Genomic DNA, 57,671 nt, shown 5'->3' on the forward strand with positions numbered 1-57,671 from the left:
ATAATTGCTGATGAAGACCGCAAAATTTCTGAAGCTTATGATATGATCCATCCAAACGCATCAGTAAATGCAACCGTGCGCTCATTATTCATCATTGGCCCTGATAAGGCTGTAAAGCTGATCATCACATACCCGGCATCAACAGGCCGCAATTTCCAGGAAATTTTAAGGGTGATAGATTCATTGCAATTAACCGCGAACTATGGGGTAGCCACACCGGTTGATTGGAAGGATGGCGAGGACGTAGTTGTAGTGCCTGCAATTAAAACTGAAGACATTCCTGCCAAATTTCCAAAGGGTTATACTGCCATAAAACCCTATTTAAGGATTACTCCGCAACCAAATAAATAATTTTATTTGGTTTATTAATTATTTTATATATTTGAAAAAGATAGGGTTATCTATTCCGTCTGAACATTAAAACCATTTTATTTTCAGTTTGGCTTTAGTTTTTAATCTATATAACAAAAATTTTTAATACTAATTATAATTATGAAAACTGGAAAAGTAAAATGGTTTAACACACAAAAAGGTTATGGCTTTATTGTTACCGATGATGGTAAAGATCTTTTTGTACACTTTAAGGATGTACAGGGCGGCGTAAATGCCATTAAAGATAATGATAGCGTTACTTACGAAGTGGAAGAAGGCCGAAAAGGATTACAGGCAGTAAATGTTAAAAAAGCATAATTAACCAAAGTCTTCACAACAGACCTCTGCAACCACAGAGGTTTTTTTTGTGCTATTTTTTTCGATTATGTATAATTCTGCTACTTTAGCCAATCAACTATATAACTATGACTAATGTTACCGCTTCTACTAATATTACGGCTTCCAAAGCTACAAGAAATATGATATTCCTGGTTCTTGTGGCTTCCCTTGGCTATTTTGTTGACATCTATGATCTTTTAGTTTTTTCGATAGTACGTAAAGCCAGCTTGCTGGATATTGGCGTTTCTGCGGCAGATGTATTACCTAAGGGCGTGTTTATCATCAACGTGCAGATGTTTGGCCTTTTATTGGGCGGCATTTTGTGGGGTGTAATTGGCGATAAGCTGGGCCGTATTAAAGTGCTGTTTGGTTCCATTCTTTTATACTCAATAGCCAATTTTGCTAATGCTTACGTGCACGATGTAAACACCTATGCATTGGTTAGGTTTATTGCAGGTATTGGCCTTGCCGGCGAACTTGGCGCAGGCATTACCCTGGTAAGCGAAACATTGAGTAAAGAAAAACGCGGATACGGAACCATGATTGTAGCGGTAATTGGTTTATTTGGCGCGGCAGCTGCTGTAATGGTAGCTAAACATGGCTGGCAAAATGCCTATAAAGTAGGTGGGGGGCTTGGCATACTTTTATTACTGTTGAGGATAGGAACTTTTGAATCGGGTATGTTTAAAAACATTGAGCAAAGCGAGGTATCAAAAGGAAACTTCTTTATGTTATTTAGCAGTTGGGATAAGTTTAAAAAATACATTTATTGTATCCTTATCGGGGCGCCTTTATGGTATGTGGTGGGGGTATTGGTTACCTTATCGCCTGAGTTTGGCAAAGCCCTGGGAGCAAAAGAAGCCTTAAGCGCTGCCGATGGGGTTTTATACACATACATTGGCATAGCCATTGGTGATATTTTTGCCGGACTGCTTGCCCAGGTCACCAAATCAAGAAAACTTACCATGGCGGTATTTTTATTGTTATCGGTGGTGAGCGTTATATTTTATTTAAGCTCAAAAGATTTAACCAATGCCCGGTTTGTGTGGCTCTGCTTTTTCATGGGCTGTTCTGTTGGCTACTGGGCAACATTTGTTACCATTGCAGCCGAGCAATTTGGTACTAACATTCGTTCAACAGTTACCACTACAGTTCCAAACTTTGTAAGGGGATCTTTAATTCCAATTAATATGGCTTTTGCAGCCTTTGTAAAAAGCTATGGCATGATAACCAGTGGCTATATCATGATGGGCATCCTTACACTCATTGCATTATTTTCGTTAAGCCAGCTAAAGGAAACCTTTGGTAAAGACCTTGACTATGTGGAGATAAGTTAATTTGAAGATTTGGTAATTATTGACGCTATTTACATTTTCAAATTGCCAAATCTTCAAATTCTCAAATTAAATTACATTTGCATTAATGATAAGCAAAGAACAAATAGCCGCTGATTACAAACAGATACAGGATGAGATATGTGCGGCGCTTGAACTAACCGACGGACAGGCCAAGTTTGAAGAAGAGAACTGGGAAAGGGAAGGCGGCGGCGGGGGCCGTACACGCGTAATCCAAAATGGAAATATTTTTGAAAAGGGCGGAGTAAACTTTTCGGCAGTACATGGTCAATTACCCGATACCATGAAAAGGGCGCTGCAGGTGGAGTCAGATGATTTTTTCGCTACCGGGGTATCTATAGTGATCCATCCAAACCATCCTTTGGTTCCTATTATCCATATGAACATCAGGTATTTCGAGATGCCATCTTCTTTTGGCGGCGCCGAAAAACCAATAAGATGGTTTGGCGGAGGTATCGATCTTACTCCGCATTACGTTATTGAGGAAGATGCCCGTTTCTTTCACGCTAATTTAAAAGCTGTTTGCGACAGCTATTATCATGATTTTTATCACCGTTTTAAACTTTGGGCGGATGATTACTTCTATATCAAACACCGAAACGAAACACGGGGGATAGGCGGAATTTTTTACGACCGGTTAACCGCTAATGATGAATTAAGCTGGGAGAACATCTTTGATTTTTCAAAGGCCCTGGGCAGGTCATTTATTCCGGCGTATACAGAGCTGGTTAACCGTAATCGCAACAAAGCATTCACCGATGAGCAGCAGCAGTGGCAATATCAACGCCGCAGCCGCTACGCCGAATTTAACCTGGTTTATGATGCGGGCACCAAATTTGGCCTCGAAACAAATGGCCGTATCGAATCAATACTCATGAGCCTGCCACCCACAGCCAAATGGGTTTATAACTACCAGGCGGTACCCGGCAGCGAAGAAGAAAAAACGTTATCGCTGCTAAAAAAAGGTATCAGCTGGGTTTAAATCATTACCTATGAAAAAGCTTATTCTGCCAATTATACTCATAAGTACCATGTGCTCCTTTATCGTGGATGATTATCCGCTGAAAGGCACCTGGGAATATAGGGGAGGTGTTGTTAATGGTAAAACAGATAGCGCTTCTACTGCTTATTCCTTACAACGCGTATATGATGAATCGCATTATAAAGCCGTGTTAAAAGAAAAAGGGGAGAAGGATGTTGTTTACGAAAAAGGAGATTACAAACTTGAGGCTGATACTTGTTTTGAAACACAAACCTACAGCCTGCAATCCTCAGAATTACTCAATAAAACAGTGAAATACACCTATGCAATTAGTAATGATACACTTAAATTATTCACCATTTTGCCCAATGGTAATAAGATTGAAGATCACTGGGTAAAGATCAAATAAACTTAGCCTGCAAGGTTAATAAATTAGCTTGTGTGTATAAATTATGCATGCATATTGTTGCCAAAATTGGCACATTAGTCAACTATTTTCTTAACTTCGCAGGTCGTTTAAAAATCAATTTAAACGGGCAATTATAGAGAGAAGATTCCACAAATAAATAAAAATGGCCGAAGGAACAGAAAACGATAATTCACACAAAGAAGACAGGATAATTTCGATAAATATTGATGAGGAAATGCGATCTGCTTACATTGATTATTCAATGTCGGTAATCGTTTCCAGGGCATTACCCGATGTTCGCGATGGACTTAAGCCCGTACACAGGCGTGTTTTATTTGGCATGCTCGATCTGGGTTTAAACAACAACAAGCCCTACAAAAAATCTGCCCGTATTGTGGGGGAGGTAATGGGTAAGTATCACCCGCATGGTGATAAATCTGTTTATGATACCATGGTACGTATGGCCCAGGAATGGAGCTTGCGCTACCTGTTGGTTGAAGGACAGGGCAACTACGGTTCTATTGATGGTGATGAACCTGCGGCAATGCGTTATACCGAGGCGCGCCTGCAAAAGCTGGCCGAAGAAATGCTGGCTGATATCAATAAGGACACTATAGACTTTCAATTAAACTTCGACGACTCGTTACAGGAGCCAACCGTTTTACCTGCAAAATTCCCTAACCTGCTGGTTAACGGTGCATCTGGTATTGCGGTAGGTATGGCCACCAATATGGCCCCGCACAACTTATCGGAGGTTATTGATGCTACTATGGCATTGATAGATAACCGCCAGATAGAGGTATCAGAGCTGATGAAATACGTTAAAGGGCCCGATTTTCCTACAGGTGGTATCATCTATGGCTTCGAGGGTCCGCGTGAAGCATTGGAAACAGGTCGTGGGAGGGTAGTGATCCGCGCAAGGGCCGAAATTGAAATGCATCACGGCGAAAGAGAACGCATCATTGTATCCGAAGTGCCTTACCAGGTAAATAAGGCATTAATGATTGAGCGTACCGCCGAGTTGGTTAATGATAAAAAACTGGAAGGCATATCGGCCATCCGTGACGAATCGAGCAGGGAAGGTATCCGCATTGTTTACGAAATTAAACGCGATGCCAATGCAGCCATTGTATTAAACAATTTGTTTAAGTACACCGCGTTACAAACATCATTCAGTGTTAACAACATCGCATTGGTTAACGGCCGCCCGATGATGCTTAACCTGCGTGACCTGATCCATCACTTTGTTGAACACAGGCACGAGGTAGTTGTACGCCGTACCAAATTTGAGCTATCTGAAGCCGAAAAGCGGGCGCATATTTTAGAAGGTTTATTGATCGCTCTGGATCACCTTGATGAGGTAATCCGCCTGATACGTGCTTCGCAAACTCCTGATGAAGCAAGAGAAGGTTTGATGAGCCAGTTCGGCTTAAGCGACCTGCAGGCTCGCGCTATTTTAGATATGACGCTTCGCCGGTTAACCGGACTTGAGCGTGATAAGATCAAAGATGAATATGCAGCTTTAATGAAACTGATTGAGCATTTAAAATCTATTTTAGCTGATGAAGGCTTAAGGATGCAGATCATTAAGGATGAGCTTTTAGAAATTAAAGAAAAATATGGCGATGAGCGCAGAACCGAAATGGTTCATTCATCTGCCGAAATGCAAACCGAAGACTTTATTGAGGATGAAGATGTGGTGATCACCATATCGCGCGAGGGTTATATTAAACGTACCCCGTTAACCGAATATCGTCGCCAGGGCAGGGGTGGTAAGGGTTCTATCGGCAGCAATAGCCGCGATGCCGACTTTATTGAGCATTTGCTGGTTGCATCCAATCACAACTACATGCTGTTCTTTACCGAATCCGGTCAATGTTACTGGCTGCGGGTATTTGAAATTCCGGAAGGAACACGTACTTCTAAAGGCCGTGCCATCCAGAATATTATTAATATCCCTAAAGAAGAGAATATTAAGGCTTACATCAAGCTTATCAGTCTTAAGGATAAAGAATACCTGGAGAATAACTTCATCATCATGTGTACCCGTAAAGGTACCATCAAGAAAACATCTCTGGAGGCTTACTCACGTCCGCGTGCAAATGGCATCAATGCCATCAACATCAACGAAGGTGATTCATTACTGGAAGCAACCTTAACCACCGGCAGCAGCGAAATTGTAATGGCGCTTAAATCGGGCAGGGCAATCCGCTTTAATGAATCAACTGTAAGGCCAATGGGTCGTACCGCAACCGGTGTGCGTGGTATTACACTTGATGACCAGACCGATGAGGTTGTAGGCATGATTAGTATCGATGATAGTGAAACAACGGTGTTGGTAGTATCAGAGAAAGGATACGGTAAACGTACCGATATAGACGACTACAGGGTAACTAACCGTGGCGGTAAGGGTGTGAAAACTTTATAAATTACTGAAATAACCGGAAACCTAGTTGCCTTAAAAGGTGGTACTGATAAGGGAGATCTGAGGATCATCAATCAATCGGGTATAATAATCCGTATTGCCATCAGCGAGCTGCGCACAATGGGCAGGGCTACGCAAGGTGTACGTTTAATAACCCTGAAAGGAAATGATGAAATTGCTTCGGTAGCAAAAATTGAGCATGACGAGGATGAAGAGAAGGAAATTGATGAAAATGCCGAAATAACTCCAGATGATGAGAACGCAGAGGGAACTGAAAGCCCTGAAGCATCATCAGAAAATGAGGCAACCGGAGAAAGCGCAGAACCAACAACTGACGAACCAACTGAATAAAAAATATGCAGTGCCGTAAAATTGTTTTATCTGTTTTAATACCATTTATTACTACAACTTTTGCCTTCGCGCAATCAGAAGCGCTAAAAGTTGTAGTTAATAACCTTGCTTTTTATAAACAGAACAAGGATCTGAAATATTTAAGAGCGGCAAAAAAATCTGCCGATAGCTTAATCATCACCCGTTCAGATTCATCTGATTTGAAAAAGAACACTTACAGGGCATTAATCAATGCCAGTATATTGTATATCGATTCGACCAATACAAGCGGGCAGCCGGCAACGTTATTGGCAGAAACAGCTGCATTGGTGGATAAATTATCGGCTAAAAGCAAAATTTATAATTACCAGGCCGAAATTGATTATTCAAAACGCTGTCTTGCCAATGTATATATACGTAAGGGTTTTGAGTTTGTAAACAACTCCGATTTCGCAAATGGCCGGCAATCGTTTGAAAACGCAAAGAAATATGCACCCAATTTTAAGCAACTTAATGATTATATAGCCTATTCAAACAATAAAATGGGCAATTTGGTTGATGCCGCTAAATACTACAGTAATTTATTAGCTGTAGATAGTACCCGTACAGAGTACATTGAAACAGCATCAAGTATTTATAAATCATTGGGCGATACCTCAAAAGCACTGCAAATATTGCAAAAGGGCAGGAAGCTTTTACCGGCCGACAGATTTTTATTGCTTGATGAGGCTAATATCTACAATAATTTAAAAGATTATAAATCGTTAGAACCATTAATAGGGCAACTACTTGATATTAATGCAAATAACGCCGATATTGCATTTGTAGCCGCTAATTGTTATGATCATTTAAACAAATACGACCGCGCCGAATCCCTATATTTACATACTATTGAGTTAAATGGCTCGGCTTATGAACCGGTATTTAATTTAGGTTTAATGTACCTGAAACAAAGCGCAATAACCAAGGAAGAAGGGGAGAGCACTAAAAATATTGGAATGGCCATTCAATGGCTCGAAAAAGCTAATGAATTATCTCCAAACAATGTTAAAGGTTTGCAGGCATTGCAATTGGTGTATGCCAAAACCAGCAATAAAGATCAATTAGACAAAATAAACAATAAATTAAAACAGCTAACTAATTAATAAAACATGAAAATCAAACTTTTGATGGCTGGTCTTTTAGGCTTAGTTTCAGCAACAACGTTTGCACAAAAAGGCGAGTTAAACAATGCAAAATCTGAGTACGAAAAGTACGAAGGATTAAGAGGTACACCTTTAGCAAAAGCAAGTTTAACTTCTGCCCGAACTTCTATTGACAAGGCTGCAGCAAACGAAAAAACTGCTACATTGCCGCTTACTTACGCTTTAAAAGGTGTTATTTACTCTACCTTTGCAAACCAGGATTCGGTAGCTGCTACCTCATTGCCTTTGTTTACCACGGCAGAAGAGGCATTAAAAAAAGCAAAAGAGCTGGATACTAAGGGCGAAAATAAGCAACTTATTGATGCAGGTAACTTAAACCTGGCCCAATACCAGCTTACAAAAGGCGTTGCCGAATACGGAAGCGGTAAATACGACCTTGCCTACAAATCCTTTGATTATTACCGCACCATATTGCCCGAAGATACCAATGCTATTTATTACACCGGTTTATCTGCGGCAAACTCAAATAATTACCCGGCTGCAATAGCAAATTATACAAAACTGGTCACCACCAAATTTTCAAAAATACCTGGTGTTTACATGGATCTTTCATCAGTTTACCTATTAAGTAAGGATACTGCAAATGCCCTTAAAACGGTAACCGAGGGTGTTGCAAAGTACCCGGCCAGTGCTGACCTGCGTAAAAGAGAAATAGAAATAAGCCTGCAAACCGGGAAAGAAAAAGAGGTTTTAGATAAGATCCAGAAGGCATTAGCTGCTGATCCTAAAAATAAAACACTTTATTATTACGCCGGCTTAACGTATTCACAAACAGCAGAAGCAGTAATTAAAGAACAAGCCAAAGCAAAAGATCCTGTTACCAAAAGTAAATTACAGGCTACAAAAGTTGAAAACTACAAACAAGCTGCAGATATGTACAAAAAGGCTTTAGAGATAGATCCTAATTATTTTGAAGCAAATTTGAATTTGGGCTATGTAATAATTAACCCCGCAATTGACGATTACAATGCTGCCAATAAACTTCCGGCCAATAAACAAAAAGAATACGATGCAGCTATTGCTAAAGCTAAAGCGCAATTTGAAGCAGCGAAACCATACTTGTTAAAAGCAGTGGATTTAAATCCAAAATCAATTGATGCATTAACAAACTTAAGAACCTATTACCTGGGTGTAAAAGATGATGCTAATGCAAACAAAATAAAAGCACAGATAGAGGCATTACCAAAACAATAATAATATAAAAAAGGAGAGGCTTTCATGTAAAGCCTTTCTCTTTAATATAGCTATTTAACATAATGTTAATTATGAGACTAATATTCATATCATGTTAAATAGATTGATATGGTAACTTTTAAAATTGATTATTTCACAACTGTAGCTTCCAATTCAATTTTTAATGTTTCAAAAAGGCTTTTCACTTCTAATAAAGTGGTCGCTTGCTTAATGCCATGCTTGGCTATCCAGGCTTGAAAAATATCAAAGCATTCGAAAAGCTCTGCCGACGAAGTTGTATAGATATTTAACCGCACAATATCTCCACAATTGTACCCTGCCTCGCTGATAACTTGTTCTAAATTTTGTATGGTTTGTACCAATTGGGTTTTCATATCACCGGTACTTGCTTTTCCATCAGCGTCTATGGCCGTTTGCCCCGAAACATAGAGTGTGCCTTCTGGCTGTTTTACTTCAACGGCTTGCACATAACTGCGTTCATCCTGCCATTGCCAGGGATTAATTATTCGTTTTTGCATTTGTTTGTTTTTTAGTTTGTGCCACTACAGGCACAAGAGTTAATAAAAAATGTACACCGCAAAGATGAAGACAGCACGTATATTTTTTTTGTGACAAACATCACAATTTTAAAAATGAGGGAAATAATACTAAGCAGAACGCCAGAGCCTGCTAAGGGTTTCGCGCGAAACACCCAGATAAGAAGCTATCAGGGTTTTAGACACTCTTTGAAATAGTGAAGGATACCGTTTTAGTAATTGTTCGTAGCGCTCCTTTGCATTGGAGGTTAGGAAAGACAATATGCGCTGCTGCGAACCAATGTGACCGGAATTTGCTTTTTTAAGAAAAAAATGTTCCATCTTTTGGAGGCCTGTACACAACTTTTGGTAATCTTGCAGCGAAAGGCAAAACACAGTGGTGTCTTCAAGGCATTTTAGCGACATTGTTGCTTTAGTTTGCGTATAATAGGCCAGAAAATCACTTTCCCACCAGTCTTCCATCGCAAAGGAAACAATATGCTGAATTCATCGTTATATACCAACATTAAAAGCCCCGAAATCACAAAATAACAATACTTTACGCTTTCACCTTTCTGAATAAGAAATTCGCGTTTTTTATAATTTCTAATAGTGAAATGCGAGCACACAAACGCAAATTCGTCATCAGTGAGCGGTACTATTTTTTCTATATGTTCCCTTAGTTTTTCCTGCATTTATCAGAGAATATAAAAAAACAACTTTATCTGGTATCTCGAATGTCCAGATCCACTCCGGTTTATTGCATGTCTAATAATGTAACAATGCTAATTTCTGTTACTGAACTCAAGCGATGATCATTAGTGAGAAAATAATCTGCCCTGTGCTCCAGTGCTGTTGCTATTTGCAAGGCGTCGGGAGTTCTTAAACTATATTTGGCTCTGAGCTCAGCCGCTTTCTCCGCTATTTCGTTGGAAATTTCAAAGATTTGAATGCCTTCAGCGTTTAATAATATCTTTTTATACTGGGTAACGAGTTTTGGTTTACCCTCCTTTAAAGGTTTAACCAAAACTTCTAAAAGAGTAATGGAAGAGGTAATGAAAGTAAAATCGCCATTATCGTTCGAAGTAAAATACGCCATTAATTTATCCTGGTAAGTTGAATGGCCTTCGATAAAATAGATTAGCGGAGCGGTATCCAGAAAGATGCGCTTTTGATAAAAATCAGTTATTACCACTGTCTTTCTTGGTCAACGTATCCGTCAATATCAGTATTACTCCATAAAGAAGAACCTACACCAGAAATAGAAGTTAACTTGGTTTTATTTTCCTTGCGTTCAGATTTACGAATTAACAACGCAAGCTTTTCTAAAAGATTAAGCTGGTCTTCCTTATCCAGGCGCTTAACCTGTAATAAGATGTCATTTACATTTAAATCTGCATTCATAGTCACAAATTTAAAAAATATTATCTACAAAAACCATTAGCCATAAAAGATGCAGGCGTTTAGCCTGGCGAAAATTCGTCTACAAATAATACAATAAGAACAATAAAAAGCCCTGTTAAGGGCTTAAGGGTAAATCACATATTCAACTAAAAAACCATAATTTCAAAAAGAGAAATTTGTTTGGAAAAATTCATTTGTAACAACCAGGTTCCCTAAATTTTCCGTACAGTAAAAGAAAAGAGCTACACTTATCAAATTGGTGTGGCTCTTTTCCCGTAAAGTAAATTAACGATTGGTGTTACTAAATATCCCGTAAACGTTTGATGGTATCATGGCTGGCGTTAATACCTTGTTGCTGTTTCGTGAGCAACCCGCGTACTTCCGGCTCCAAATTAGTTTCGGCCAAAGCGTTCCGGTAAGCATTCTTGATTGCATCCTCGCCGCGTTCACATTCTTCGAGTATACTTTTACGATCGCCGCCGCTAAACATGGCCTTTACATCTATCCAGGCACGATGCAATGAACCCGACACGCTGGTACCGGTTTCCGGATCGCCGTTATTACGACCCACCGCAGCAGCCAGTTCGGTTACATTTACACGGCTCTGCTGACTCAGTTGGTCAAAGGTAGCTTTCAGGTCGATGTTTTCGTCTTTCAAATCGGCCGCTGCTTTTTCAAAGCCGGCGGCGCGGTCATTATTAATCTCGATCAGGTCGTTTAATACGTCGATTGTTTTTTCTGTAGTTTCCATAGATATTTTAATAAATGTTTACATATCCCCATTCACGCGCTGTTACATACCAAACAAGTATAAATGGTTGTTCTTATTCCGCAGCAGCCTGTTCGTTAATGGAACTTTCTGCAAGAGCAGTTAACGCCTGGTCGGTTGCTTTTTCATTTTCCAGCGTCCTGCCTAATAAGGCCGCCACATCCGTATGTCCCATACTATCGGCGAAAGCCCTAAGCGTTCCATAGGTTGCTATCTCATAATGTTCTACTTTTTGAGCAGCGAGGATTAAACCCGCATCACGAATTAAAGTTCCGGCATCGGTATCTTCAATAATACCATCAGCTTCTTCCAACAGGCCTGCCATGGCATCGCATTTTTTTGCTGCCGCTTTTTCGCCCAGTAGCTCAAATACCTGTTCCAACATATCTGCGTGGGTTTGGGTTTCCTGTGCGTGCTTGTCAAAAGCCGCAGCAAGCTCGGGGCTCGTGGCCGCTTTTTTCATTTTTGGCAAGGCCTTTACCAGGTGTTTTTCTGCCCAGTAAATGTCTTTCAATTCATCTACAAAAAATTCATGAAATTCTGAATTTTCCATTTTTCCGGTTTTTGTCGTAGCGGTTCTGGTTCCGTTACTTTTTGTTGAAGTTGCCATAGATATTTGGTTTATAAAATGTCTTTTAACAACATCGGCAGAAAAATAAAGTTTTGTGAAATTTAATTTTGTAATTAATAAATTATATAAATAATTAAATACACCACAAAAATAGCAGCATATTGCCTTGTAGTAAATATGATCTGGGCTAAAAAGTCATGCCAAAAACTCTCCCACCGATTAAAAATCTTTAATGCAATTGGTTGCCGGGTATAGTGCAGCTCAAGTACCAAAGCATGGACGAAAACGCTTTCAGGTTTTTTTAGGGTACATGCCAACTATTTATGAAGACCTGACTTGACTGATGCCTCTCCCCTGCCGCTTGCACCTTTAAGCTCCCAGATCATTTTATAGCATGCTGCGGTATTGTACCTGGTAATAATAAAAGTGCAGGTAAAACAAAAAATACACCAATCAAAAAAGGGAACAGACAGCTATTCGGTAGCAATATGATATGTCGGATCTTCGATGATGTTCACATCAATAACCTCAGCTGCGTTTTTAAGTAGTATGCGGCAATCCTGACTCAAATGTTTTAGGTGAAGCTTTTTGCCTGCCTGACGGTAACGTTCTGTCAATTTATTTAATGCTTCAATGCCCGACATATCGGACACCCTGCTTTCCTTAAAGTCGATTATTACCTCTTCAGGATCAGTTAATACATCAAACTTATCATTGAAGGCCGTTACAGAGCCAAAGAATAATGGTCCAAATATCTCGTAATGTTTAACACCTGCATCGTCCACATATTTTCTGGCCCTGATTCTTTTTGCACTTTCCCAGGCAAACACCAATGCTGAAATAATCACGCCAATTAGTACAGCTAAAGCAAGGTTATGGAGCCAGATAGTAATCAGCGCTACTAATATGCCCACAAACACATCTTGTTTCGGCATTTTATTGATGATACGGAAACTAATCCATTCAAATGTGCCAACGGCCACCATGATCATTACACCGGTTAAGGCAGCCATTGGTACACGTTCGATGACAGGAGCACCAAATAAGATAATTATAAGTATGGTTAATGAAGCGATAATCCCCGATAATCTTGCTCTGGACCCGGCAGAAAGATTTACTAATGTTTGTGCGATCATCGGGCAGCCGCCCATTCCAAAGAAAAACCCGTTTAGGATATTGGCACCTCCCTGTGCGATAGCTTCACGGTTGCCGTTCCCACGGGTAGCGGTCATTTCATCAACGAGATTTAGTGTTAGCAGTCCTTCTGTTAAGCCAACGCCTGCCATAATAGCGGCGTAAGGAAAAATGATTTTTAAGGTATCTAAATTAAACGGCACTGCTGGAATATGAAATGGCGGGAAACCACCGCTTACTGCTGCAATATCTCTAACTGTTTTGGTGTGTATTCCAAAACAAAGAACAATGATAAAGACAACAATAATTGCAACTAAAGACGGTGGTACTGCCTTAGTTATTCGAGGTAATAAAACAACAATTCCAATGGTGAGCGCCACCAATCCGGCCATAATATAAAGTCGAGTTCCCGTTAACCAGGCTTCATGGCCGCCCACTACTGTCTTAAACTGCTGCAGCTGTGCCATGAAAATGATCACAGCTAATCCGTTGACGAATCCATACATCACAGGTTGCGGCACAAGGCGTATAAATTTACCTAACTTGAATAAGCCAACTAATATTTGAATTGCTCCCGCTAAAGCTACGGCTGCAAAAACATAATCAAGGCCGTTAGATTTCATTAGGGCAATTAATACAACAACGGTAGCACCTGCGCCACCGGAAATCAAACCTGGCCTTCCACCGAATATTGACGTTACCAATCCCATAATGAAAGCTGCATACAAGCCAACCAATGGAGGAAAACCTGCGAGTATCGCAAATGATAGTGACTCAGGCATCATAGTCATAGCGACTGTAAGGCCTGCAAATATTTCATTTTTGTAATTGATATTTTGGGAAAAGTCGAATAGGTTCAATTTAAAGCCCGGCATATAAAAATGTGTGTTTAAGGATGAATTTGTCAAGCTCGCAGGAATAGCAACATCAAAAAAAGATGAATGCACAACTCGTGCAAAATGTAAAAAAGAAATTGTTTGAAAAAAATACTATGACGTTATCGCAGCGTAAACTTAAAGGCTTTGACCATTTTATTAGTCTACCGGAAGGTAACTCAGAATGGTGTACCTGGACTATTGTATATGGCATTTGTCATTGTCGCAAAGTTAGTAAATTGGGCGAATAATCGTACTTTCTGTTGGGGCCAACTTCCCTACTCCTTGTTGTACATGCTTTGTTTTTGATTGAAAAGCCGGCAGATTAAATACCTTAATGAAATCAAACAACTCTACTCCTATCAGCTCCCACCCGAAGCAGTATTTAAACGGCTTAATAGCTCCTCACGCGATGATTTTGACAATGGAATTTTGGCCGGTTTTATAATTAACTGGTGGTTTTCAACCTTTTCAATTTTGGATATTGCCACAATGTACGATTTATGGATCCTCAAAAACAGGTCGCCGGGTAGCTTATTTTGTAATTCGGCCAGGGTCATGCGGGTTAGGGTTTGTTTATTTTGCTCTACTATGCACACATAATTATCCTGCCCCTGTATGTACAGTATATCGCCAAATACAATTTGCACCCAGTTATGGCCGTCTTTAACAAATAAACACTTTTGGTGCACGCCGTTTGGTGGAGCCAATTGCTGCATCCTGCCATTGGCCAACTGGCAAGCCTGCAAAAACCTGCTGAAGTTTATAGGTTTAAGCAAATAATCGGTGGCAGCCAGGTCGAAGCCTTTTAAGGCATGTTCGGCATAAGCTGTTGTGAATATTATTTGCGTTTTATGCTTCACCAGGCCTGCAAACTCCAGGCCCGAAATATCGGGCATATTGATATCCAAAAAAACCAGGTCTGTTGGCGTCGAATCCAGGTAGGTTAAAGCTTCGGTAGCACTTAAAAATACCGTATTTAGTTGCAAATAAGGTACTTTTTGGGCATGTATTTTTATGATGTCCAGCGCAACCGGTTCGTCATCTATGGCAATTGCATTAATCATTTTTGGGTAATACTTGGTTTAGCATATTCTTTAGTTCCTGGTAGTTTAGTCCTTTAGCTATAATAATTCCTTTGGGGTCAATCAAAAAACTTTGCGGTATGGCGTATATACTATAAAGCTTTGCCACGCTATTGCTCCAGTGTTTTAAATCCGATACCTGTGCCCAGTTTAAATGATCGTCATTAATCGCTTTTATCCAGGCGGTTTTTCCGTCAGCGGCATCTAAAGATATACCTAATATAGTAAAATTCCGGTTCCCGAAATCCTGGTAGAGCTGGCGCATGTGCGGATTTTCGGCCCGACATGGCCCGCACCACGATGCCCAAAAATCCAGCAATACGTATTTCCCCCTGAAGGCTGATAAACTAACAGGTTTACCGGCAGTATCGGTTTGGGTAAATTCGGGCGCTTTTGTGCCGCTAGCCAGGTTTTCGCGGTCCAGTAAAAATTTATGGTATTCCTGGCCAGGCACTGAATTTTTGACCTCCGGTGCAAGCTTTTTAAACATCGGATAAATTATATGCACATCAGGAAAAGAGCCGCCGTACGCTGATAAACTTACCAGCGCTATAAAACTACCCGGATTATTTATAATAAACTTTTTCAGGATAGGCTTTCTGAGCCTGCTTAAACTATCCAGTTGCGTAGCTAACCTGCGTGAAGGCAGGGTATCGCGGACTGCTCTTAGCTGTACACTCACAGCAAGTTGCTGGTCGGATATCGTTTTTAATAATTGCTGCAATTTTTGATCATCCGCATTAATTACCGACCCGGTAAACTTTCCATTTGCGAGCAAGCCCGGTGTATGGAGGTTGATGGTGCCCGTATGCAGATAAAGCTTTAACAGGTCAACCCTGGCGCCAGCCTTCGTTTTCTGTACCAGGGCATTCAGGCCTACCCTATCCGGATCGGCAACTAAGGTGGCCGGTAATGGCCTGTCTACCTTGCCGGTAAAAGTATAGTTACCCGTTTGCTCATCAAGATTTGCCGAATCAATTATTTTGCGGCCGTCAATCTGCCAGGCTAAAAACAACCGGGTATGTTTATCCATCCCTTTTGTTTTTACGATTAACCTGAAGGCGCCACCTGCATAATTTTGAGCATTGGCTGCCAGGTACGATAGCAGCGCTATCATAAAAAGAGTATATTTTTTCATAAGGTATGTGGGTTTATTTGTGCAGTTGCAGTTGAAGCAAAACTTTATAATCGGTGCCGGTATTGGAGTTTGCAAGTTTATACCTGCCGGGATAAAGCAGCTCAAGACGTTTAAGCGTGCTTTTAAGCCCGGTATTGCTCCCTTTTACCTGGGTGTTGCCTTTAATTATTTTATTGACCATCTGCAAGGTTAAACAACCGTTGCTGATGGTTAGCCTGATGTTCACGTTGCTATACTCATTCATGCTGATGCCATATTTAAAAGCGTTTTCAATAAAAGTGAGCAGCAGCAGCGGCGCAATTGTCCAACCGGGTTCGGCGGCGTTGATCTGCACATCAATTATCATATCCTCTTTTTCGGGTAATCTTGCTTTTTGTAAGGCCAGGTAATTGTTAATAAACTGTATTTCCTCTTCCAGCGGAACAAAGTTGGTATGCATGCCGGTTATAGTGTACCGCAAAAGGTCGGATAGCTGATCTATGCCATCGGCAGTTACCGGTGCGCTTTCCTTTAATGCGGTGCCATATAAATAATTGAGGCTGTTAAACAAAAAATGAGGGTTTAACTGCGATTTTAAAGCATTCAGCTCATTTTCGGCTTGCTGCAGCTGAAGCTCTTTTTTATGCTTTAACTGGTAAAAGTAATCGCGTATTATACCATATACCATGGCGTAGGCTGCCATTAACAAAACAGGCTGAGCTGCAGACCATATACCTAATAGTTCCAATGCATCCGGACGATGCAGCGCCAGCAGGGTAAAAGAAAGTATACCGATGAGCAAGCCGCCTGCTGCAAACTGGTGCCATTTTAGCTTTGCAAAAAAATACACGTAATAAACTTCTACCAAAAGTAGAAACAGTGCCACAACGATGATATCGTACCTGAAATTTGCCTGAAAAAAATACTCCCAGGGGCTCACCGCGGTTTTATCGTCATGAAAAAGATAATCGCCGTTCCGGTTAACATAGTAAATGTAAGGCACAACGGTAAACAGGTTGATCACCGCCCACACCATACTAAAGTGAGCCAGCCAGTTTAACAGAATTTTACGGATGCGGGGTTTCATTTGCTTTCTTTTACCTCAAAGTAAACGAACCAAACAGATACCTTATAATTTATGTGGCGAAACACCCCAAATTTGTGGTGAATGGCGATGGTACGTGGGCTTTGTTTGAAACAACCATCATTTTAGTAATAAACATATTCTTTTGTAAAGATGATTTAATCTTTCAATTTAAAACCTTACAAACCGAAAGGATTTCCAGCAATTACAGATGAAGCCTGGTTTAAATTTTACGAAGTAAATGTGCTGAGCGGCGTGGCTTGTCACTCGCCTGTTTTGATAAAATGATCGCCAAAAAACTTGGGTCGCATCATTTTTCGACCGCCACCAACGGCGCAACTTTAAGGGATGATGACGACGTTGTATAAACAACATTTTAAATTAGCCTAAACTCAATAAAAGTGTAATAAAAGTAAATTAAAGTGATTAAAAATACCATAAAGGTTCCCGGTTTTTCCATGAACCCCCGGGAATTCTTATGGTAAAACTTAACTGGTAATTACATCTTTTTTGCAGTATCCTTTTTGGCGGTGTCGGTTTTAGCGGTATCAGTTGTTGCAGGCGCCGGGGTTGTTGTAGAAGCCGAATCCATTTTTGTAGTGTCAGATCCACCGCTGGCATCTTTGGTTGAGCCGCATCCCGTTGCAATTGCAGTTACCATTGTCGCGACAAGTGCAAGACTTAAAATTTGCTTTTTCATAGTTAATTAATTTAATAGTGTATCCTTTAGTGAACATACTATTAACCTCATAAGCTTTATATTGTTTAAACAAGTTTGCGTATTAGCGGAAATAGCCTGATTTAAAGAGTTTTGAAGTCAAACTATCATATTTTACTTCATTATTGAACTATTTAAACATAAATTTCAGATATTTAGAAGCTATGGTTGTATCCGAAAAAATATTAAAGTGGGCATTGCGCTTCTACCCTCCCCTATTTTTTCAGCGTATCTGGGTAGTTGGTTTCGATGAAGGATATAGGGGTGTTGAAGTAAAGATCAAAAAGAGTTTCTTAAATAAAAATTACAATAATTCTATTTTTGGGGGAACACTTTTTGCAGCTGCAGACCCATTTTACCCTTTATTATTTCATCATTTGTTAATTAAAAAGGGTTATAAATTAAAGGTGTGGTCAAAATCATCAACTATAGAATATTTGAAACCAGGCTTAACTGATGTGCATTTTAAGATCAGTTTAAGCGATGATGACATTGCAGAAGCCGAAAACGCACTGAATACGCTGGGCAAATATACCTCCCACCACCCTGTTGATATTTACAATAAGGCGGGCGAAATATGTGTATCAGTAATTAACGAGGTTTATTTACGCAACCTCAATTTTATCGACCCTAATTTGTAATTTTATTGATGACTGTTTTTATGAATGACGAAGTTTTTATTAAAAAAGGCTTCCTGATATCAACCGACAAAACACTTTTGGATGTTGATGTGATATACAACTATTTAAATGACGACTCTTATTGGGCACAAGGTATATCGCGCGAAAAGCTGGAAAAAGCCATAGCAAACTCAATGTGTTTTGGAGTTTATAATGATAACAAGCTTGCGGGTTTTGCACGCGTTGTTACCGATAATGCTACTTTTGCATACATTTGTGATGTTTTTATTTTACCTGTATTTAGAAAAAAAGGGCTATCAAAATGGTTGATGCAAACCATTGTTAATCACCCGGAACTGCAGGGATTAAGGCGATGGTCGTTAGCTACTGCAGATGCCCAGGGGTTATATAGTCAATTTGGGTTTAGCCAGATTTCGAAACCCGAAAATTGGATGGAAATATTTACACCATATATTAAACCTCAACAATTAGTTTAAGGACCGGAGAGTTAAAAATGAACATCAAAAAACTGATTTTTGAGGGAGAAGGCGTTACGCTCGACTTTAAAAAAACAATTACCAGCTGCGAAAAAATAGCCCGTACAATGGTATCCTTTGCCAACAACAAAGGCGGTAAACTATTGATTGGTGTTTTAGATGACGGCACGATTAAAGGTGTAAAATCTGAGGATGAGGAACGTTATATGATCACCAGGGCGGCTCATATGTTTATACGGCCGGCTCTTGAGCCTATATTTGAAGAGATTTACGTTGATGACAAATTGGTACTTGTTGTTGATACCTTGCCAAGTGAACTAAAACCGCATTACGCCCTCGCCGATGACGGCAAATGGTGGGCCTATGTAAGGGTGAAGGATAAAAGTGTGTTGGCAAGTAAAATTGTTTTAGAAGTGCTTAAGCGTTCATCCAACGACCAGGGTGTATTGATTGAGTATTCTGATAATGAAAAAACCTTGTTAAGTTATCTTGCCAAAACTAATCGAATTACAATAAAAGAGTGCAGTGAATTGTTAAAAATGGGGCGCAGACGCACGCAACGTATTTTGGTTGATCTGATCCTTTCAGGTTTAATCCGAATCAATACAACCGAAAAGGAAGAGTATTATACGGCCTGTTAGTTGCTGTTTTCTCCACCCTAATTATTACTTTTACGGCCCTGCACAAAAGTAATGAAAGCCGTTTACCAAAAATACAAACCTTACTATACCGAAAGCTTAAAGCTTGCAATCCCGGTAGTAATATCAAATGCCGGCCATACCGCTGTTCAGATATCTGATACAATTATTGTAGGTCATTTTGCAGGCACAATATCATTGGCGGCCGCTTCTACGGTAAATAGTCTTTTCATGATGCCCCTGGTTATCGGTATGGGAATTTCATATGGGCTTACCCCGTTAATTGCTCAAAATAACGGACGCAAGGATTATAAAGAATGTGGTCGTTTGTTATCAAACAGCCTGCTGTTAAATGTATTGAGCGGCATTGTTTTATTTTGCGGTATCTATTTTGGCACAATGCTTTTAATCAGCCATCTCGACCAATCGCCAATGGTTGTAAAAGAGGCCAAACCTTATTTGTTGCTACTAAGTTTATCACTTATCCCGCTCCTGATATTTAACACTTTTAAACAATTTGCCGAAGGGCTGGGTTTTACCATGCAGGCAATGATCATATCTATAGCAGGTAATGTAATTAACATTGTTTTGGGGATTATATTTGTAAAGGGCCTGTTTGGTGTGCACCCTATGGGCATTAAAGGGGTTGGATACAGCACCCTGATAGATAGGTGTTTAATGGCCATCGCAATGGCTTTTTATGTTTTCAGATCGGCAAATTTCAAGTCGTATTTGAAAAGTTTTGCCATTAAAAATATTGATCGGTTACGTACTATTAATATTTTGAAGATAGGTGCACCAGTAGCAATGCAGTATACTTTCGAGATCAGCGCCTTTGGTGGTGCCGCATTATTAGTTGGTACTATAGGGATTGTTGACCAGGCGGCGCACCAGATCACAATTACAATGGCATCCATGACCTACATGATGGCAAGTGGAATTGGTGCAGCTGCAGCTATAAAATCGGGCAATTACTTTGGAGTTGGCGACCATAAAAATTTACGCCTCGGAGCTATCTCTAATTATCACATTGTACTGATATTTATGAGTATAACAGCAGTAATATTTGCCTTAGGCCGGCATTTATTACCATGGATATTTACTTCTGATGAAAATGTTATAAACATTGCAGCTCAATTACTTATCATAGCAGCATTCTTCCAGCTATTCGACGGAACACAGGTTGTTGGCCTTGGTATATTACGTGGCATGGGCGATGTTAACATGCCCACTATCATAACCTTTTTAGCTTATTGGGTAATTGGTTTACCAATAGGCTACGTGCTTGGCATCAAATTGCATATGGGTGTTTATGGTGTATGGTACGGATTGGTACTTGGACTGGCCACAGCTTCTATCCTTTTGTTCATCCGGTTTAATATGATCAGTAAACATCACCGGGATAAGGCAATACCCGTATTACCGAAAGATTAGAAATAAAGATCGGCTGCCACTTTGAAGGTATTGCAGTGTGCGTCAACTATATCTTTGATCCGGGGCGAATAACCTCCACCCAAACTTACCTGAACGGGAATATTGTTGCCGACACACTGTTCAAAAACAAACTGGTCGCGGGCCATACAAGCTTCTTTACTTAAAGCAAGCTTCCCAAGTTTGTCAGTACTCAATACGTCAACTCCGGCCAGGTAAAATACAAAATCGGGCTTTACCTGTTGAATCAGTTTAGGTAAAGTTTGATATAAGATGCTTAAAAACTCTTCATCTCCGGTGCCATCTGGTAAAGGAATATCCAGATCTGATTTTTCCTTACGGATGGGAAAATTATTGGCTCCATGCATCGAAAACGTGCATACCCCCGGCTCATTTTCAAAGATCTGCGCGGTACCATTTCCCTGGTGAACATCTAAATCAATTATTAAGATAGATGATGCTAAATTACTATTTAATAAATAGTTAGCAGCAATGGCCTGATCATTGAGCATACAAAAACCTTCCCCCCAGTTTGTGCCTGCATGGTGTGTGCCGCCGGCAACATTAAACGCGATACGATTTTTAAAAGCGAAGGCACAGCCATCAATTGTTCCTTTGGCTATCCTCATTTCACGCTCAATCAGTCGGGCGGATAAAGGGAATCCTATCCGTCTTTGCTCTTTGGATGATAATGTCAGATTACGAAGTTGATGCCAGTAATCTTTATCATGAGTTTTTAGAATTATCTCTTCTGAAGGTAACCCGGGAGAAAATAAATTATCTTTTGATATTACCCCCTCACGTATTAACTGCGCCGGGATCAACTCATATTTAAGCATCGGAAACCGGTGACCTTCCGGCAATGGGTGGGCGTATATCGGGTCGAAAGCTATTTTGAGCATGCTGTTAACCTAATATCTCACCAACGTGCTTTTGGATATTATCACAAATGTTATCCAGCGGTAAATCATTAGCATCGTACCCAAATGGATCTTCAATTTCCTCGGCCAGCAATTCGATACTTGCAAAAACAAACAACACAAAACCAATAATGGGCACCGTAAAATACTTGAGGTCAAAGGCCCAGGTAAATGGCAAGGTCATGATATAAGTAAAAATGAACTTCTTGATAAAAACGCTGTACGAGTAAGGTATTGGCGTTTTTCTGATGCGCTCACAAGCCCCGCAAATATCTGTAAATGAAGTTATTTCTGCAGTTATACTAAATAATTGCTCCGGGTTTATTTCACCGCTTTTATTAAGCCTGTATATGTTTGCTATAATGGCCGATGCTACCTGGTTAGGTACGTGTTTTTCGGGATTGATAGTTACAAACTGTTGCCGCTCAGATTCATAAACATCCCGAAGATGATCTCTTAAAGAACGGGCGTAAAGCGGGATAGCATAATTAAAAAACGGCAACTCGTTTTCATCAATAATGTGTTTTAGCTTTATGGCCAGGTTACGGCTGCTATTGGTAAGGCTCCCCCAAACCTTACGACCTTCCCACCAGCGATCATAAGCTGAGTTAATACGAAAAGCCAGCAATAGTGAAAAAACAAACCCGATAGTTTGATGAATATAGCTCACCTTTTTAAGCAAGCTGGTATCAGGTAGTTTCCAGAAATCTATTAACAGGTAAGTAACTACGCCTGCGTAAGCAGCAACTGCTATTATCAATGGAAAAAGTTCGCGTAATGTGTCCGCTTTGTTAAGCCTGAAAACGAAAGAAAACCACTCTTTGGGATTGTAATAAACCATATAAAAAATTATTTAAAAGCTTCTAATGAATCGGCCAGGTATTTAGCGGTGTAATAAACATCTTCAAAGGTATTATAAAGCGGCACCGGACTCAGGCGAATCACATCAGGTTCGCGCCAGTCGCCTATAACACCGTTATCGGCCAGGTATTTAAAAATTGCTTTTGCATTATGCGTACAAACCACTGATAGCTGGCTACCACGTACAGCCGGATCAGCAGGCGTAATGATCCTGAAAATGTCTTCTACCCGCCCTTTATTTATTTCATTAATTAAAAACTCCAAATAACCCGTCAGAGCAAGACTTTTTTGCCGGATGATACCCATATCGCCCACATCATCAAAAATAGCCATAGAAGCTTTAAATAAAGCAAGAAGCAATATCGGGCTTGTACTTACCTGCCAGCCACCGGCTCCCATCTCCGGATCGAAGCCTGGAGCCATTAAAAAGCGCTTATCGGCACGGTATCCCCACCAGCCAGCGAAGCGGTCAATTTCCTTGTTGGTAAAATGCTTTTGGTGCACAAAAATGCCACTGATCCCTCCCGGGCCTGAGTTCATATATTTGTATGAGCACCAACACGCAAAGTCGGCACCCCATTCATGCAATTTCAATGGGACGTTACCCGCGGCATGCGCAAGATCGAAACCTGCATAAGCGCCTGCCCTGTGAGCAGCATCGGTAATAGCTTCCAGATCAAAAAACTGCCCGGTGTAATAATTTATCCCGCTAAAAAGCACTAAAGCCAGCTCATCGGCATGGTCATTTATCGCCTGAAGTATATCTTCTGTTCGTAATGTAACTTCTCCGTCGCGCGGAGAAACCTCAATCACTGCATCTTTGGGATCAAAGCCATGAAACTTAACCTGGCTTTCCACAGCGTATTGATCCGATGGAAAAGCGCCGCTTTCCATGATTATTTTAAATCGTTTACTATTTGGTTTATAGAAGCTTATCATAAGTAAATGAAGGTTTACTGTAAGTGAATTCATTACTGTAACTTCATTTTCCTGTGCACCAACTATCTTTGATATTGACAATGAAAGCGATTTATGATATTCTAACCAGGGATCATCGCCCTGGAACCAACCCTCTACTGCAAGATCTTTCCAGGTGTTCATCTGATCGGCAATATATTGTGCTGCGGATTTGGGCTGCAGACCAAGAGAATTACCACAAAGATAAATGGCATCATCTCCTTTATGCTTTGGAATTAAAAACCTGCTTCTGAAATCTTTTAAAGCGTCCTTCCCGTCCTGTGCTTTGGCAAATGCTAAACTATTTTGATAATCCATTGCTCAATATTACAAAAAAGGCAAATTTAAAGCATCTATTTATTGGGTTTACTTACGAATTTGTTGCCTTTAACATAAAAGCGATAAGGTAAATAAGCGTCATCGCCGGCATAGCTCACGCCAATACGCGGGCCGATAGTTATTTGTTCATCCAAAAAATTCAGCCCCCGGTCTTCAATCCAAAGCGTATCACTTTGCAAGCTAATAGCATTAATGTTCCGGGAGATGCCTAACGCCTTTGCAACAGAGCCCGGCCCGGCAGTGATTGTTGATTTAAGTACGGTCATATTTCGCCTTACCTGCATGGCCTCAATGCCATCAGTTGGATTAATAGCCCTAATCAGTATCGCATGCGGCTCACCTTCAACAGAAGTTACTACGTTGAACATTTCATGAATGCCATAGCATAGATAAACATAGGCTATACCTCCCTGCATAAACATGGTTTTGGTGCGAGGGGTTATCCTGCTTCCAAAGGAGTGGGAGGCTTTATCTACAATACCGTTATAAGCTTCTGTTTCAACAATATAACCACCAGTAGTTACACCATCAATACAGGTAAATAAATACTTACCCAGCAGGTTTTTGCTGATAGCAACCACATCATTTCCTAAATAATAATCCTCGGTCAGCTTCATTTTTTTGGGAGGATTTGTTTTAAAAGTTTATTAATTTCTTTGCCTTTATCGAAAATCATAATGTGCGTTCCACCCTGTACAATGGCAGCATTTTTTATGCGCTTATAGTCAAATATCAGATCTTTATCGCCGGTTATATGGTAAAGATTTGTAGGGGCCACATCATTTTTCCAGTTTAAAATTGCCCCCATGGCCCACTTTACAAATACCGGCGACGTCCTTTTCAGCATATCATTAAACACCCACGCATCCCCTTCGCTCATCTTGCCAAACACCGGTTTGATCATAAACCCCATCGAGGTCATTAGTTTGCCGGGAATTAATTTTTGAACCGGCAAATTCCTAAAGAAACTAAAGTACCGGGGTGCCTCATCCCTTGTTTTAATACTGGAAATAATGATCACTTTTTTCATAGGGATAAGCTTAGCCATTTCAACAGCGATCATCCCTCCCATCGAATTGCCTATCACTATTGAATCCGGCTTGATGTTATATTGATAAATGAGCTTTTGTGCATAGCCCGCCAAAGTATCCCGGGAGTCTGGCTCTATCCAGTCCACCGGAATCACTTCATGATTGCCCAGGTCGATATTATTGAAAATGCGCGTATCGGCGCCGAGGCCGGCTACCAGGTAAATCCTGCTCATTAAAATTTTACCAGCTTTACAATCTGCTCCAGGAAGCGCGCGTCAGTTTCATCAAACTGATCTAATAGTTCGCTGTCAACATCCAAAACGCCAACAACCTCACCATTATTAAATACCGGCACTACTATTTCCGACTGCGAAAGAGAGCTACACGCAATATGGCCCGGAAAAGCCTCTACATCGGGCACTATAAGCGTTTTTGCCTGCTCCCATGCAGCGCCGCAAACACCTTTACCCAAAGCTATCCTCGTACAGGCCACAGGCCCCTGGAAAGGGCCCAAAACCAGTTCACCGTTCTTTACCATATAAAAGCCAACCCAAAACCATTTAAACTGCTCCTTTAAAGCTGCGCTGATGTTAGCCAGGTTGGCAACAAGGTCAGGTTCGCCATATAGTAACGCTTCAATCTGGGGGATCAAAGCAGAATATTGTTCGGTTTTATCTGTTGATGTGGTTATGTTTAAATCCTCTGCCATAATGCAAAGATGGCCATTTTCAGTATCAAGTAGTTAGTATCAAGTAGCAAGACTTTTTTCTTTTTACTGTCAAATAACAATTAGTATCAAGTAGTCAGTATCAAGTATCAAGACTTTTTTCTTTTTATTTTTCTGCAAGCGTCAAAAGTCCCCCTATCTAATATATTGACCAGAAAATCAATCTTGATACTTGATACTAACTACTTGATACCAATAATATCATATTTAATCTTTTATTTAGCAGGTGTATGTTTGTTAGTTTAACTATAATCCGGTACCGAAAGCTGTTTATTCCCTTCGCCTTGCTGGCCATGGCAATACACCGGCTGCCCTTGATAATGCAAAAAGGCTGCACTTTTTACAAGCTGCTTGGCTCGGGCCGGAATGGAACCTTCGACCTGCAGCCCGACTGGCAGCAGTGGGGCCTGTTAGCCTGCTGGGAAAACCGCGAAGATTTCGACAGGTTTTATAACCACTCCTTTATTTCAAGCTGGTGGAAGGTATTAGCCCATGAAGGTTACACCATATTATGCCAGCCATTGCAAAGTCATGGAAAATGGAATGGTAAAGAACCCTTTGGCACGCCTGATATACAAAACTATACAGGCCCGGTTGCTGTGCTTACACGGGCCACGATCAGAATAAGCAGGCTAAGGAATTTTTGGAGCCATGTAGATGAAGTAGCAGGCTTAATGACCAATGCGCCGGGCTATATTACCTCCTTTGGCGTAGGCGAGGCACCGGTATATCGACAGGCCACATTTTCTGTTTGGCAGAGCATTGATGATGTAAAAAACTTTGCCTACAAAAGCCGCGAACATGCCGAAGTAATAAAACTTACCCGGAGTGAAAACTGGTACAGCGAAGAGCTATTTGCCCGGTTTAAGCCCATTGCCAGCTTTGGCTCGCTGAATGGCAATGACCCTTTAAATAACCTGTTTAAAAATTAAGATATGAGAATTGTTGCCGAATTACCGCACCCCGATTTTAAGATCTCCATCCTGAACATGAACCAAAAGTTTATTGTAAAGATTGAACAGGGCACCCTGGAGCAAAGTTTTAAAATAGCCGAAATGGACCTGACCGATGGTGTAAACAGCGTTTTTGAATTGTTGGATGAAGAGTTTTTAAAGAAGGTAGCTGCCCGTTTTATTGAGATGCGTACCGACTTCAAAGACGCCTATTACAGGTATAATTTTTAACAGGGTTTAATGATTACCTAATTGATTTTCAGCATTTTAATTGTATAAAATTTCCTTAACAGAATTTTATTTGGCAAAACACTCCATTTATGGCCTTAAATTCAACCAAATCTTGTCTTAAGTAAATAATTAGTTTATATTAGCATACTTAAAGAATTGACAAACAGACCATATATAAATTTATAAAAAATTAAATTTGGCTGGTTATTTTACCAAATAAATGCGAAGTTAAGCCAAAAGAAGGTCGCAATACCAAAACCCTGATGGCTTTTGACCCGTAGTTGAAGCACATGAATCGTCGGCATTTTTGGGTGCCTGGTATTCCTTAAATACCTTAACGCCGGTTTTATAATTTATCTCTTTTTTAAAGATAGGGCCTTTAAAAGTGAAAGTATGAAACTCCCCGTTCTCCCCGCAAACATCCACATCATCGGGTAAGGCATCAATCAATTCGGGGCTTAGCTCCTTTCCAACTATCCGTTCAAGCCGTGCCTGGGTACAAGCTATTACCGTTCCAAATCCGAGGGTTAAAAACTCGTTGATCAGTTCCCCGGTATCCCGTTTCCATAGCGGGTAAATGCCGCTGAGGCCAAGCTCACTCAAACGGGCATCACGGTAATCTTTCAGGTCCTGCAAAAAGATATCACCAAAGATAGAATGGGTTATACCTTCGCTTTTAAGCTGAGATAAATGATGATGCATTACCTCATCATACTCTTTCATCCCCGGCATTTCGGGCAACCGAATCTGGTACAATGGAATGCCGATACTTTCTGCCTGCTTGATCAATAATTCGGTGCGAACGCCGTGCATCGAGATCCTGTCGACAGCATCGTTAATGGTCGTTACCAGGTATTTTATTTCCAGGTTTGGATCTTGAAGGCAATGGTATAAAGCAAGCGCGCTGTCCTTCCCTCCACTCCAATTGAATATACATTTCATTTTAAATCGTGATTATATAGAAGCTAAAGGCAGAATGCACAAAGCAAAAGGCCGGCACTTTCATTATTAATGACATGGTTTTATGTTGCCGAATTGTTTTTCAACAACTCCTCCACCAGGGCCGTTACCCCAACTGTTGCTTTTTCCTGTATCTTAATTACCGGCCCGTTCACTCTTGTATCCGGTATCCTGGGATCTATGATATACTTAGGCACTTCCCTGTTTACATAAGCAATGAGGCCGGCAGCCGGGTAAACTGCCAGCGAGGAGCCTATAAGCATAAACAGATCGGCACCGGCGCAAATCCGGGCTGCCGGTTCTATCATAGGCACATCTTCGCCAAACCAAACCACATGGGCCCGCAAGGGTGAACCAAGCTCGCAAACCTCATCCATCCTGATCTCCCATCCATCAATAGGATAAGTAAGTGCAGGATTGATGCTTGATTGCGAACGGGTAATAATACCATGCAAATGAACTACTTTAGTGGAGCCGGCCCTTTCATGCAAATCATCTATATTTTGGGTGATAATGGTTACATTATATTTCTCTTCCAGCCTGGCTAAAGCGTAATGGGCCGCATTGGGTTTTGCTTCCAATACCGACTTCCGCCGCTCGTTATAAAACTGCTGCACCATTACCGGGTTATACGCCCATGCTTCGGGTGTAGCCACATCCTGTATATTGTAACCCTCCCAAAGGCCATCGCTGTCTCTAAAGGTCTTTAAACCACTCTCAGCGCTAATCCCCGCTCCTGTTAATACTACTAAGTTTTTCATACCTTAAATTATATCACGCTTTAATATTTCAACCCAATCCAAAAAGTATTTGTATTTTAAAATTAGCTTTCAGCCTTGTGCTTTAGTTTTTGGCTTTTACAAATTTATCAGCCCATAAAAAAAGCGACCTGCATTATGGCAGATCGCTTTCAATTTTATTATTTTAGTTTAAAGAGCCAGCTGCTTTTGGGTTTGCAAAAAAGCAAACTTACTCTTTGCCAGCTCAAAACCGCCAAACAACAGAAAACCAAATAACAGGTCGCCTAAAACCATGTTCTTTTCAAACGGGATAGCATTAATTAACGATTGACCATAACCGGCTAAAGTATGCGGGTACATGGTGCCATATAAAAATGGCAGATCGATAATGAGCCAATGAATCAATATCGATGCAACAGACGCCAGCAGCACGTTAAACACGCTTACCTTTTTAATAAAGCTGCCTACTAAAACCATCAGGGCAAAGCAAAGATAAACCCAAACAGCACCGCTATACCACAAGGTAATTTTTGATGTGTACAGGTAGTTGATGATGATATCGGTAGTAAAAAGCGTAAGTAATACCGTTACATAGCCTTTCCATTTTTCGGTAAAGTATACTCCTCCAAACACAGCTATAGCGCCCACCGGGGTAAAGTTACTCAGTTCCTTATACTTAAAGGTTATTAGCCTGAAAGCTGCAGCAACAATTATCATTAAAATAAGGATAATGTTCCTGTTGATGGTGTCTTTTTTATTCATGATAATATTTATGACGTAAAATTACTCATAATCATGTTAAATAAAAACTACTAATTAAACTGGTATTTTGCACCAAGCATAAAGTTTATGCCACGTGTGTTATACCCCAGCCAATCGGTATATTTTTGATCGAGCACGTTGTTCAGATCTCCAAATACATTCAGATTTTTGGTAGCTTTTAACTGCAGGTGAAGGTCAACCAGGTTATAGTTTTTCAAAGTAGTGATTGTAGATGGATAGGTGGCGAAATTCAGGTCGCCCCTGTTGCCGGTATATTTATAATTTACGCCGATCAGGAAATCAGCACAAGCCTGGTATGAAACATTAGCACCGAAGGTATTTTTTGGCCTGCGGTATAAATTAGCCGTTTGTTTACCGGCTTCATCAGTTTGCTTACCTGTAACATAGGCAAAGTATGCTGATGCAGTTAGCTTGTTTGAATTGTATTTCAGTTCAGTTTCAAAGCCTTTATCTTTTTGAAAAGATCCATTTTTATAGAATGCTCTATAAGGAGGCTGTGATTCAGAGAAGAAATAAATTACATCTTTTGTATTGCGTTTATAGAATACGGTGTTAAACGATAATGCATTTTTTACGATCTCCCAATCAAATCCTGCCTCGTATGAGGTAGTTGTTTCTGGCTTTAATCTACCATTGCCATATTGCGAGTACAATTGATATAAAGATGGGGATTTATAGGCCGAGGCGATAGTCCCGAACACTTTAAACTGATCTGCTAAATACAGCGAAGGGTTAATAGTATAGGTAAAGTTATCTCCGTATTTACTATGGTGATTATACCTGCCGCCCAGTTCCATATGGAAAATGTTTGATTTGAAAAACAAGGAGGTGTAAACGCTGATAATGCTGTTATGTGCAGTATCGGAGTTTATAATACTTGGGCCAGGATGATATCCTGTTTGTTCAAACGAGCTATACTGGTCGGTATTGCTGTATTTATAGTTCGCGCCGCTCGTAATGTCAAAATATTTGCCCAAATTATAATTCAACACAGCTTCTAAATTGCTTATGCGGCCGGTGTTTTTTGTTAACTGGTTGGTTTGGTTATTATCGGGCGGCAGGTTTTTAAAGTTGTTACGAACTGTATTTTGGCTGGCATTAAACACCAATGTTCCCTTTGGTAATTTTACTTTAGCCCCTAAACCACCAAATATAAGCGTATTGTTATAGGTGTAGTTGTTATCATTAGTATAAGCGCCATAAGGCAGATTACCTGTGTTATAGCTGCCCTGAAAATTACCATTCAGACTAAATTTCTCAGAAACATATTGACTGATGTTAACGCTGGCCGAACGCTGGTGGAAACCATCTTTTTTAAATCCGGCTTTGTTTGTAGTATCGGTAGCGGCCGCAAAACCCTTTGAATCCGTATTAGATAGGTTAACGGTAATCCCGGTATGGTTTATTACACCGGTCAACCCGGCCGATTCCTGGAAGGTATTATAACTGCCACCTGTTAACTGCACATTACCTTTTAAGCCCTGTCCCTGCGGATGTTTGGTAATAATATTGATCACGCCGGCCACAGCGTCGGATCCGTAAAGTGTCGATCCGCTTCCTTTTAATATTTCAATTCTTTCAACCTGGTTTAACGGGAAAGCATTAAGATCATAACTACCATCAATTGAGCTTGCGTTGTTAACCGGGAAACCATCTATTAATATTAAAGTATTACCCGATGATGCGCCGCGTAAAAAAACAGATGTACTGATGCCGGGCGCGTTCTGAGCGCCAGAGAAAGTTATTCCGGCAACGGTATTCAATAACTGGGGTAAAGTTTTGCCTTGCGAGCGGTTGATCTGCTCTGCCGATATTACGGTAACTACCCTACCTATATCGGCTAATTTTTTAGGTGAGCGGGTGGCAGTAACTACCACGTCATTTAATAACCGGGTAGTATCCTGTGCAAGCGCGGCGGTGTTGCATAAACCCACCTGCAATAATCCTAATCCTAAAACAATTTTAAAGTACTTTTTTTTCATGTATTTGCTATAGCGTTAAATAATAATGCGGTTTAAATAGCACAACACGGACAGCATAAAATGAAAATACACTACTAAAAGAAGAGCATTCACATTCAGGCTTCAATCCACGAAAGCTATGAATAATTTATAATGCTCTGGCAGGTCTTCTGACTTACTCCCCTTTGTTCTGTCTTCCCGTCCGGTTTACCCGAACAGTGACTTTAAGGATGAACTATGGTTATGGAGCTTACAGCTGCGGGACAGTTCCGGATTTACACCGTATTCCCTTTTAATTCTTTGATAATATCCTATCAAAGAAACCTAAAGCGGTGCAAAAGTACAACAACTATTAATAACCACAACTAACATCTGTATATTTATGCTGATGAAAATGTATTGCACTTTGTTATTTTTGATGATGATTGGTTTAATAAGCTTTGCCCAACAACCCGATACACTGCTCCTAAAAACCCTTTTACAAGCTCAGCCCGAACTGTTTAAAGGCGTACTCGATCACCCAACCCAAAACGAAGTCCAGATTCTTTACACACAGATAAACCGCGACAGAAACAACATCCCTCATTTTAAATCATATAGTTACCGGCTTAACCCTAACCGGTATTTTTACCCGGCAAGTACCGTAAAGCTGCCAACAGCTATTTTTACGCTTGAGAAGTTAAACGAGTTGAAAATTAAAGGCTTAACAAAACAATCTGTAATGATAACCGATAGTGCCTCTACCGGGCAAACTAAAGTTAAAACGGATACTTCATCAGCAAACGGACTTCCATCAATTGAAAACTACATCAAAAAGATCCTGCTGGTAAGTGATAATGATGCCTATAACAGGTTGTATGAATTTGTTGACCGCGGGGAGATCAACAAAAAACTCAAAAATTATAATTTAAACAATACCCGTATCATTGGCAGGCTTGCAATCGGCGATACCGGGGAAGGCACTAAACATACCAATCCGGTTGACTTTTATAACGATGCCCAATTGGTTTATCGCAAACCGGCGTTTTATGATAACAACGAGTATCCCATGCAATTACAAAACATGATACAAGGCAAGGGCTACCTCGATAAGGATGATAAACTGGTAATGCAGCCGTTCAGCTTTGCCGAAAAAAACGTTTACACCATTACCGACCAGCAAATGGTATTAAAACGGCTTCTTTTTCCAGAAGTTTTCCCTAAAACACAGCGCTTTAACTTAACTGCGGCAGATTATCAGTTCATTTATCGTTACATGAGCATGTTTCCTACCGAAAGTGTAAAGCCAACCTACAACCGGCACGAATACTACCCAACGGTAAGTAAGCTTTTATTTTATGGTGCCGATAGCACAGTAGCACCCAATGCCGATATCAGGATATTTAACAAATATGGCGACAGTTATGGATACGATATTGATAACGCCTACATTGTAGATTTTAAAAACAAAGTTGAGTTTATGCTTACAGCGGTAGTACAATCAAACGAGGATGGGATCCTTAACGATAATAAGTACGGGTATACAACCGTTTGCCTTCCTTTCCTGAAAAACCTTGGGCAGGTAATTTATAAATACGAACTACAAAGAGTAAAAAAACGCTTACCTGATTTAACCAAATTTAAATTTAATTACGATAAGGTTAAATAAAGTTCAATTAACAAAAACTTAGCCCGCTATATACTGTTTAGTTTTTACACCCAATTAAATAACACTATGGCAACTACAATAGTTAAATATACCGATAACTACCCGGTACTTTACGGCGACGACAGGATAAACCTGAACTGGCCTGAACGTTATACATCTATCGTTGGAGGCGTAAAACTGGGATGGTCGGGTTTTAAGCATATCTTTTCGAACCCGTTCGCGAGCATATTAAAGATAGGCGCCAGCGGATATCTTTTAAACCGTGGTATTACCGGCCATTGCGAATTGTATAAGCGAATTGGCAAATTATCAACCAATCCTATTAATATCAATATCCGGTCTTCATTTGCCGTTAATCAGCCCCGGCACAAGGTTTACAACTTTTGGCGCAAGTTTGATAACCTCCCCCTGTTTATGAAACACCTGGAGAGTGTTGAAGTCATAGACTCAAAGTATTCTTATTGGGTATTAAAGCTCCCTGCGGACGTAGCAACTGTTAGCTGGCATGCAGAAATTGTAAAAGACGAACCTAACGAAATGATTGGCTGGAGCTCGCTACCCGAGTCTACAATTAATAATGCAGGCAAGGTGCGTTTCCAGGATACCATAGATGGTACCGGAACAATTGTTGATATTGTGATTAGCTACCAACCGCCGGCAGGTGGATTGGGCGCCGGCCTTGCTAAGGTATTAAACCCTTTATTTAAAAAGATGGTTGATAAAGACGTGCAGAATTTTAAACAGTATATGGATCTTGATAACGGCGCCGAGTTTTTCCTGGATGGCAAAGAAGAACCCATTATTGTAATATCATAGGCAGGGATTAAAAATAGATTCCATAAAAAAACCGCCTGGTAATTAGTTACCGGGCGGTTTTTATTTTAATTCGTCAAGAACTGATCTCAGCAAATTATATTATTTTACTGCATCAATCACGGCTTTGAAAGCATCAGGATGATTCATTGCTAAATCAGCTAATACTTTACGGTTTAAACCGATTTCTTTTGCTGCTAATTTACCTATTAATTGAGAGTAAGAAATTCCGTGCTGACGGGCACCTGCGTTAATACGCTGGATCCATAAAGCTCTGAATTCTCTTTTCTTGGTTTTACGGTCACGATAAGCGTACTGTAAACCTTTTTCAACTGTGTTTTTTGCAACGGTATAAACCTTGCTGCGTGAACCCCAATAACCTTTGGCGAGGTTCATGATCCTTTTCCGGCGTCTTCTCGACGCTACTGCGTTAACTGAACGTGGCATGTTGTTTGATTTTGGTAGTGAGTGCCTGCTTTTACAGCCGAACTTAAAACTCTAATACCTGGTTAAAAAAATTGTGAATTACTTTCCGATGCAAAGCATACGTTTAACATTTCCCATATCAGCATCAGACACTAAGCTGGTGTGACCAAGGTTACGCTTACGTTTAGTCGACATCTTGGTTAAGATGTGGCTTTTGAATGCATTCTTCCGTGTGATTTTACCGGTTCCAGTAAGCTTAAAACGCTTTTTAGCACTGGAATTGGTTTTCATTTTTGGCATAACTATTTATTTATTTAGATGTTAGATATGAGATTTGAGATGTGAGACTAACTATCTCTTCGCATCCCGACCTCATATTTCACGTTTATTTTAAATGATGTCAGATATAAAATTGTCTCAAATCTCATATCTAACATCTCATATCTACTTTTTAGCTGCTTTAGGCGCCAGGGTTAAAAACATCCTTTTACCTTCAAGCTTTGGTAATTGCTCCACTTTACCTACATCTTCCAATGCCTGTGCAAAACGCAGCAGTAATATCTCGCCCTGCTCTTTATAAACAATGGCACGGCCTTTAAAGTGTACGTAAGCTCTTACCTTTTCGCCTGATTCCAAAAATTTAATGGCATGCTTTAATTTAAATTCAAAGTCATGATCATCAGTGTTAGGTCCGAAGCGAATCTCTTTAATAACAGTTTGCTTGGCATTGCTCTTTATCTCTTTAAGCTTTTTCTTTTGCTCGTAAATAAACTTGTTATAGTCTGTTACTTTACAAACAGGTGGTACAGCGTTCGGAGATATTTCAACCAGGTCAAGTTCCTGCTCCTGCGCTATAGCAAGAGCATCTCTTAGTGAAAAAATTCCTTGCTCTACGTTATCACCTACAAGGCGAACTTCCTGAGCCCTAATGAATTGGTTGATATTGTGTTCAGCTTCTTTTTTCTTAAAAGGAAGCCTTGGTCCTCTATTGAAAGGTTTGTTTAATGCCAAGTTATACTTTTATTTCTTTAATTATTTGTTCTTTAAAATCTTCTATGCTCATACTTCCCAAGTCGCCCTGACCATGTTTCCTAACAGAAACCATGCCCTCGGCAGCTTCCTTTTCACCCACTACTAACATATAAGGGATCTTTTTGACTTCAGCATCGCGTATTTTACGCCCTATCTTCTCGTCCCTGAAATCAATCAGCCCGCAAATATCGGAATCTTTTAACACATCAGAAAGTTTTTTTGCATATTCCTCGTATTTTTCTGATATCGGCAGGATAATAAATTGCTCAGGAGATAACCATAACGGAAAATTACCTGCGCAATGCTCAATTAACACCGCAATAAAGCGCTCCATGGAGCCAAATGGCGCCCTGTGAATCATTACCGGGCGATGTTTCAAATTGTCGCTACCAGTGTATTCCAGTTCAAAACGCTCGGGCAGGTTATAATCAACCTGAATGGTACCCAATTGCCATTTACGACCAAGGGCATCCCTCACCATAAAATCGAGCTTAGGGCCATAAAAAGCAGCCTCACCAAGCTCAACAACAGTGTTCAAACCCTTTTCGGCTGCAGCTTCAATGATAGCATTCTCAGCTAAAGCCCAGTTTTCATCAGTGCCGATGTACTTAGCTTTGTTTTCAGGATCACGCAGCGAAATCTGTGCAGTATAATTTTCAAAGCCTAAAGCCTTAAATACATACAATACCAGGTCGATAACCTTTTTAAACTCATCTTTTACCTGGTCGGGGCGACAGAACAAGTGTGCATCATCCTGGGTAAAGCCACGTACACGGGTTAATCCATGAAGCTCGCCGCTTTGTTCGTAACGGTATACGGTACCAAACTCGGCCAGGCGAACAGGAAGATCCTTGTATGAACGCGGTTTTGTTTTATAGATCTCGCAGTGGTGCGGGCAATTCATTGGTTTTAAAAAGAACTCCTCTCCCTCCTGCGGGGTTTTTATTGGCTGAAATGAATCGGCGCCATATTTTTCATAGTGACCTGATGTTACATATAGGTTTTTATGCCCGATATGTGGGGTGATCACCTGTTCGTAACCGGCCTTAACCTGCGCTTTTTGCAAAAAGTTAGTCAAACGCTCGCGCAAAGCAGTTCCTTTAGGTAACCATAATGGTAACCCCATGCCTACTTTTTCCGAGAAAGCAAACAACTCCAGCTCTTTGCCTAACTTGCGGTGATCACGCTTTTTAGCTTCTTCGATCATGTGCAGGTATTCGGTAAGCTCACTGGCTTTGGGGAATGTAACCCCATAGATACGCGTAAGCTGCTTGCGTGTTTCATCGCCGCGCCAGTAGGCACCAGCAACGCTCATCAGTTTAACAGATTTTATAAAACCTGTGTTGGGGATATGAGGCCCGCGGCACAGATCGGTAAAGTTTCCTTGTGTATAAAAAGTAATGGCACCATCAGGCAGGTCCTTAATCAGGTCCAGCTTGTATTCATCATCTTTTTCGGTAAAGTACTCAATAGCATCAGCTTTGCTAACCGGCTTGCGGATGTATTCGGCTTTGGTTTTGGCAAGCTCAATAACCTTGTCTTCAATCTTCTTGAACTCATCTGATGAAAATTCACGGTCGCCAAAGTCAACATCATAGTAAAAACCTGTTTCGATAGCCGGACCGATACCAAACTTGGTACCCGGGTAAAGAGCCTCCAAAGCTTCGGCTAATAAGTGGGCCGATGAATGCCAGAAGGTTGATTTACCCGAAGCATCATTCCAGGTTAAAAGTTTAACCTGGGCATCCTGCTCAATGGGGCGGCTTGCATCCCAAACCTGGCCATCAACTTCGGCTGCTAATACATTACGTGCTAATCCTTCGGAGATCGAAGATGCGATCTGCATGGAAGTGATCCCCTTGTCGTACTGACGAACGGAACCATCGGGAAGTGTAATACTAATCATCTACAACTATGATTTAAAGTTTATAAAATTACGTTTTGTGATCACCTACGGGAGTGATCGTTTATTTGAGGTGCAAAAATAGGATTTTAATTATGGTTTAACACCTTTTTATTGGTTTTGTATCATTCACCGGGTGTTCGCTTTTGCAGGAGTATACAGGAACTATAATCGTAAAAACAAACCAAATAATTAATAATCAGATACTTAAAAATTTAACCACTTTATTAGAAAACACAACACATGCTGATAATCAACACATTGCTATTTTCAATAATTTTACCCCGAACGCTCCCCGAACACCTGGTTTGAAAAATCCGAACGCTTCGATTTTGGATAATATCAACAATCCAGTGGACAACCCGGTTACCATACACGCATTTTTTATCCATCATTTATCAAGAAAAATCTACAATAATTGTACGCGTATTTATTTTTTGGCTATTTTAATCGACTTTAGTATAGTTTTCTGAAACTTATTTTTTTTGATCCTGATGACATTGAAAATTAACTTAAATACACAAGCTATCTACCCAAAAACTGAAATAACAACCCGATGCCAAATACCCTTATCCGTACCTCCTCCTGGTTTAGCAAATTTTTTGAGTGCCTGTATTTTTATATTGCCGTTGTAGTAACTTTTGAAATGATACTGCCGAGCTTTTTATACACCAATTTAGGCCGGATAGATGAGCGTCAGTATATCAGACTGTTTTTTTATACTGGCGGAGTGTTTGCTTTACTGGCCCTTACGTACACTATTTACTGGCACCGAAAACAGAAGGCTGAAAATTTCAACTCCGGCATACGGCATGCCTGGCTGCAAGGTATCATGAGGTACTTTATTGCTTTTGAAATTTCAACTTACGGCTTTGCCAAAATATTAAAAACCCAGTTTGGTCATATTTATAGTCGGGATGATGTACCGGTGGGCAACCTGACTGGTTTTGACCTTACCTGGAACTACTTTGGGCATTCCTATACCTTTGCTGTTATTTTAGGCTTGATGCAGATTGTTGGTGGCATTTTGCTACTCTTCCGCCGTACCACTTTATTAGGGGCACTGCTACTGCTGCCGGTAATGATTAACGTGGTGTTCATCAATATTTTTTACCAGATAGACCAGGGCGCCTTTATAAATTCATTGGTATTAACTGCCGGACTAAGCTATATCATATTGCTCAGGTGGCCCGACTTTAGAACACTCCTGTTTCAACAATTAAGCGACCTCCCCCCTGTTAAGCTCCGCCTTTTAAAACCGATAGTGAAAGTAATCGCTATTACACTCGCTTTTTTTAGCATCTACCGTTTTGTTGCCGTAAGCAAACCAACTGCCTTTGAGGGTAAATGGAATATTTATGAATTGACGCGAAACGGAAAACCTGTTGACACGCAAGACTGGCAAAGTAACCCGCGCGCCTGGCATACTATTTATATGGAGCAATACGGCCGGGTGGAGTTTTCTGCAAACCCCTATATTTTTGAAGAGCAGCGTGCCTGGGCCGGCGAGTATACCTACAATGCCCCAAAGGGCATTTTAAATATCATTTTTTATAACGGCCCGCAAAGCGATACTATCAAAGCGAAAATAAGCGGTTACACCGGTAAAATGATGCAATGGAATATGATGTACAACCAGGATACCCTACAAATGAAGTTGATTAAAGCAGGAAATTGATGAGAAATTAAATATAAACGCCATCACCAAATAAATCTACAAGCCAGCCAGGTATTTTTCTTTGATTATATTTAAATGATGTAATTCGTGCCCTGTAATATGGTAGGCTAAGGCCCTTACAGTAGCATCATTCGCGGTACCGGTGCCATGCCCCATCCGGTCAAAAGCTTCTTCGGGCAGGCCATTAAACAATGCGACGGTTGATCGTCTTACCGCTTCATATTCTTCAAATATATTATCCAGATCCCTGTTATCGGCATCCGAATAATTGGCATAAGCATCCTGGTCAAAACCTATGAGGTTATTTTTTTCGTTGCGTGCAAAACGCAGGGCGCGGTATGCAAAAATGCGCTCGTCATCAATAATATGTACCAGCACTTCTTTAATACTCCATTTACCCGGCGCGTACCGGTGATATAACACATCGGGCGGCAATGAGCAGATCAGTTGCTTAACCAATTGAAAATTATCCTGCAGGTGATTTAGCACAAAGCCATCTGTGGGAACCAGCTTCATGTACATAACGGCATATGGCGGATATTCGCCTTCCTTAGGCGGCTGTATTAATCGCATAACAAATAACTATCGGTATAAAAGGAACAACAAAATCCGAAATCGAACATTCCCAATTCCTCAATCAACATCAAACATTCCCCCACCCCAGCGCCAAAACATCAGCCAGGTGGATAGTCCTTATCGGCAAACTATTTTTGTCGATATAGCTTTGCAGGTGCAGCAGGCAGGAGGCATCTGTCGAGATGATGTATTCGGCACCGGCTGCCAGGGCATTATCTACTTTTTGCTGGGCCATGGCTGTTGAAATAGCTTCAAACTTAACCGCGAAGGTACCGCCAAAACCACAGCAGGTTTCGTTATCCTTCAGTTCTAAAAGTTCTAAACCTAATACTTTAGAAAGCAGCTGGCGGGGCTCGTTCCTGATCTTACATTCGCGCAGGGCTGAGCAGCTATCATGGTAAACAGCTTTACCATCCAGCTCGGCGCCGAAGTAATCAAACTGCAGGATGTTCACCAGGAAATCCGACAGCTCATAGATATTACCCTGTATGGCCCTGCATTTGTTGTGCACAGCGGTATTGGTAAACAAATCGTTATAATAGTTTTTAACCATGCCGGTGCATGATGCAGATGGGGTTACGATCACGCTGTCTTCCGAAAAATCGTTCAGAAACTTGCTGCCCACGGCTTTGGCGTCATCCCAAAAACCCGCATTAAACGCCGGCTGCCCGCAACAGGTTTGATTTGGGTTAAAATTCACTTTACAGCCCGCCTTTTCCAATACTTTTATAGTATTAAAGGCAGTTTCAGGAAATAGTTGATCTACAAAACATGGTACAAACAGCTCTATCTTCATCGGCACAAATTATTCGGCGCTAAATTCCACATATTTTTTTATGCTTTTCTCGGCTTTTAGCAAAGAAAGCAATAATATCAATCCAACAATAAAAAAACCACATAATGCCAATGCCGAATTGCGCATACTGCCGGTTAACTCTTCTATAAAAGCAAAACTGAACATTCCTCCTACTATGGCCAGTTTTTCGGTAACGTCGTAAAAACTGAAGAACGAGGCGGTATCGGGTATATCCTGGGGCAAATATTTGGAATAAGTTGAACGCGACATAGACTGGATACCACCCATAATTAAGCCAACAATAATAGCCAGCACATAAAACTGCGGAATTGTGGTTATAAAATATGCCGCCACACATGCCGCTACCCAGATAATTACCACCAGTATTAAAACTTTAACGTTACCATACATAGCCGATAAACGCGACATTAATGTAGCGCCGCCTATTGCTACTATTTGTATGATCAGGATAATTTCTATCAGACCGCTTGTTTCCATCTTCAGTACCTTGGCCCCAAAACCGGCCGCAACCAGCATAATGGTTTGTACCCCCATAGAGTAAAAGAAAAAAGCCGGCAAAAATCTTTTTAGTAATGGCATAGTTTTAACCTTCGCCCAAACCTTACCCAATTCAATAAATCCGCCTTTAATAATGTTATGCTGATGGGTTACCGCATTAGGGCTGCCTTTTGGCAATATAGTGAAAGGTATATACGCAAAAACTATCCACCAGATACCAACCAAAAGGAAGGATAGTTGCGCTGCGCTACCGCCGTTTAATCCAAATGTTTTGGGCGAAAGCACAAAAACAAGGCATATTACCTGTAAAATAACACTCCCGATATAGCCATAGGTAAAACCTTTGGCGCTTACGTTATCCTGCATATCGATGGTTGCAATTTCGGGCAGATAGGAATTATAAAAAACAAAGCCTCCGCTATAACCAATAGCCGCAAGCGCAAAGCAAATTATTCCAAACTCCAGGTTATCCGGTCCGAAGAAAAACAATCCGCAGCATGACAGGGAGCCCAGCCAGGTAAAAAATTGCATAAAAATCTTTTTGTTGCCCCTGTAATCGGCAATTGACGATAGTATAGGCAAAAGTAAAACCATTACCATGTAAGCCGCAGCAAGCGCGTAGTTTGATAATGCTGTATTAATAAAGCTTTTACCGAAAAACATTACCCTATCGCCATTTTTAGCATTTGCGGTGATAGCTACATAGTAAGCCGGGAAAATTGTTGAAGTAATGACCAGGTTATAGGCAGAATTGGCCCAATCGAAAAAAGCCCAGGCCCGGATGGTTTTCTTGTTGTTTTTGGTTTCCATTGATACAATAAAAGTATAGAAAAAGATTTAAGTTACAAGAGCCAAGATATAAGAGTCAAGACGCATTGCATGTGTAAAAAAATGTCATTGAGAGGCACGAAGCAATCGCGAACTGTACAGAGTGACTTGCATAGTTCGCGATTGCCGCGCTGCGCTCGCAATGACATAGAGAAAAGGTTCCGGTCTTGATTCTTATATCCTGATTCTTGACTCTTATATCTTGATTCTATCCCCCAATCTATTTAGCAGTAGGTCTCCATTTTTCCTGCAGCTGCTTTATAAAATATCCTCCTACAACGCTGCGGGCCTGGAAACCAACCTGTTTGCCGTCGGTGGTTTCGTGCCAGTCGCTTAGGGGTACACGGGTTGGGGTTTCGATGGCGTACTTGTAAACCGGGGCGGCAAGGGCTTTAAAATCGTCCTGGTTTTTGGCTAAAGTAGCGGTCCAGATGATCCAGTCGCTTTTGGTATAGGTTTTACGGCTATCCAAGGGCAAACCAAATTCGTTTTGTTTGGTAAGATAGAATTTAACTTCACGGTCATAAACCGATTGAGGAAAAAGATCTAACCCTAAAATTTTATCCCAAACAATATTGTATTTCTGGCTCCAGGTTTCCGGCTTATCAAATACCAGGGAGTAATGATCACCGGCATCGGCCATTTTCATCCATTTAGTTACCATTTCTTTAGCAATAGCCCTGTATTTAGCGGCAACAGCTTTTTGGCCCAACAGGTCGGCAAGATGGGCATAGCATCCAATTCCTACTATAGCCTTGGCCGATAAGTTGGCATTACGCGCCAGGTGACCCGCAAAATCATCGGTACAAAGCTGGTTAGCCGGATCAAGCCCTTCCCTGCTTAGGTAATTTGCCCAATCGGTTAAAACTTTCCAGTGCTTTTTGGCATATGCAGGGTTATTACCATTGGCCTTAACTATGGCCGCCGTAAGCGCCAGCATATTGCCCGATTCTTCAACCGGCATGCCCTCGCCATAAGTTTGCCCATTGGCAATAGGGTAAGTACCCAAATCATGCGCGGCAAAATCATGCGCGAACTTACCGCTTTCACTAAAGTAAAAGATCCCGTTCAGCATCCCTTCCATCAAACTTGGATTGTAGATCAGGAATAAGGGTGCCGATGGATAGGTAACATCCACAGTATTGATAGAGCCATTGCTAAAGTTCTCTTTGGACAAAAATAAGATCTCGCCCTGCGGACTTTTTACCAATACATGGGCCGCTATAGCCTGGCGATAAGCCAACACACAAAGCTTCGCATATTTGTCGCCGCCCGCCTTTTCGGCCTCATTATACATCAAACCATTAAAGGCGGTGCAGCTTTTTAATACGACCGGGTAATCAACAGCTGCCTTAGCCAATGCCTGTTCAATGGTTTTAATTTGCGTGGTTTTCCACCATGGCTTTAAATTTGTATGAAAATACTGAACCGGGGTAATATCATCATAACCCAGTTCGATAAATTTGCTTACAGCATTTTTACCAACCATACCAAAAGATAGTACCGTATTTAACACCAGGCTGGTGCCCGCTTTGGTGGTTGATTTACCATCACCTTTAAAAAATGAATTAACAGCTTCACTTTCGGTACTCACATATTGCAGGGCGCCAGATGTTTTGGGTGCGGCCACGTACATGTAACCCCAGTCTATCCGTAAATCATCCCCTTTTTTCTGGAGGATAGGCTGCTCAACGGTACCGGCCTTTAAAACAGATAAAGTACTGGCTGTATATTTTTGAGTGGTTACCGCCTGGTTTGGTTTATTGCGGGCCACATCTGCAGATGCGCCGAAATAAACCTGCACATTATGCGCTTTACCATTGTTTGATTTTACATTATAAGTAATGTACGATACGGGCCGGGCCAATAAAGCCAGGTTGTTCATCAATAAGGGCGACGTAAAAGTAAGCTTCAGATCAACGTTGCCGCATTTAAAGTAATAAATGGTTTGTGTTGCATTTATGGTAACGCCGGTTTGTTTTGCAACCTGCAGCTCGGGGTGTTCGGTTGGTTTTAATTCGTCGGCAAAGCCGGCGTCAATCCACGCACCTCCACCTGTATTGGTGCAATGCAAAGCAAGTACATTCTCACCCTCTTTTAATTTACTCAAAACATCATCCTTCAAGGGGATCATCTGCAGATCGCCATTGGCGCCACTGCTTTCATTGATCTTTTCGCCATTAAGATAAACCTCGGCCTCATCATCATGATGCAGTTTAAGGTAAAGCTTGTTGATACCTGTTTTATGAAAGGTAAACACCCGGCGTACCCAGATATCCCTGCTTGTCCAAACGGTTTTTCCCTGTGTTTTATCATCGCTAAATGGTGCTGTACCGGTTTTCCAGGTGTTGTCATCAAATTTTGTATCAGCCCAGTTTAGTGAAGGTTGGGTTTCGGTGTATTTGCAGGTGTATGGTTTCTCGTCGGCAGCGGGTACAACAGTTTTATAGTTTACCGGGTCCTTACCCATAAAACGGTATACTTCGCCGTCTACCTTTACCAGGCCAATTAATGATTGATCCTTACCTGTCCAGTGGCGGGTGGTTGATTCATTTAACTTATCCGAAAACGACCAGATACTAAAGTAAGGGTTATGCGTAATAAGCGGATAAGCCGGCGCTTTGGTATCCTGCGCCTTTGCTAAAAAGGCAATAAGAGCAATACACGCGGTTAATGGAAACCTTCTCATATGTTTTTTATGTTATAATGTAGATAGATAATTGTCGGCGGTAAATATTTGTTTTTCTTTTCAATTAATAAACTTTTTTTACGAAATGTATCAAAATGACGATTAATTGAAACGAATTGTGGAAGACGTGCAGATATGAATTGTCTGAATATCCTCCGTCATTGCCTTGACATGTATGCATACCACAACCGCCTCCTAACCGTCATTGCGAGGAGGTACGACGAAGCAATGACGCGTGGTTATGTGCTTCATTAGAAGCATTCGTATGACGGTCTGTTTATTTATTTTTAAACAACATCTTACATCTGCACATTTGCAATCTTATCTACTTAAATATCCCGAAGCTGTAATTTGCTGTACTCCAGAAATCATCGAGGGCAATGATGCGGGGTTTAAAGAATGAGATCAACGCGGGCCAGTCATTTTGATTAAATATGCTTACGTTAGGCAGGGTTTTGATGATGCGGCTTATGGTTTTGTGGTTTTGGTCGGTAGTGTGAAGTTGCCAGTCCCACTCCTCTTCAATACTTGAATTAAATACAGCTTTAAGCTCCTTAAACTGTTCAAATATGAGTTCACGGATGCCGGGATCAGGGTGAGAGATTTCAATAGCGATAAAAGCCGAGCGATTATCGGCCTGCATTTTAAAGTTAAGGTGTTTGATGCCTGTTTTATAATTTATCCAGTTTATTTTTAAACCGTCTGCCGATGGCTGTTGTGCAATATATTGACCAAAGGCGGTCCAGAATGCCTGTTTAATTTGTGATGCCTGATCGCGGGAGTACAATAGTTTTTATTTAAAATGAGCAGGCAAATTTATATATTATTTTGCGCTTTGTATAAACGCTACAATTTGCTCCTGTTCCTTTGCTGATAGCGTTCCGCCGGTGTATTCCCATTTCAACTTGATGGCATTATAAGTTAACCTGCCTAAAAAATCAGGATTTTTCACATTGTCCAATAAAGGAAGGCTATCCCCTATTTCCGGGGCTATGTCCTGGAGCTCTAACAGCTGCGCTTCACCATGATCGTTGCCTTTGTATAATGCGTACACACCTGTAAAATCACGGTGGTTATTTGCGGCCTGAGTTAGCACCGGTTCAATGATGATATTTAAGGCAGCGCCGTTGTCTTTTTTAATATAATAGTTTACTGTATTGGTCATAATTATTTACGGTATATGATGCTTCTTTAGTACAAGCGAGTTTTAAAATTGTTCGGAAAATTAAAATTTTTCAGCAATGTTTTTATACATTCCTAAAACACATACGCCGTTGTATTTGTGAGGCACAAAGCCATAAGCCCCCTCTAAATCTCCCCCGGTAGGCGATACTTTTGATCTTCAAGATTTTTTAAAAGCCTTCCCTTCCAGGGAGTGTTGGGTGGGGCTTATACATTCTTAATAATACCTGAAATTAAATTAACAGTAAAGTAATGAGACAGATAGATAAAAAACTAAAATTATGTTTTATAATTTACCTTAAAACGCTATCTTTGCGACCTGTTAAAAATCCTAATGCGGAAGTGGCGTAATTGGTAGCCGCACCAGACTTAGGATCTGGCGCCGCGAGGCGTGGGGGTTCGAGTCCCTTCTTCCGCACAGCAGTTTAAAACCCGGTCAATTTGATCGGGTTTTTTGTTTAAATACTATATAACACCGATTATAGGGGATCAAGCAGAATTGTTGTGGGGAATAAAAAAAGTATTTGTTTTGCATTAGAATAACAAATACCCCTTCAGATAAGGTCGGCAAGCTATCGGCAATAAAATAAAAAAGCCCCTCAGATTTCTCTAAGAGTCTTTCGAGGTAAGCCTAACGGGACGATCGGAATCATCAGGTAATTGAAATTTCATATAATGGATATAATTAAAACAAATAGAATTTTACTTTTTACTATTTTGCTAATAACTTGTAGTAATTGTTACAGTCAATCCTTCCAAAAAGAAAAAAATCTTGATAGTTTATTTGAAAAAGCACATAAGTCAAAAGTATTTAACGGAAACATTTTAATTTCTCAAAATGGGAAAATAATATATGAGAAAGCCTTTGGACAAGCAGACGCAAGTGGCATAATTCAATTAAATAAAAAGTATCGCTTTCATATCGGTTCAATAGCAAAAGAATTTAATGCTGTCGGCATTTTGATGCTTAAAGAGCAAGGAAAATTAAAACTTGAAGATTCAATTTCTAAGTTTCTACCTGAGCTACCTTCTTGGGCAAACAAAATTAAAATCATTCACTTACTTCAATACACAAGTGGTCTTCCGCAAATAAAATGGAATGAAGTTAATCAAGATTCTGAAAATATGATGCAATTAAAAAAAACTGCATTTCTTGATTTTGAACCAGGAACAAAATATGATTATAATAACAATAATGTATTTCTACAGAGAAGAATCATAGAAAAAATTTCCAATATGTCTTTCAATTCTTTTGTAATGAAAAAAATACTTCAACCTATCGGAATAAAAAATGGAGTTGTCGATCCTAATGAAAAAGAGAAACTCTTTGCTAAATCATTTAATAATGAGGGGAAACAGGATATTATTAAATATAATATTTCAGGCTGGACCGCATTAAATTTAGAAGATTTTTATAAGTGGTCTGAAGCAATTAATTCATTTAAACTTATTACTCCTGAATCAACGCTGGAACTTTTCAATCCTTTTTCCAAAGGAAATCAAACTGGTCTTGGAGAAGGAGATATTCAATTGGGTAAAGTAATAAATCATACACATGATGGTGCTGCATTCAATTATCAAGCCTTACTAATCAGCAATCCTAATTTCACAATTATTTTAGTAACGAATAACAAACAAAATAATTTAGATGCAATTAGTAATTCAATACAATCTATCCTTGAAGAAAAGCCATACAATCAAATTGAATACCCTATAAGTAACTAAAATAGAAAAATAGGTTTGCTTGTAGGATAAATATATTTAGTTTTTCTAGATGATATAGTGCTGTTGAGTCCTTTGACTCCCCTTGTACTGTGCAAGTTTTGGGAAATTATCATTACATTCCTTCAACTCCGCTCAGAATAAATTTCTGTTATATTTCCGGTTAAAATCTACCCATTCACGCAATAATGTTTTAAATTCATAAAAAAGCCCCTCAAGTAATTAAGGAGCTTTTTATGTTTTAACAGTAAATTGATGGGTGTTTACCTTATTTAGCCCGCTCAACGTACTCGCCAGTGCGGGTATCAACTTTTATTTTATCGCCCTGATTAACAAAGAGAGGTACTTTAATTTCTATTCCGTTTTCTGTAGTCGCGGTTTTCAGCGCACCCGATGAGGTATCACCTTTAACGGCAGGCTCGGCGTAGGTAATTTCCAGCTCCACAAAGTTGGGTGCTACCGCCATGATCGGTTCTTCGCTTTCAAACGAAACGATCACGCTCATCCCTTCTTTCAGGAATTTCACCGCCGGCCCGAAAAGCGCTTTCGGGATATTATGCTGATCGAAAGTGGTGTTATCCATAATCACCATGGCGTCGCCATCTTCATACAGGTATTGAAAATCGTTTGTTTCTACACGGCAAATTTCAACCTGCTCGTCGGTGGCTAAGCGGGCTTCAACAATTTTTCCTGTTTTTATGTTACGAAACTTATCCAGATAGAATGCTCCGCCTTTGCCTGGTGTACGATGCAGTACTTCTGTTACGGTTACCAGTTCGCCGTTGAAGCGTAGTATATTACCTACTTTAATTTCGGATGCTTTTGCCATGAAAATATAATTAGAAAATTTAAGCCCCAAAGATAGATTAACTTAGCTAATCAACTAAAATTAAAACTCGAAACCATCAAGATTAAGGGATTTTTAATCCGCTCAATGGTTGTCAATCGACAAATAACTCACTGGAATTTGATAACTATCTCTTACTATCTATTAATGTATTGATTATCAATGATATACATTCAAGACATTCAAATACATTCCCGGGGTGCAGAAAAAATCGTTAGCTTCTATTTCGCGGTTTTTTTATTTGCCCCACAACTACGCCTCCGAAACTTTTTCAAAATATCTTTACCACTACTGACATAGGGCTGTCATTAGCACTGCTTTTCTTTGTTGTGAAATCATTTAAAAGCAAACAGACAATGGAAAACAATCTAATCACACAGCAAACAGGCAATGCGGTTGAAGGGTTCACCTCCCCTAACGCCATTTTAAATCATTGGCAAGGTCATCGCCGCTTAACAAGGCAGGTAATTGAAGCTTTTCCGGAAGACAAGCTATTTGAATATTCGATTGGTGGAATGCGCCCCTTTTCGGACATGATAAACGAGATAGTGGAAATAGCCGATGCGGGGATCCAGGATCTTTTCAAAGATGCGCCTACATCAATAGATAAACTGGATCATCATTCCGGAAAATCCCTGGCAAATACAAAAGAAGAAATCCTAAACAGGTGGGATAAAGTAACGGATACCATCAACCACCTTTGGCCCCAGATTCCGCCACAACAGTTTCATGAAATGATGTTGGCTTTTGGAGCGTATGAGGGTGTAACATCCGATATAATTTTCTACTGGATTGATAACGAAATCCACCACAGGGCCCAGGGTTATGTTTACCTGCGGTCTTTGGGGATTGAACCTCCGGCTTTTTGGAACAGGGATTAGTAAGCTGCTGTAAGGAGCTAAAATCCGCGGACTCTATAGGGGGAATGACAAATTGGCGAAAGACTTACGAAGTTTCTAAAACTTCGTAAGTCTGGAATTTTACAACTTGTCATGGATAGGCACAACGTGATTGTCATTGAGTTCGGCAACAATTACTTTTTAGCGAAATCTTTAGCAAGCCCGTCAAGCTGGGTAGTGCTAATGGTTTGTTCGCCATTGTTAATAACTACACGAAAACGGAAGGTTACCGATTCTCCTTTTTTAAGGTGCAGATTTTTTTCTGATTTACCATTGGTGAAAATTTTCTCGCCAAGGGGATTGGCCGCAAATAAGCCATATCCCCGGGCATGCCAGAACGTGGGATAATTAGGATTCGCCGGGTGATCTACTATAGCGATACTTACCGAATCCGCGCCCATTTTACCAAAAACTTTGCACCATACGCCACGGGTGCTCCAGGCATCGTTTCCTGTTTTACCGGCGCTGGTTAAATAATTGCCACTGGCTACTTTATCCGTACCACCTTTAACAATGGTTACGTTCCCTTTATCATCGGTGAATTTCTGATCTTCGGTAGTAGGCATCTGTAATTCATGTGCTAAACGCAGCCCCAGCATTCCGTCTTTGGCATCCTTAAAAACAGCATCTGTATCGGCTTTTAAGGTAGTAACCCTGTCGATGATACGCTGATTGCCGCTGCCGCTAAATTCAAAACGCGTGGTCTCCTCTAAAATTATGTGTTTCTGCTGGTTGGTCCAGTTAGCATGATAGGCTAATACGCCCGTTGTGCCGCTTTTAGTCTCCAGTACTTTGTCGGTACGGATCCAGCCGTATAAATTCTTTTTGTTTTTGGGGATAGCATATGAATTGTTCCAGAAATCAAGCCCGTTTAAGTTTTCAAAATCAAACCAAAGACCAATATGGTGGGGATGATCGGTTGGATCGCCCGGTTTAGGATCGAGCGGAAAACCACGGGTAACAATAGTGCCATTAGCCGCGTGCAGGGGATATAATACCGGTTTTTCAAGACTATCGGGATAAAGGAAACTGGTGAACAGCTTGCCACCAATAAAAACCTCTACCTTTTGCTCTTTTGCGGACTTCAATACCTTTACCTGCTCACTTTTTTGAGCCGACACTGCCGAAGTCACAGCGGTTAATCCTATAACAAACCCCAATTTTTTGAACCTGTTCATCATAATTACTTATTAATATTTAAATATTTTACCATTCGCCATTACCTCCTGTGTTTTCTCATCAAATGTGGCCTTATAGCCGGTACGTACAGCTGCATTGGTCATAATAGTAGCTATAGAATGACTGTATCCTGCTTCAACAGGGGCGTTGGGCTGTTTACGGCTGCGGATGCATTCCATCCAGTTACGCACATGGTTTGATGTGAGCACATCGCCGCCTGTATTGGCCGAAGCAACTACCTGTTCGGTATTTGCCAGACTAACCTCTGGCAGCAGATTGGCCTGCATATTCATGGCAGCGGCCATTTTTTGCGTTAACCCCCCTTTTGGCGAAACCTTGTTGGTTATCAGGTTTAATTCGCCGCCGTTTGAGTAGTAGATCTCTGAGGGATGCTCATCGCCGTTGTGCATGCGCGAACCAAAGGTTACCTGGAAGCCAGTTGAAGGGTCATCCAGCGGCCCATAATCAAAGGCAGCAAAAATGGTATCCCAGTTTCTGCGGCCATCTTTCCACATGTAAATACCACCATTGGCAACTACGCTGCGCGGATGTTTAATTCCCGAAAACCAATGTACAGTATCAATCTGGTGGCTCATCCACTGGCCGGCCAACCCCGACGAATATGGCCAGAACAAACGATATTCCAGATACTTGCGCGGGTCGAACGCTTCGTACGGGCGGTTCATGATAAAGCGTTTCCAATCTGTATCGGCTTCTTTTAACACGCCCAACAGCTCTGGTCTGCGCCAGCGGCCCGGCTGGTTAACATTCCAGGTTAATTCAACCATAGTAATGGGGCCAAATTTACCTGAGTGGATAAAATCATTAGCGGCATGGTAATTGGCTCCGCTCCTGCGTTGCGAACCTATCTGTACTATTTTACCCGATTCCTTGATGGCTTTAAGAGCATCGCGGTTGTCTTCCATCGTTTCGGCAAAAGGCTTTTCCACATAAGCATCACATCCAGCTTTTACAGCTTCAATAGCATGCCGTGCATGCTGAAAATCGGCGGTACTAATAAATACTGCATCTACCGTTTTGCTGTCGTATAATTCCTCGTTGTTGCGGTATGCCTTTACATCATTCTGCATTTTCTCTTTCCAGGTAGCCGCGCCTTCTTCTCTGCGTCGTTTCCAGATATCCGACACACCAACTACTTCAAAATTAAGTTCCTTGCAGTGGTTCATAAAGCTGGGAATATGCGAACTTTTATGCCTGTCGGAAAATCCGACAACACCAACCCGCACACGATCATTAGCGCCGATAATACGTTTGTAGCTTTTGGCGCTCCACGCGGTTTTGGTGAGTAATGTGCTGGCCCCCACTAATGCGACCTGCCTGATAAAAGTTCGACGTGATTTTTCCATAATAGTTGTATAATTTAGATAGTTGATTTTAATTGATCCTGAGGTTACAGCTGATGCAAGCATCAGGCCGTCACTATAATATTTTTCGTGGAGTACAGGTAAATTGGTTTAATACAGTCTGCGCAACTGATAAAACCAAATATCGATGAAATCTCACAAAAAATATTATTCCTTTTGTAAGAAACATATTACAATAGTGGTTCCCTGCTGCCATATGAAGCATTTGTAAGTAAAATGTAAATAAAACCTTGCAAGTGCAGACCATATTGCAACGACAACCAATAACTTAACAATTATTTGTTTTTTTATTTACATTCGCTTTTTAACAAATTCCCGGCATATTAAGCGAAGGCATATCAAGGTTTATTCCCAAACAGGGTTTAGTATCATCTCGTGCTTAACGAAATTTAACGGTAAGTAAAAACAATATTTTTAATGGAGATTAAATTTAGATTGGGTGAATATAAGGTCCTTTTATACCGCATATTATTAGGCTATTTATTCTATTTTATCAGCAGGATCTTATTTTTTGCATTTAATACAAATCTTTTTGCTGTTGATAATTTATCTACTTTGTTAAAGTTGTGTTATCACGGGATGGCCTTTGATACCACCGCGTTATTATACATTAACAGCTTATTTATTGTTTTAAGCATTCTCCCGTTAACCATCAATACAAGACCTAATTATCAAAAAGGCCTTACAATTTTATATTTCGTTACAAACCTGCTGGCTTATGCCACAAATTTTGTTGATATTATTTACTATCGTTTCAGCCAGGTCCGGTCAACCAAAGCTACGCTCGATGTGCTTGCTGATGAAACCAACAAAAAGGCGTTATTTACTCATTTTTCTGACGCATATTGGTATGTAATTATCATATATATATTATGCTGTTTTTGCTGGATCTGGTTTTATAGCCGTGTAAAGATTAAACCCCACGCAATAAAGAATTTAAGCGCTTATTTTTACTCCTCGATAGGTGCTTTCCTGGTTGCCTTTGCTTTAGTTATCGGTGGAATAAGGGGTGATTTTGCACACAGTACCAGGCCCATTAACATGGTTGATGCTTATAAACATGTTACCGTACCAAACCAGGGCGATATAGTATTAAATACTCCTTTTGCAATTTTTAGAACGCTTAGCAGCAACAATTTTAAAATTGAACACTGGACAGACGCAAACTATATCACGGCTAACATTAAGCCGGTAAAACAATATAATGGCAACCCTGCTGTGAGGCCTAATATTGTAATTATTATATTGGAAAGTATGGGAAGAGAGTATTGGGGCTGCATGAACAAAGAGGCCGCTATACCCGATTTTAAATCGTACACTCCCTTTTTAGATTCATTATCTGGCAGCAGCTTAATATTTACCAATGCTTATGCTAATGGCCGCCAGTCTATTCATGCCATGTCGTCCATTTTAGCTGGTATTCCTTCGTTTCAAACGGCCTTTACTTCATCACCATATGCAAAACAAAAAATCCAGTCCATCGTGTCTGTCTGCGATAGTTTAGGCTATCAAACGTCATTTTTCCATGGCGCGGCAAACGGATCTATGGGTTTCCAGGGATTTGGTAATATTTTAGGATTTAAAAATTATTACGGCAGAACGGAATACAACAACGACAAAGATTATGATGGCATTTGGGGTATTTGGGATGAGCCATTTTTTCAGTTTATGGGCAAAACACTTAGCGGACAAAAACAACCATTTATGGCTACTTTGTTTACTTTATCATCACATGATCCGGATCAGATTCCCGAAAAATATCATTCAAGATTTAAAGGTGGCCCGCTTACAATTGATAAATGTGTACAATATACCGACAACTCGTTGCGGTTATTTTTTAATTACGCAAAAACGCAATCCTGGTACAGTAACACAATTTTTGTTATAACTGCCGATCATACAAGTCAAACGTATTACCCTGAATATAGCAAGCCAATTAACCGCTTTGCAGTTCCAATTTTGTTTTACAGTGCAAATAAGGTTTATGCTTTAAAAGGTATAAGAACAGACCTTGCTTCACAGATGGATATATACCCTTCATTAGTTGATCTGATAGGCTATAATAAACCTATCCGATCATGGGGCAGAAGTTTAATCAATAACGTACCTGCCGAAACCCCCAGAGTAATAAATTCGCCAGGTAATATTTACCAGCTTATGCAGGGTAATTATATTTATTTATTTGATGGAAAAACAATTACCGGAATATTTACGGCTGCTGATAAAGGTTTAGAAAAAAACCTGGCGAATGGCACACTAAACCCCGAAATGAACAAGGGTGTGCTTGATTGTAAAGCTTTTATTCAGGATTATACAGACAGGATTGTAAACGGAAAGCTAAACAAGCAATAACGTTTGATTATTTAGCCCATGTTAGTGTATAAGTAATACAACGGGTTCTAAATAATAATCTTAAGCAAGTTTTTCAATCAGCTCTTTTAAATACTTTGGCACCAATAACAACCGGCTGCCATACCAGGAAAACATTTCACCATCAACCAAAATGATTTTCGCCTTTGGCAACAACTGTTTAAATTCATTAATATGTTTTTGCTTAAACGGATAAGGTTCAGATGACAAAAACACCAAACCTGGATTAACCTTAACCAGTTCCTCTGTAGAAACCTCAGGATACCTGTTTGTTTCAAAAGCGTTAATCAGGCCACACTTTTGCAACAAGGTATCAATGTAAGTTTCTTTAGCAGCTGCCATGTAGGGTTTTCGCCATATGAAATAAGCTACTTTAAGATCTAAACCAGGTAAACTCAATGTGCTAAAACCATAGCTGATATCATTACATAAAATTTTTGCTTCCTCGCCGCGGTCAACAATTAAACCCACATTCCGGATCATCTCAAGTGCAGTATCAAGGTCATAGATATCGCTTATCCAAACCGGGCATATCTTCATTAATTCTTCAACCTGGTCACGTTCATTCTCTTCCTTGTTGGCAATAATGAGGTCGGGGTTTAAAGATCTGATCAGATCGATATTCAACTGCTTGGTTCCCCCTACTTTAGTTACTGCTTTAACTTTTTCCTTCGGGTGGATACAGAATTTAGTAATGCCGATAATACTGGCATCCAGTCCCAAATAAAACAAAAGTTCGGTTTGGGACGGAACAACAGATATGATCTTTTTAGGAACGGTAGATAATTCTATCGCACGATTTAGCTGATCGTGAAACGCCGCCATGTTAAAACGCGTTCTTCTCGCCCCTTAACGCATTCCAGAAAGTTAGGAAAACAATTTTCATGTCCAACAGGAACGACCAGTTCTCCAGGTACCAAACATCAGCCTCCACACGCTCAAGCATGGCCTGGGTAGTTTGGGTTTCGCCTCTTAAACCATTTATTTGTGCCCAGCCGGTGATGCCTGGTTTAAGAAAATGCCTTACCATAAAAGTATCTATCAGTTGCGAATATTGTTGTGTATGGCTTATCATATGTGGCCTTGGCCCTACTACAGACATGTTGCCCAATATCACATTAAAAAACTGCGGTAATTCATCTAAGCTCGTCTTGCGGATAAAAGCACCTGTTTTGGTTATACGGGAATCGCCGCGTGTAGCCTGCTTTTTATCCGAATCTTTATTTACCCGCATACTGCGGAACTTATAACACTTAAATGGTTTGTTGTCCCTGCCTGAGCGCTCCTGGACAAAAAACACCGGTCCGTTTGACTCCAATTTGATAAGGATTGCGAGTATAGGGAATAACCAGCTAAAAACAAACAGGATAATGAATAACGAAAACGTAACATCAAAAAGACGTTTTATAAACCTATTGAGCATATTTTCGAGCGGCTCGGGTCTTACCGATATTACAGGGATATGCCCAAAGCTTTGTATAAAGGTTGGTTTTTTTGCATAGTCATAATACTCGGGTATAAATTTAAACCTGATGAGGTTTTTATCAGCATCAAGCATCAAACGTTCAATAGTTTGGGCTTCTGAGTTTGGCAGCGTACAAAATATCTCATCAACTTTATTATTTAGCACGTAGCTTATACAATCATCTGTTCCCCCTAAATACAAACGATTATCGCTTACTTTTTCGGGATTATCATCAAAAAAACCAATCAGACTATATCCACGTTCGGGGTTTTGTTTAAAAAAGCTGTAAAGATCAGATCCTATACGTCCGCCACCAATAATAATTACAGCCCTGGTATCAATTAAAGATGCCCTGTCACTCTTTCGGATGGTAAGAAATATCAGTTTCCATAATCCCAGTAAAAAACCAAACAGAGCTAATGAGTAAAACAAATACTCCCTTGTAATAAAATAAGCCTTTGTACCTATAAGTATTATAATGGTGAAGCAAATAAAACTTACAAACAACAGGTAGGTTTTTATTACGCCACGATAAGTTTTTATAGAGTCTTTATTTAAAACATGTTCATATAAACCGGTGATATTGGCAGACAATAACCAGATCAAATTAAAAACTAAAACTATAGGCAAATATTTTCTGTTGTTTATCCAAAAAATGTATGACCTGTCTTCAATAAAGTAAGAAATTACCATGCTCATATTAAGTATAATATAATCAATGGTAAGGTTCACTGCTTTAATAAAAGTAGCGTATCTGTGAATCATGTATTAGAGCTTCTTGAAGTATACAACACCTGCTAAAATTAGCATATTTATTTAAAATAACAATGTGATAATTGAAATGCACAATCTATTACAAAAATGTTAGGGCACGATTGACAAAATTAAAAATTTAGAAATTCTTGTAAAATCAAATATAAAATTATTAGAAAACTTTATCGCCTTTTGCATCATAAAAAAACCAATATAACCTTATAACTCCGGTAATACTATAGCCGTCCGTCAACTATATCTTTATCGAGCATTCCTTTTATATCGTAAATAACTGAAAATGGGGTTTTCTTTAGCAAATTATAGTTCAAGTTAAAAAATTCGCTATGCGAAACCGCAACTATGATGGCATCATATGCCCCTTTCAAACCATTTACATTTATAATTGTTTGTACTCCATACTCCTGTTTGACCTCTGATGGATCGGCCCAGGGGTCATATATTTCGTAGCAAACTTCATATTCGCTTAAAACCCTTACAATATCTATTACTCTTGTATTACGTACATCCGGGCAATTTTCTTTAAATGTGAAACCCAACACCAATACATTTGAGTTTTTTACCGGGATGTCTTTCTTAATCATTAGTTTAATAACCTCAAGAGCTACATAAGTGCCCATGCCATCATTAAGCCGCCGGCCGGCCAATATAATTTCGGGATGATAACCAACTTCCTGGGCCTTTTGAGCAAGGTAATACGGATCAACGCCTGTGCAATGACCGCCAACAAGCCCAGGTTTAAAATTCAGAAAGTTCCATTTGGTACCAGCTGCTTCTAAAACCGCATGTGTATCAATGCCCATAATATTAAATATTTTGGCCAGTTCGTTCACAAAGGCAATATTGATGTCCCGCTGTGAGTTTTCGATCACTTTACAAGCCTCGGCAACCTTTATACTCGGCGCTTTATGTGTGCCGGCATTAACTATTGTTCGATAGAGCTCGTCGATAAAATCGGCAGCCTCTGGCGTTGAGCCCGACGTTACCTTTAAAATATTAGTAAGTGTATGTACTTTATCTCCCGGATTGATTCGCTCAGGCGAGTATCCGGCAAAAAAATCGATGTTAAACTTTAGTGTTGATAGCCTTTCAAGCACCGGTATGCATACGTCTTCGGTAACTCCGGGATAAACAGTAGATTCATAAATAACCACATTCCCGGCCGTTAGTACATTAGCAACCGATTCGCTTGCTTTTATCAACAAACCCAAATCGGGACGATTATGCTGATCTGTGGGCGTAGGTACAGAGATAATATACACGTTACAATCGGCAATGTCCTGAACATCTGAAGTAAAAACAAGCCCGTTTCCGGTACTGCCCGGCAACAAAACTGACCTTAACAGTTCTGTATCGGTTTCAAGTGTACGATCAAATGCCCTATTTAATTCATCTACGCGGCTTTGTTTTA

56 protein-coding genes, 1 tRNA gene, 2 pseudogenes and 1 riboswitch (1 of these 60 running past the window's edge) are annotated in these 57,671 nt (G+C 40.3%); of the genes and pseudogenes, 22 read left to right on the forward strand and 37 right to left on the reverse strand.

Going from position 1 to position 57,671, the window contains the following annotated elements:
• The 8 genes and pseudogenes from AC1DQW_RS18790 to AC1DQW_RS18825 form a co-directional block, all read left to right on the forward strand.
• Positions 1-351: thioredoxin domain-containing protein (locus tag AC1DQW_RS18790; protein WP_477455481.1), on the forward strand; the 351-nt coding region annotated here is incomplete at its 5' end.
• Positions 352-492: 141 nt separating this feature from the next.
• Positions 493-690: a cold-shock protein gene (locus AC1DQW_RS18795; protein ID WP_091142652.1), complete on the forward strand. Its 198-nt coding sequence runs from the start codon at positions 493-495 to the stop codon at positions 688-690.
• Positions 691-797: 107 nt separating this feature from the next.
• Complete coding sequence (locus AC1DQW_RS18800) at positions 798-2,048, forward strand: MFS transporter (RefSeq protein WP_477455482.1); 1,251 nt, start codon at positions 798-800, stop codon at positions 2,046-2,048.
• Between the two features lie 85 nt (positions 2,049-2,133).
• Positions 2,134-3,048, forward strand: a complete 915-nt coding sequence (hemF, locus tag AC1DQW_RS18805) for an oxygen-dependent coproporphyrinogen oxidase (protein WP_477455483.1) — start codon at positions 2,134-2,136, stop codon at positions 3,046-3,048.
• 10 nt (positions 3,049-3,058) lie between these two features.
• Entirely contained in the window at positions 3,059-3,457 is a 399-nt protein-coding gene (locus AC1DQW_RS18810; RefSeq protein ID WP_477455484.1) for a hypothetical protein, read from the forward strand.
• Between the two features lie 163 nt (positions 3,458-3,620).
• Positions 3,621-6,233 (forward strand): annotated as a pseudogene (gene gyrA / locus AC1DQW_RS18815) (DNA gyrase subunit A).
• A 5-nt stretch (positions 6,234-6,238) separates the two neighbouring features.
• The gene (locus AC1DQW_RS18820; RefSeq protein WP_477455485.1) at positions 6,239-7,357 is read left to right on the forward strand and encodes a tetratricopeptide repeat protein; all 1,119 of its coding nucleotides are present in this window, start codon (positions 6,239-6,241) and stop codon (positions 7,355-7,357) included.
• 6 nt (positions 7,358-7,363) lie between these two features.
• Entirely contained in the window at positions 7,364-8,611 is a 1,248-nt protein-coding gene (locus AC1DQW_RS18825; RefSeq protein ID WP_477455486.1) for a tetratricopeptide repeat protein, read from the forward strand.
• A 128-nt stretch (positions 8,612-8,739) separates the two neighbouring features.
• On the opposite strand, the gene AC1DQW_RS18830 is transcribed toward AC1DQW_RS18825, so the two are convergent.
• The 6 genes from AC1DQW_RS18830 to AC1DQW_RS18855 all read right to left on the reverse strand — a co-directional run bounded on the left by AC1DQW_RS18830 (position 8,740) and on the right by AC1DQW_RS18855 (position 11,909).
• Entirely contained in the window at positions 8,740-9,129 is a 390-nt protein-coding gene (locus tag AC1DQW_RS18830; RefSeq protein ID WP_477455487.1) for a RidA family protein, read from the reverse strand.
• 129 nt (positions 9,130-9,258) lie between these two features.
• The gene (locus AC1DQW_RS18835) at positions 9,259-9,609 is read right to left on the reverse strand and encodes a Crp/Fnr family transcriptional regulator (protein WP_477455488.1); all 351 of its coding nucleotides are present in this window, start codon (positions 9,607-9,609) and stop codon (positions 9,259-9,261) included.
• 274 nt (positions 9,610-9,883) lie between these two features.
• A complete protein-coding gene (locus AC1DQW_RS18840) occupies positions 9,884-10,321 on the reverse strand; it encodes a type II toxin-antitoxin system VapC family toxin (protein WP_477455489.1) in 438 nt (145 codons plus the stop codon).
• Positions 10,315-10,530, reverse strand: a complete 216-nt coding sequence (locus tag AC1DQW_RS18845; RefSeq protein WP_477455490.1) for a hypothetical protein — start codon at positions 10,528-10,530, stop codon at positions 10,315-10,317. The genes AC1DQW_RS18840 and AC1DQW_RS18845 overlap by 7 nt, the downstream gene beginning before the upstream one ends.
• 301 nt (positions 10,531-10,831) lie before the next feature.
• Positions 10,832-11,281, reverse strand: a complete 450-nt coding sequence (locus tag AC1DQW_RS18850) for a PA2169 family four-helix-bundle protein (protein WP_477455491.1) — start codon at positions 11,279-11,281, stop codon at positions 10,832-10,834.
• Between the two features lie 73 nt (positions 11,282-11,354).
• Positions 11,355-11,909 carry a YciE/YciF ferroxidase family protein gene (locus AC1DQW_RS18855; protein ID WP_477455492.1) on the reverse strand — a complete coding sequence of 185 codons (555 nt, stop codon included), beginning with the start codon at positions 11,907-11,909 and terminating at the stop codon, positions 11,355-11,357.
• 338 nt (positions 11,910-12,247) lie between these two features.
• On the opposite strand from AC1DQW_RS18855, the pseudogene AC1DQW_RS18860 reads away from it, so the two are divergent.
• Positions 12,248-12,418 (forward strand): annotated as a pseudogene (locus AC1DQW_RS18860) (transposase); the annotation flags it as partial.
• On the opposite strand, the gene AC1DQW_RS18865 reads toward AC1DQW_RS18860, so the two are convergent.
• The 5 genes from AC1DQW_RS18865 to AC1DQW_RS18885 all read right to left on the reverse strand — a co-directional run bounded on the left by AC1DQW_RS18865 (position 12,344) and on the right by AC1DQW_RS18885 (position 17,865).
• On the reverse strand, positions 12,344-13,879 hold the full coding sequence (locus tag AC1DQW_RS18865; RefSeq protein WP_477455493.1) for a SulP family inorganic anion transporter: 1,536 nt from the start codon (positions 13,877-13,879) through the stop codon (positions 12,344-12,346). The pseudogene AC1DQW_RS18860 and the gene AC1DQW_RS18865 sit on opposite strands and share 75 nt — an antisense overlap.
• Positions 13,880-14,241: 362 nt before the next feature.
• Entirely contained in the window at positions 14,242-14,946 is a 705-nt protein-coding gene (locus tag AC1DQW_RS18870) for a LytR/AlgR family response regulator transcription factor (RefSeq protein WP_477455494.1), read from the reverse strand.
• Positions 14,939-16,102 (reverse strand): redoxin domain-containing protein, encoded by a 1,164-nt coding sequence (locus AC1DQW_RS18875; RefSeq protein ID WP_477455495.1) that lies wholly within the window; start codon positions 16,100-16,102, stop codon positions 14,939-14,941. The genes AC1DQW_RS18870 and AC1DQW_RS18875 overlap by 8 nt, the downstream gene beginning before the upstream one ends.
• A gap of 13 nt (positions 16,103-16,115) precedes the next feature.
• Entirely contained in the window at positions 16,116-17,168 is a 1,053-nt protein-coding gene (locus AC1DQW_RS18880; protein WP_477455496.1) for a sensor histidine kinase, read from the reverse strand.
• 496 nt (positions 17,169-17,664) lie between these two features.
• Entirely contained in the window at positions 17,665-17,865 is a 201-nt protein-coding gene (locus AC1DQW_RS18885; RefSeq protein WP_477406096.1) for a coproporphyrinogen III oxidase, read from the reverse strand.
• 182 nt (positions 17,866-18,047) lie between these two features.
• Between AC1DQW_RS18885 and AC1DQW_RS18890 the strand changes: the two genes are divergently transcribed.
• Genes AC1DQW_RS18890 through AC1DQW_RS18905 form a run of 4 tightly spaced genes read left to right on the forward strand, consistent with a single transcriptional unit; the run spans position 18,048 to position 21,072 of the window.
• Entirely contained in the window at positions 18,048-18,524 is a 477-nt protein-coding gene (locus AC1DQW_RS18890) for a DUF4442 domain-containing protein (protein ID WP_477455497.1), read from the forward strand.
• An 8-nt stretch (positions 18,525-18,532) separates the two neighbouring features.
• The gene (locus AC1DQW_RS18895; protein ID WP_477455498.1) at positions 18,533-19,000 is read left to right on the forward strand and encodes a GNAT family N-acetyltransferase; all 468 of its coding nucleotides are present in this window, start codon (positions 18,533-18,535) and stop codon (positions 18,998-19,000) included.
• A gap of 17 nt (positions 19,001-19,017) precedes the next feature.
• Positions 19,018-19,641: an AlbA family DNA-binding domain-containing protein gene (locus tag AC1DQW_RS18900; RefSeq protein WP_477455499.1), complete on the forward strand. Its 624-nt coding sequence runs from the start codon at positions 19,018-19,020 to the stop codon at positions 19,639-19,641.
• Between the two features lie 51 nt (positions 19,642-19,692).
• Positions 19,693-21,072 (forward strand): MATE family efflux transporter, encoded by a 1,380-nt coding sequence (locus AC1DQW_RS18905; protein ID WP_477455500.1) that lies wholly within the window; start codon positions 19,693-19,695, stop codon positions 21,070-21,072.
• Here AC1DQW_RS18905 and AC1DQW_RS18910 read toward each other — a convergent pair.
• Genes AC1DQW_RS18910 through AC1DQW_RS18935 form a run of 6 tightly spaced genes read right to left on the reverse strand, consistent with a single transcriptional unit; the run spans position 21,069 to position 25,886 of the window.
• On the reverse strand, positions 21,069-21,971 hold the full coding sequence (locus tag AC1DQW_RS18910; RefSeq protein WP_477455501.1) for a histone deacetylase family protein: 903 nt from the start codon (positions 21,969-21,971) through the stop codon (positions 21,069-21,071). The two genes, AC1DQW_RS18905 and AC1DQW_RS18910, sit on opposite strands and share 4 nt — an antisense overlap.
• Before the next feature lie 4 nt (positions 21,972-21,975).
• Positions 21,976-22,830: a bestrophin family protein gene (locus AC1DQW_RS18915; protein WP_477455502.1), complete on the reverse strand. Its 855-nt coding sequence runs from the start codon at positions 22,828-22,830 to the stop codon at positions 21,976-21,978.
• Positions 22,831-22,838: 8 nt separating this feature from the next.
• Positions 22,839-24,125: a kynureninase gene (kynU, locus tag AC1DQW_RS18920; RefSeq protein ID WP_477455503.1), complete on the reverse strand. Its 1,287-nt coding sequence runs from the start codon at positions 24,123-24,125 to the stop codon at positions 22,839-22,841.
• Positions 24,126-24,160: 35 nt separating this feature from the next.
• Positions 24,161-24,763, reverse strand: coding sequence for a DNA-3-methyladenine glycosylase (locus AC1DQW_RS18925; protein WP_477455504.1), 603 nt, complete (start codon positions 24,761-24,763; stop codon positions 24,161-24,163).
• Positions 24,760-25,410 (reverse strand): alpha/beta hydrolase, encoded by a 651-nt coding sequence (locus tag AC1DQW_RS18930; protein WP_477455505.1) that lies wholly within the window; start codon positions 25,408-25,410, stop codon positions 24,760-24,762. Before AC1DQW_RS18930 ends, AC1DQW_RS18925 begins: the two co-directional genes overlap by 4 nt.
• Positions 25,410-25,886, reverse strand: coding sequence for a GAF domain-containing protein (locus AC1DQW_RS18935; protein WP_477455506.1), 477 nt, complete (start codon positions 25,884-25,886; stop codon positions 25,410-25,412). The genes AC1DQW_RS18930 and AC1DQW_RS18935 overlap by 1 nt, the downstream gene beginning before the upstream one ends.
• A 248-nt stretch (positions 25,887-26,134) precedes the next feature.
• Between AC1DQW_RS18935 and AC1DQW_RS18940 the strand changes: the two genes are divergently transcribed.
• Positions 26,135-26,836 (forward strand): DUF3291 domain-containing protein, encoded by a 702-nt coding sequence (locus tag AC1DQW_RS18940; protein ID WP_477455507.1) that lies wholly within the window; start codon positions 26,135-26,137, stop codon positions 26,834-26,836.
• A 3-nt stretch (positions 26,837-26,839) separates the two neighbouring features.
• A complete protein-coding gene (locus AC1DQW_RS18945; RefSeq protein ID WP_477408373.1) occupies positions 26,840-27,088 on the forward strand; it encodes a hypothetical protein in 249 nt (82 codons plus the stop codon).
• Between the two features lie 228 nt (positions 27,089-27,316).
• Here AC1DQW_RS18945 and AC1DQW_RS18950 read toward each other — a convergent pair whose 3' ends face one another.
• The 4 genes from AC1DQW_RS18950 to AC1DQW_RS18965 all read right to left on the reverse strand — a co-directional run bounded on the left by AC1DQW_RS18950 (position 27,317) and on the right by AC1DQW_RS18965 (position 31,553).
• Positions 27,317-28,030, reverse strand: coding sequence for a Dph6-related ATP pyrophosphatase (locus AC1DQW_RS18950; RefSeq protein ID WP_477455508.1), 714 nt, complete (start codon positions 28,028-28,030; stop codon positions 27,317-27,319).
• Positions 28,031-28,110: 80 nt separating this feature from the next.
• Positions 28,111-28,809: an SIR2 family NAD-dependent protein deacylase gene (locus tag AC1DQW_RS18955; RefSeq protein ID WP_477455509.1), complete on the reverse strand. Its 699-nt coding sequence runs from the start codon at positions 28,807-28,809 to the stop codon at positions 28,111-28,113.
• A gap of 168 nt (positions 28,810-28,977) precedes the next feature.
• Positions 28,978-29,550, reverse strand: coding sequence for a DUF6580 family putative transport protein (locus tag AC1DQW_RS18960; RefSeq protein WP_477455510.1), 573 nt, complete (start codon positions 29,548-29,550; stop codon positions 28,978-28,980).
• A 50-nt stretch (positions 29,551-29,600) separates the two neighbouring features.
• Positions 29,601-31,553 (reverse strand): TonB-dependent receptor plug domain-containing protein, encoded by a 1,953-nt coding sequence (locus AC1DQW_RS18965; protein ID WP_477455511.1) that lies wholly within the window; start codon positions 31,551-31,553, stop codon positions 29,601-29,603.
• Positions 31,554-31,675: 122 nt separating this feature from the next.
• Positions 31,676-31,876: riboswitch (cobalamin riboswitch) on the reverse strand.
• 38 nt (positions 31,877-31,914) lie between these two features.
• Between AC1DQW_RS18965 and AC1DQW_RS18970 the strand changes: the two genes are divergently transcribed.
• Positions 31,915-33,180, forward strand: coding sequence for a serine hydrolase (locus tag AC1DQW_RS18970; protein WP_477455512.1), 1,266 nt, complete (start codon positions 31,915-31,917; stop codon positions 33,178-33,180).
• 66 nt (positions 33,181-33,246) lie between these two features.
• A complete protein-coding gene (locus tag AC1DQW_RS18975; protein ID WP_477455513.1) occupies positions 33,247-33,996 on the forward strand; it encodes an SRPBCC family protein in 750 nt (249 codons plus the stop codon).
• A 99-nt stretch (positions 33,997-34,095) separates the two neighbouring features.
• Here AC1DQW_RS18975 and rplT read toward each other — a convergent pair whose 3' ends face one another.
• The 4 genes from rplT to thrS form a co-directional block, all read right to left on the reverse strand.
• On the reverse strand, positions 34,096-34,440 hold the full coding sequence (gene rplT, locus AC1DQW_RS18980; protein WP_076369188.1) for a 50S ribosomal protein L20: 345 nt from the start codon (positions 34,438-34,440) through the stop codon (positions 34,096-34,098).
• Between the two features lie 78 nt (positions 34,441-34,518).
• Positions 34,519-34,719 (reverse strand): 50S ribosomal protein L35, encoded by a 201-nt coding sequence (gene rpmI, locus AC1DQW_RS18985; protein ID WP_477408022.1) that lies wholly within the window; start codon positions 34,717-34,719, stop codon positions 34,519-34,521.
• 144 nt (positions 34,720-34,863) lie between these two features.
• Positions 34,864-35,430 (reverse strand): translation initiation factor IF-3, encoded by a 567-nt coding sequence (infC, locus tag AC1DQW_RS18990; RefSeq protein ID WP_477408024.1) that lies wholly within the window; start codon positions 35,428-35,430, stop codon positions 34,864-34,866.
• Position 35,431: 1 nt separating this feature from the next.
• Positions 35,432-37,357 carry a threonine--tRNA ligase gene (thrS, locus tag AC1DQW_RS18995; protein ID WP_477455514.1) on the reverse strand — a complete coding sequence of 642 codons (1,926 nt, stop codon included), beginning with the start codon at positions 37,355-37,357 and terminating at the stop codon, positions 35,432-35,434.
• Between the two features lie 553 nt (positions 37,358-37,910).
• On the opposite strand from thrS, the gene AC1DQW_RS19000 reads away from it, so the two are divergent.
• On the forward strand, positions 37,911-39,032 hold the full coding sequence (locus AC1DQW_RS19000; protein ID WP_477455515.1) for a hypothetical protein: 1,122 nt from the start codon (positions 37,911-37,913) through the stop codon (positions 39,030-39,032).
• A gap of 36 nt (positions 39,033-39,068) precedes the next feature.
• On the opposite strand, the gene AC1DQW_RS19005 is transcribed toward AC1DQW_RS19000, so the two are convergent.
• The 6 genes from AC1DQW_RS19005 to AC1DQW_RS19030 all read right to left on the reverse strand — a co-directional run bounded on the left by AC1DQW_RS19005 (position 39,069) and on the right by AC1DQW_RS19030 (position 45,605).
• The gene (locus AC1DQW_RS19005; RefSeq protein ID WP_477455516.1) at positions 39,069-39,605 is read right to left on the reverse strand and encodes a DinB family protein; all 537 of its coding nucleotides are present in this window, start codon (positions 39,603-39,605) and stop codon (positions 39,069-39,071) included.
• 70 nt (positions 39,606-39,675) lie between these two features.
• Positions 39,676-40,404: a (Fe-S)-binding protein gene (locus tag AC1DQW_RS19010; RefSeq protein ID WP_477409430.1), complete on the reverse strand. Its 729-nt coding sequence runs from the start codon at positions 40,402-40,404 to the stop codon at positions 39,676-39,678.
• A gap of 9 nt (positions 40,405-40,413) precedes the next feature.
• Entirely contained in the window at positions 40,414-41,733 is a 1,320-nt protein-coding gene (locus AC1DQW_RS19015; RefSeq protein ID WP_477455517.1) for an MFS transporter, read from the reverse strand.
• A gap of 238 nt (positions 41,734-41,971) precedes the next feature.
• Positions 41,972-44,440 (reverse strand): glutaminase family protein, encoded by a 2,469-nt coding sequence (locus AC1DQW_RS19020; RefSeq protein WP_477455518.1) that lies wholly within the window; start codon positions 44,438-44,440, stop codon positions 41,972-41,974.
• A gap of 325 nt (positions 44,441-44,765) precedes the next feature.
• On the reverse strand, positions 44,766-45,227 hold the full coding sequence (locus AC1DQW_RS19025) for a DUF4268 domain-containing protein (RefSeq protein ID WP_477455519.1): 462 nt from the start codon (positions 45,225-45,227) through the stop codon (positions 44,766-44,768).
• Between the two features lie 36 nt (positions 45,228-45,263).
• On the reverse strand, positions 45,264-45,605 hold the full coding sequence (locus AC1DQW_RS19030) for a hypothetical protein (RefSeq protein ID WP_477420862.1): 342 nt from the start codon (positions 45,603-45,605) through the stop codon (positions 45,264-45,266).
• A 353-nt stretch (positions 45,606-45,958) separates the two neighbouring features.
• Between AC1DQW_RS19030 and AC1DQW_RS19035 the strand changes: the two genes are divergently transcribed.
• Both AC1DQW_RS19035 and AC1DQW_RS19040 read left to right on the forward strand, forming a co-directional pair.
• Positions 45,959-46,040, forward strand: a tRNA-Leu gene (locus AC1DQW_RS19035).
• 257 nt (positions 46,041-46,297) lie between these two features.
• The gene (locus AC1DQW_RS19040; RefSeq protein ID WP_477455520.1) at positions 46,298-47,347 is read left to right on the forward strand and encodes a serine hydrolase domain-containing protein; all 1,050 of its coding nucleotides are present in this window, start codon (positions 46,298-46,300) and stop codon (positions 47,345-47,347) included.
• A gap of 265 nt (positions 47,348-47,612) precedes the next feature.
• Here the strand turns inward: AC1DQW_RS19040 and efp are convergent, their stop codons facing one another.
• A complete protein-coding gene (gene efp / locus AC1DQW_RS19045; RefSeq protein ID WP_477455521.1) occupies positions 47,613-48,173 on the reverse strand; it encodes an elongation factor P in 561 nt (186 codons plus the stop codon).
• Positions 48,174-48,547: 374 nt separating this feature from the next.
• Between efp and AC1DQW_RS19050 the strand changes: the two genes are divergently transcribed.
• Positions 48,548-49,072: a DinB family protein gene (locus tag AC1DQW_RS19050; protein ID WP_477455522.1), complete on the forward strand. Its 525-nt coding sequence runs from the start codon at positions 48,548-48,550 to the stop codon at positions 49,070-49,072.
• 152 nt (positions 49,073-49,224) lie between these two features.
• Here the strand turns inward: AC1DQW_RS19050 and AC1DQW_RS19055 are convergent, their stop codons facing one another.
• Together AC1DQW_RS19055 and AC1DQW_RS19060 are read right to left on the reverse strand one after the other, a co-directional pair.
• Complete coding sequence (locus AC1DQW_RS19055) at positions 49,225-50,271, reverse strand: DUF6807 domain-containing protein (RefSeq protein WP_477455523.1); 1,047 nt, start codon at positions 50,269-50,271, stop codon at positions 49,225-49,227.
• A 9-nt stretch (positions 50,272-50,280) separates the two neighbouring features.
• Positions 50,281-51,636 (reverse strand): Gfo/Idh/MocA family protein, encoded by a 1,356-nt coding sequence (locus tag AC1DQW_RS19060; protein ID WP_477420853.1) that lies wholly within the window; start codon positions 51,634-51,636, stop codon positions 50,281-50,283.
• Positions 51,637-52,071: 435 nt separating this feature from the next.
• Between AC1DQW_RS19060 and AC1DQW_RS19065 the strand changes: the two genes are divergently transcribed.
• Positions 52,072-54,006: an LTA synthase family protein gene (locus tag AC1DQW_RS19065; protein WP_477455524.1), complete on the forward strand. Its 1,935-nt coding sequence runs from the start codon at positions 52,072-52,074 to the stop codon at positions 54,004-54,006.
• 60 nt (positions 54,007-54,066) lie between these two features.
• Here AC1DQW_RS19065 and AC1DQW_RS19070 read toward each other — a convergent pair whose 3' ends face one another.
• The 3 genes from AC1DQW_RS19070 to AC1DQW_RS19080 form a co-directional block, all read right to left on the reverse strand.
• Complete coding sequence (locus AC1DQW_RS19070) at positions 54,067-54,849, reverse strand: ABC transporter substrate-binding protein (RefSeq protein WP_477455525.1); 783 nt, start codon at positions 54,847-54,849, stop codon at positions 54,067-54,069.
• Between the two features lies 1 nt (position 54,850).
• Positions 54,851-56,254 carry an undecaprenyl-phosphate glucose phosphotransferase gene (locus tag AC1DQW_RS19075; RefSeq protein WP_477455526.1) on the reverse strand — a complete coding sequence of 468 codons (1,404 nt, stop codon included), beginning with the start codon at positions 56,252-56,254 and terminating at the stop codon, positions 54,851-54,853.
• Positions 56,255-56,478: 224 nt separating this feature from the next.
• Positions 56,479-57,671 carry the 3' portion of a nucleotide sugar dehydrogenase gene (locus AC1DQW_RS19080; protein WP_477455527.1) on the reverse strand. Its footprint extends 109 nt past the window's final position, so the window shows 1,193 of its 1,302 coding nt (coding positions 110-1,302); its start codon lies beyond the right edge, outside the window — the gene reads right to left on this strand; it ends in the stop codon at positions 56,479-56,481.

It is taken from the genome of Mucilaginibacter sp. P5_A4, from assembly GCF_056400605.1.

Coding starts and splice junctions, on each gene's coding strand:
- AC1DQW_RS18795 (WP_091142652.1), top strand. CDS start 493: ATGAAAACTGGAAAAGTAAAATGGTTTAACACACAAAAAGGTTATGGC.
- AC1DQW_RS18800 (WP_477455482.1), top strand. CDS start 798: ATGACTAATGTTACCGCTTCTACTAATATTACGGCTTCCAAAGCTACA.
- hemF (WP_477455483.1), top strand. CDS start 2,134: ATGATAAGCAAAGAACAAATAGCCGCTGATTACAAACAGATACAGGAT.
- AC1DQW_RS18810 (WP_477455484.1), top strand. CDS start 3,059: ATGAAAAAGCTTATTCTGCCAATTATACTCATAAGTACCATGTGCTCC.
- AC1DQW_RS18820 (WP_477455485.1), top strand. CDS start 6,239: ATGCAGTGCCGTAAAATTGTTTTATCTGTTTTAATACCATTTATTACT.
- AC1DQW_RS18825 (WP_477455486.1), top strand. CDS start 7,364: ATGAAAATCAAACTTTTGATGGCTGGTCTTTTAGGCTTAGTTTCAGCA.
- AC1DQW_RS18830 (WP_477455487.1), bottom strand. CDS start 9,129: ATGCAAAAACGAATAATTAATCCCTGGCAATGGCAGGATGAACGCAGT.
- AC1DQW_RS18835 (WP_477455488.1), bottom strand. CDS start 9,609: ATGGAAGACTGGTGGGAAAGTGATTTTCTGGCCTATTATACGCAAACT.
- AC1DQW_RS18845 (WP_477455490.1), bottom strand. CDS start 10,530: ATGAATGCAGATTTAAATGTAAATGACATCTTATTACAGGTTAAGCGC.
- AC1DQW_RS18850 (WP_477455491.1), bottom strand. CDS start 11,281: ATGGAAACTACAGAAAAAACAATCGACGTATTAAACGACCTGATCGAG.
- AC1DQW_RS18855 (WP_477455492.1), bottom strand. CDS start 11,909: ATGGCAACTTCAACAAAAAGTAACGGAACCAGAACCGCTACGACAAAA.
- AC1DQW_RS18865 (WP_477455493.1), bottom strand. CDS start 13,879: ATGCCGGGCTTTAAATTGAACCTATTCGACTTTTCCCAAAATATCAAT.
- AC1DQW_RS18870 (WP_477455494.1), bottom strand. CDS start 14,946: ATGATTAATGCAATTGCCATAGATGACGAACCGGTTGCGCTGGACATC.
- AC1DQW_RS18875 (WP_477455495.1), bottom strand. CDS start 16,102: ATGAAAAAATATACTCTTTTTATGATAGCGCTGCTATCGTACCTGGCA.
- AC1DQW_RS18880 (WP_477455496.1), bottom strand. CDS start 17,168: ATGAAACCCCGCATCCGTAAAATTCTGTTAAACTGGCTGGCTCACTTT.
- AC1DQW_RS18885 (WP_477406096.1), bottom strand. CDS start 17,865: ATGAAAAAGCAAATTTTAAGTCTTGCACTTGTCGCGACAATGGTAACT.
- AC1DQW_RS18890 (WP_477455497.1), top strand. CDS start 18,048: ATGGTTGTATCCGAAAAAATATTAAAGTGGGCATTGCGCTTCTACCCT.
- AC1DQW_RS18895 (WP_477455498.1), top strand. CDS start 18,533: ATGACTGTTTTTATGAATGACGAAGTTTTTATTAAAAAAGGCTTCCTG.
- AC1DQW_RS18900 (WP_477455499.1), top strand. CDS start 19,018: ATGAACATCAAAAAACTGATTTTTGAGGGAGAAGGCGTTACGCTCGAC.
- AC1DQW_RS18905 (WP_477455500.1), top strand. CDS start 19,693: ATGAAAGCCGTTTACCAAAAATACAAACCTTACTATACCGAAAGCTTA.
- AC1DQW_RS18910 (WP_477455501.1), bottom strand. CDS start 21,971: ATGCTCAAAATAGCTTTCGACCCGATATACGCCCACCCATTGCCGGAA.
- AC1DQW_RS18915 (WP_477455502.1), bottom strand. CDS start 22,830: ATGGTTTATTACAATCCCAAAGAGTGGTTTTCTTTCGTTTTCAGGCTT.
- kynU (WP_477455503.1), bottom strand. CDS start 24,125: ATGGATTATCAAAATAGTTTAGCATTTGCCAAAGCACAGGACGGGAAG.
- AC1DQW_RS18925 (WP_477455504.1), bottom strand. CDS start 24,763: ATGAAGCTGACCGAGGATTATTATTTAGGAAATGATGTGGTTGCTATC.
- AC1DQW_RS18930 (WP_477455505.1), bottom strand. CDS start 25,410: ATGAGCAGGATTTACCTGGTAGCCGGCCTCGGCGCCGATACGCGCATT.
- AC1DQW_RS18935 (WP_477455506.1), bottom strand. CDS start 25,886: ATGGCAGAGGATTTAAACATAACCACATCAACAGATAAAACCGAACAA.
- AC1DQW_RS18940 (WP_477455507.1), top strand. CDS start 26,135: ATGTTTGTTAGTTTAACTATAATCCGGTACCGAAAGCTGTTTATTCCC.
- AC1DQW_RS18945 (WP_477408373.1), top strand. CDS start 26,840: ATGAGAATTGTTGCCGAATTACCGCACCCCGATTTTAAGATCTCCATC.
- AC1DQW_RS18950 (WP_477455508.1), bottom strand. CDS start 28,030: ATGAAATGTATATTCAATTGGAGTGGAGGGAAGGACAGCGCGCTTGCT.
- AC1DQW_RS18955 (WP_477455509.1), bottom strand. CDS start 28,809: ATGAAAAACTTAGTAGTATTAACAGGAGCGGGGATTAGCGCTGAGAGT.
- AC1DQW_RS18960 (WP_477455510.1), bottom strand. CDS start 29,550: ATGAATAAAAAAGACACCATCAACAGGAACATTATCCTTATTTTAATG.
- AC1DQW_RS18965 (WP_477455511.1), bottom strand. CDS start 31,553: ATGAAAAAAAAGTACTTTAAAATTGTTTTAGGATTAGGATTATTGCAG.
- AC1DQW_RS18970 (WP_477455512.1), top strand. CDS start 31,915: ATGCTGATGAAAATGTATTGCACTTTGTTATTTTTGATGATGATTGGT.
- AC1DQW_RS18975 (WP_477455513.1), top strand. CDS start 33,247: ATGGCAACTACAATAGTTAAATATACCGATAACTACCCGGTACTTTAC.
- rplT (WP_076369188.1), bottom strand. CDS start 34,440: ATGCCACGTTCAGTTAACGCAGTAGCGTCGAGAAGACGCCGGAAAAGG.
- rpmI (WP_477408022.1), bottom strand. CDS start 34,719: ATGCCAAAAATGAAAACCAATTCCAGTGCTAAAAAGCGTTTTAAGCTT.
- thrS (WP_477455514.1), bottom strand. CDS start 37,357: ATGATTAGTATTACACTTCCCGATGGTTCCGTTCGTCAGTACGACAAG.
- AC1DQW_RS19000 (WP_477455515.1), top strand. CDS start 37,911: ATGCCAAATACCCTTATCCGTACCTCCTCCTGGTTTAGCAAATTTTTT.
- AC1DQW_RS19005 (WP_477455516.1), bottom strand. CDS start 39,605: ATGCGATTAATACAGCCGCCTAAGGAAGGCGAATATCCGCCATATGCC.
- AC1DQW_RS19010 (WP_477409430.1), bottom strand. CDS start 40,404: ATGAAGATAGAGCTGTTTGTACCATGTTTTGTAGATCAACTATTTCCT.
- AC1DQW_RS19015 (WP_477455517.1), bottom strand. CDS start 41,733: ATGGAAACCAAAAACAACAAGAAAACCATCCGGGCCTGGGCTTTTTTC.
- AC1DQW_RS19020 (WP_477455518.1), bottom strand. CDS start 44,440: ATGAGAAGGTTTCCATTAACCGCGTGTATTGCTCTTATTGCCTTTTTA.
- AC1DQW_RS19030 (WP_477420862.1), bottom strand. CDS start 45,605: ATGACCAATACAGTAAACTATTATATTAAAAAAGACAACGGCGCTGCC.
- AC1DQW_RS19040 (WP_477455520.1), top strand. CDS start 46,298: ATGGATATAATTAAAACAAATAGAATTTTACTTTTTACTATTTTGCTA.
- efp (WP_477455521.1), bottom strand. CDS start 48,173: ATGGCAAAAGCATCCGAAATTAAAGTAGGTAATATACTACGCTTCAAC.
- AC1DQW_RS19050 (WP_477455522.1), top strand. CDS start 48,548: ATGGAAAACAATCTAATCACACAGCAAACAGGCAATGCGGTTGAAGGG.
- AC1DQW_RS19055 (WP_477455523.1), bottom strand. CDS start 50,271: ATGATGAACAGGTTCAAAAAATTGGGGTTTGTTATAGGATTAACCGCT.
- AC1DQW_RS19060 (WP_477420853.1), bottom strand. CDS start 51,636: ATGGAAAAATCACGTCGAACTTTTATCAGGCAGGTCGCATTAGTGGGG.
- AC1DQW_RS19065 (WP_477455524.1), top strand. CDS start 52,072: ATGGAGATTAAATTTAGATTGGGTGAATATAAGGTCCTTTTATACCGC.
- AC1DQW_RS19070 (WP_477455525.1), bottom strand. CDS start 54,849: ATGGCGGCGTTTCACGATCAGCTAAATCGTGCGATAGAATTATCTACC.
- AC1DQW_RS19075 (WP_477455526.1), bottom strand. CDS start 56,254: ATGATTCACAGATACGCTACTTTTATTAAAGCAGTGAACCTTACCATT.